General features: G+C 62.3%; 57 protein-coding genes, 1 tRNA gene and 1 pseudogene (2 of these 59 only partly in view). 33 read left to right on the top strand and 26 right to left on the bottom strand.

The genetic code is table 11. The annotated features are described in order from the left end of the window. From ACFQL3_RS07665 to ACFQL3_RS07655, 3 genes are all read right to left on the bottom strand, one after another. Positions 1-1,343, bottom strand: partial view of an alpha-amylase family glycosyl hydrolase gene (locus ACFQL3_RS07665; RefSeq protein ID WP_377052929.1) — the 5' portion only. 922 nt of this gene lie to the left of the window's left edge; the window shows 1,343 of its 2,265 coding nt (coding positions 1-1,343); its start codon is at positions 1,341-1,343; its stop codon lies beyond the left edge, outside the window. Between the two features lie 443 nt (positions 1,344-1,786). Beyond that, positions 1,787-1,889: transfer RNA gene (locus ACFQL3_RS07660), tRNA-Gln, on the bottom strand. Positions 1,890-1,982: 93 nt separating this feature from the next. Beyond that, positions 1,983-2,207 carry an HNH endonuclease gene (locus ACFQL3_RS07655; RefSeq protein WP_377052927.1) on the bottom strand — a complete coding sequence of 75 codons (225 nt, stop codon included), beginning with the start codon at positions 2,205-2,207 and terminating at the stop codon, positions 1,983-1,985. 643 nt (positions 2,208-2,850) lie between these two features. On the opposite strand from ACFQL3_RS07655, the gene ACFQL3_RS07650 reads away from it, so the two are divergent. From ACFQL3_RS07650 to ACFQL3_RS07635, 4 genes are all read left to right on the top strand, one after another. Next, positions 2,851-5,547 (top strand): AAA domain-containing protein, encoded by a 2,697-nt coding sequence (locus ACFQL3_RS07650; RefSeq protein ID WP_377052925.1) that lies wholly within the window; start codon positions 2,851-2,853, stop codon positions 5,545-5,547. 142 nt (positions 5,548-5,689) lie between these two features. Next, positions 5,690-6,076, top strand: coding sequence for a DUF5820 family protein (locus ACFQL3_RS07645; protein WP_377052923.1), 387 nt, complete (start codon positions 5,690-5,692; stop codon positions 6,074-6,076). Between the two features lie 95 nt (positions 6,077-6,171). Beyond that, positions 6,172-6,618 carry a UPF0179 family protein gene (locus ACFQL3_RS07640; protein WP_377052921.1) on the top strand — a complete coding sequence of 149 codons (447 nt, stop codon included), beginning with the start codon at positions 6,172-6,174 and terminating at the stop codon, positions 6,616-6,618. Positions 6,619-6,693: 75 nt separating this feature from the next. Continuing rightward, on the top strand, positions 6,694-7,677 hold the full coding sequence (locus tag ACFQL3_RS07635; protein WP_377052919.1) for a VOC family protein: 984 nt from the start codon (positions 6,694-6,696) through the stop codon (positions 7,675-7,677). 54 nt (positions 7,678-7,731) lie between these two features. Here the strand turns inward: ACFQL3_RS07635 and ACFQL3_RS07630 are convergent, their stop codons facing one another. Beyond that, positions 7,732-8,577 carry a succinylglutamate desuccinylase/aspartoacylase domain-containing protein gene (locus tag ACFQL3_RS07630; RefSeq protein ID WP_377052917.1) on the bottom strand — a complete coding sequence of 282 codons (846 nt, stop codon included), beginning with the start codon at positions 8,575-8,577 and terminating at the stop codon, positions 7,732-7,734. Positions 8,578-8,828: 251 nt separating this feature from the next. Further along, the gene (locus ACFQL3_RS07625) at positions 8,829-9,908 is read right to left on the bottom strand and encodes a radical SAM protein (RefSeq protein ID WP_377052916.1); all 1,080 of its coding nucleotides are present in this window, start codon (positions 9,906-9,908) and stop codon (positions 8,829-8,831) included. 136 nt (positions 9,909-10,044) lie between these two features. On the opposite strand from ACFQL3_RS07625, the gene ACFQL3_RS07620 reads away from it, so the two are divergent. Then, positions 10,045-10,362, top strand: coding sequence for an Htur_1727 family rSAM-partnered candidate RiPP (locus ACFQL3_RS07620; protein ID WP_377052914.1), 318 nt, complete (start codon positions 10,045-10,047; stop codon positions 10,360-10,362). A 2-nt stretch (positions 10,363-10,364) separates the two neighbouring features. Continuing rightward, positions 10,365-11,573, top strand: coding sequence for a TIGR04347 family pseudo-SAM/SPASM protein (locus ACFQL3_RS07615; protein WP_377052912.1), 1,209 nt, complete (start codon positions 10,365-10,367; stop codon positions 11,571-11,573). Here the strand turns inward: ACFQL3_RS07615 and ACFQL3_RS07610 are convergent. From ACFQL3_RS07610 to ACFQL3_RS07600, 3 genes are read right to left on the bottom strand one after another with little or no spacing between them, the layout of a single operon-like run. Next, positions 11,516-12,682 (bottom strand): ABC transporter ATP-binding protein, encoded by a 1,167-nt coding sequence (locus ACFQL3_RS07610; protein ID WP_377052910.1) that lies wholly within the window; start codon positions 12,680-12,682, stop codon positions 11,516-11,518. The two genes, ACFQL3_RS07615 and ACFQL3_RS07610, sit on opposite strands and share 58 nt — an antisense overlap. After that, positions 12,679-13,497 carry an ABC transporter permease gene (locus ACFQL3_RS07605; RefSeq protein ID WP_377052908.1) on the bottom strand — a complete coding sequence of 273 codons (819 nt, stop codon included), beginning with the start codon at positions 13,495-13,497 and terminating at the stop codon, positions 12,679-12,681. The genes ACFQL3_RS07610 and ACFQL3_RS07605 overlap by 4 nt, the downstream gene beginning before the upstream one ends. Further along, on the bottom strand, positions 13,494-14,447 hold the full coding sequence (locus ACFQL3_RS07600) for an extracellular solute-binding protein (protein ID WP_377052906.1): 954 nt from the start codon (positions 14,445-14,447) through the stop codon (positions 13,494-13,496). The genes ACFQL3_RS07605 and ACFQL3_RS07600 overlap by 4 nt, the downstream gene beginning before the upstream one ends. A gap of 373 nt (positions 14,448-14,820) precedes the next feature. On the opposite strand from ACFQL3_RS07600, the gene ACFQL3_RS07595 reads away from it, so the two are divergent. From ACFQL3_RS07595 to ACFQL3_RS07570, 6 genes are all read left to right on the top strand, one after another. Then, complete coding sequence (locus tag ACFQL3_RS07595; protein WP_377052904.1) at positions 14,821-15,132, top strand: DUF7521 family protein; 312 nt, start codon at positions 14,821-14,823, stop codon at positions 15,130-15,132. Between the two features lie 88 nt (positions 15,133-15,220). After that, positions 15,221-16,507: an O-acetylhomoserine aminocarboxypropyltransferase/cysteine synthase family protein gene (locus ACFQL3_RS07590; protein ID WP_377052902.1), complete on the top strand. Its 1,287-nt coding sequence runs from the start codon at positions 15,221-15,223 to the stop codon at positions 16,505-16,507. Positions 16,508-16,630: 123 nt separating this feature from the next. Next, positions 16,631-17,548: a Fe-S cluster assembly ATPase SufC gene (sufC, locus tag ACFQL3_RS07585; protein WP_377052900.1), complete on the top strand. Its 918-nt coding sequence runs from the start codon at positions 16,631-16,633 to the stop codon at positions 17,546-17,548. A 51-nt stretch (positions 17,549-17,599) separates the two neighbouring features. Next, a complete protein-coding gene (gene sufB, locus ACFQL3_RS07580; RefSeq protein ID WP_377052898.1) occupies positions 17,600-19,030 on the top strand; it encodes a Fe-S cluster assembly protein SufB in 1,431 nt (476 codons plus the stop codon). Position 19,031: 1 nt separating this feature from the next. Next, positions 19,032-20,243: a Fe-S cluster assembly protein SufD gene (gene sufD / locus ACFQL3_RS07575; RefSeq protein ID WP_377052896.1), complete on the top strand. Its 1,212-nt coding sequence runs from the start codon at positions 19,032-19,034 to the stop codon at positions 20,241-20,243. A gap of 275 nt (positions 20,244-20,518) precedes the next feature. Next, entirely contained in the window at positions 20,519-20,962 is a 444-nt protein-coding gene (locus ACFQL3_RS07570; RefSeq protein ID WP_377052894.1) for a DUF4870 domain-containing protein, read from the top strand. A gap of 111 nt (positions 20,963-21,073) precedes the next feature. On the opposite strand, the gene ACFQL3_RS07565 is transcribed toward ACFQL3_RS07570, so the two are convergent. Further along, positions 21,074-21,850: a universal stress protein gene (locus tag ACFQL3_RS07565; RefSeq protein ID WP_377052893.1), complete on the bottom strand. Its 777-nt coding sequence runs from the start codon at positions 21,848-21,850 to the stop codon at positions 21,074-21,076. A gap of 1 nt (position 21,851) precedes the next feature. Further along, positions 21,852-23,282, bottom strand: a complete 1,431-nt coding sequence (locus tag ACFQL3_RS07560) for an APC family permease (RefSeq protein ID WP_377052891.1) — start codon at positions 23,280-23,282, stop codon at positions 21,852-21,854. 162 nt (positions 23,283-23,444) lie between these two features. On the opposite strand from ACFQL3_RS07560, the gene ACFQL3_RS07555 reads away from it, so the two are divergent. Together ACFQL3_RS07555 and ACFQL3_RS07550 are read left to right on the top strand one after the other, a co-directional pair. Further along, the gene (locus ACFQL3_RS07555; RefSeq protein WP_377052889.1) at positions 23,445-23,921 is read left to right on the top strand and encodes a ferritin-like domain-containing protein; all 477 of its coding nucleotides are present in this window, start codon (positions 23,445-23,447) and stop codon (positions 23,919-23,921) included. 55 nt (positions 23,922-23,976) lie between these two features. Next, complete coding sequence (locus ACFQL3_RS07550; protein WP_377052887.1) at positions 23,977-24,411, top strand: metal-dependent transcriptional regulator; 435 nt, start codon at positions 23,977-23,979, stop codon at positions 24,409-24,411. On the opposite strand, the gene ACFQL3_RS07545 is transcribed toward ACFQL3_RS07550, so the two are convergent. The 3 genes from ACFQL3_RS07545 to ACFQL3_RS07535 are packed head-to-tail and all read right to left on the bottom strand — an operon-like array spanning position 24,408 to position 26,091. Then, entirely contained in the window at positions 24,408-24,638 is a 231-nt protein-coding gene (locus ACFQL3_RS07545) for an H/ACA ribonucleoprotein complex subunit GAR1 (protein WP_377052885.1), read from the bottom strand. The two genes, ACFQL3_RS07550 and ACFQL3_RS07545, sit on opposite strands and share 4 nt — an antisense overlap. After that, positions 24,638-24,916, bottom strand: coding sequence for a signal recognition particle subunit SRP19 (srp19, locus tag ACFQL3_RS07540; protein ID WP_377052883.1), 279 nt, complete (start codon positions 24,914-24,916; stop codon positions 24,638-24,640). The genes ACFQL3_RS07545 and srp19 overlap by 1 nt, the downstream gene beginning before the upstream one ends. Positions 24,917-24,966: 50 nt before the next feature. Continuing rightward, positions 24,967-26,091, bottom strand: coding sequence for a PGF-CTERM-anchored ABC transporter substrate-binding protein (locus ACFQL3_RS07535; RefSeq protein ID WP_377052881.1), 1,125 nt, complete (start codon positions 26,089-26,091; stop codon positions 24,967-24,969). Between the two features lie 140 nt (positions 26,092-26,231). Between ACFQL3_RS07535 and btuC the strand changes: the two genes are divergently transcribed. The 3 genes from btuC (at position 26,232) to ACFQL3_RS07520 (ending at position 29,893) form a co-directional block, all read left to right on the top strand. After that, positions 26,232-27,326 (top strand): vitamin B12 ABC transporter permease BtuC, encoded by a 1,095-nt coding sequence (gene btuC / locus ACFQL3_RS07530; RefSeq protein ID WP_377057056.1) that lies wholly within the window; start codon positions 26,232-26,234, stop codon positions 27,324-27,326. Further along, positions 27,323-28,630 carry a heme ABC transporter ATP-binding protein gene (locus tag ACFQL3_RS07525; RefSeq protein ID WP_377052879.1) on the top strand — a complete coding sequence of 436 codons (1,308 nt, stop codon included), beginning with the start codon at positions 27,323-27,325 and terminating at the stop codon, positions 28,628-28,630. The genes btuC and ACFQL3_RS07525 overlap by 4 nt, the downstream gene beginning before the upstream one ends. A 276-nt stretch (positions 28,631-28,906) precedes the next feature. Beyond that, on the top strand, positions 28,907-29,893 hold the full coding sequence (locus ACFQL3_RS07520) for a transcription initiation factor IIB (RefSeq protein ID WP_377052877.1): 987 nt from the start codon (positions 28,907-28,909) through the stop codon (positions 29,891-29,893). A 73-nt stretch (positions 29,894-29,966) separates the two neighbouring features. Here ACFQL3_RS07520 and ACFQL3_RS07515 read toward each other — a convergent pair whose 3' ends face one another. After that, entirely contained in the window at positions 29,967-30,437 is a 471-nt protein-coding gene (locus ACFQL3_RS07515; RefSeq protein ID WP_377052875.1) for a TIGR04206 family protein, read from the bottom strand. A 7-nt stretch (positions 30,438-30,444) separates the two neighbouring features. Continuing rightward, positions 30,445-31,557: an OBG GTPase family GTP-binding protein gene (locus tag ACFQL3_RS07510; RefSeq protein ID WP_377052873.1), complete on the bottom strand. Its 1,113-nt coding sequence runs from the start codon at positions 31,555-31,557 to the stop codon at positions 30,445-30,447. Positions 31,558-31,718: 161 nt separating this feature from the next. On the opposite strand from ACFQL3_RS07510, the gene ACFQL3_RS07505 reads away from it, so the two are divergent. Beyond that, positions 31,719-32,318, top strand: a complete 600-nt coding sequence (locus ACFQL3_RS07505) for a metal-dependent hydrolase (protein WP_377052871.1) — start codon at positions 31,719-31,721, stop codon at positions 32,316-32,318. Positions 32,319-32,326: 8 nt separating this feature from the next. Here the strand turns inward: ACFQL3_RS07505 and ACFQL3_RS07500 are convergent, their stop codons facing one another. Continuing rightward, positions 32,327-32,998, bottom strand: a complete 672-nt coding sequence (locus ACFQL3_RS07500; protein WP_377052869.1) for an HAD-IIB family hydrolase — start codon at positions 32,996-32,998, stop codon at positions 32,327-32,329. A 114-nt stretch (positions 32,999-33,112) separates the two neighbouring features. On the opposite strand from ACFQL3_RS07500, the gene ACFQL3_RS07495 reads away from it, so the two are divergent. Further along, positions 33,113-33,883 carry a creatininase family protein gene (locus tag ACFQL3_RS07495; protein WP_377052867.1) on the top strand — a complete coding sequence of 257 codons (771 nt, stop codon included), beginning with the start codon at positions 33,113-33,115 and terminating at the stop codon, positions 33,881-33,883. 25 nt (positions 33,884-33,908) lie between these two features. Here the strand turns inward: ACFQL3_RS07495 and ACFQL3_RS07490 are convergent, their stop codons facing one another. Then, positions 33,909-34,706: an ABC transporter permease gene (locus ACFQL3_RS07490; RefSeq protein WP_377057054.1), complete on the bottom strand. Its 798-nt coding sequence runs from the start codon at positions 34,704-34,706 to the stop codon at positions 33,909-33,911. Continuing rightward, entirely contained in the window at positions 34,706-35,740 is a 1,035-nt protein-coding gene (locus ACFQL3_RS07485; protein WP_377052865.1) for an ABC transporter ATP-binding protein, read from the bottom strand. The genes ACFQL3_RS07490 and ACFQL3_RS07485 overlap by 1 nt, the downstream gene beginning before the upstream one ends. A 190-nt stretch (positions 35,741-35,930) precedes the next feature. On the opposite strand from ACFQL3_RS07485, the gene ACFQL3_RS07480 reads away from it, so the two are divergent. Then, a complete protein-coding gene (locus ACFQL3_RS07480) occupies positions 35,931-37,559 on the top strand; it encodes a histidine kinase N-terminal 7TM domain-containing protein (protein WP_377052863.1) in 1,629 nt (542 codons plus the stop codon). Here the strand turns inward: ACFQL3_RS07480 and ACFQL3_RS07475 are convergent. Both ACFQL3_RS07475 and ACFQL3_RS07470 read right to left on the bottom strand, forming a co-directional pair. After that, positions 37,544-38,212: an O-methyltransferase gene (locus tag ACFQL3_RS07475; RefSeq protein ID WP_377052861.1), complete on the bottom strand. Its 669-nt coding sequence runs from the start codon at positions 38,210-38,212 to the stop codon at positions 37,544-37,546. The two genes, ACFQL3_RS07480 and ACFQL3_RS07475, sit on opposite strands and share 16 nt — an antisense overlap. A gap of 38 nt (positions 38,213-38,250) precedes the next feature. Beyond that, positions 38,251-38,625: a cupin domain-containing protein gene (locus ACFQL3_RS07470; protein ID WP_377052859.1), complete on the bottom strand. Its 375-nt coding sequence runs from the start codon at positions 38,623-38,625 to the stop codon at positions 38,251-38,253. 87 nt (positions 38,626-38,712) lie between these two features. Here ACFQL3_RS07470 and ACFQL3_RS07465 point away from each other — a divergent pair, with 87 nt between their 5' ends. Further along, positions 38,713-40,257, top strand: a complete 1,545-nt coding sequence (locus tag ACFQL3_RS07465; protein WP_377052857.1) for a uracil-xanthine permease family protein — start codon at positions 38,713-38,715, stop codon at positions 40,255-40,257. Here ACFQL3_RS07465 and ACFQL3_RS07460 read toward each other — a convergent pair whose 3' ends face one another. Then, positions 40,258-40,485, bottom strand: a complete 228-nt coding sequence (locus tag ACFQL3_RS07460) for a DUF7385 family protein (RefSeq protein ID WP_377052855.1) — start codon at positions 40,483-40,485, stop codon at positions 40,258-40,260. A 178-nt stretch (positions 40,486-40,663) separates the two neighbouring features. Between ACFQL3_RS07460 and ACFQL3_RS07455 the strand changes: the two are divergent. The 5 genes and pseudogenes from ACFQL3_RS07455 to ACFQL3_RS07435 all read left to right on the top strand — a co-directional run. Next, positions 40,664-41,758: pseudogene (locus ACFQL3_RS07455) on the top strand (Gfo/Idh/MocA family protein); the annotation flags it as partial. 50 nt (positions 41,759-41,808) lie between these two features. Further along, complete coding sequence (locus ACFQL3_RS07450) at positions 41,809-42,777, top strand: sugar phosphate isomerase/epimerase family protein (protein ID WP_377052853.1); 969 nt, start codon at positions 41,809-41,811, stop codon at positions 42,775-42,777. Positions 42,778-43,023: 246 nt separating this feature from the next. Next, complete coding sequence (locus ACFQL3_RS07445) at positions 43,024-43,449, top strand: hypothetical protein (protein WP_377052851.1); 426 nt, start codon at positions 43,024-43,026, stop codon at positions 43,447-43,449. A gap of 204 nt (positions 43,450-43,653) precedes the next feature. Continuing rightward, the gene (locus ACFQL3_RS07440) at positions 43,654-43,932 is read left to right on the top strand and encodes a hypothetical protein (RefSeq protein WP_377052849.1); all 279 of its coding nucleotides are present in this window, start codon (positions 43,654-43,656) and stop codon (positions 43,930-43,932) included. Between the two features lie 81 nt (positions 43,933-44,013). After that, positions 44,014-45,153 carry a Gfo/Idh/MocA family protein gene (locus tag ACFQL3_RS07435; protein WP_377052847.1) on the top strand — a complete coding sequence of 380 codons (1,140 nt, stop codon included), beginning with the start codon at positions 44,014-44,016 and terminating at the stop codon, positions 45,151-45,153. A 64-nt stretch (positions 45,154-45,217) separates the two neighbouring features. On the opposite strand, the gene ACFQL3_RS07430 is transcribed toward ACFQL3_RS07435, so the two are convergent. After that, complete coding sequence (locus tag ACFQL3_RS07430; protein ID WP_377052845.1) at positions 45,218-46,069, bottom strand: translation initiation factor eIF-2B; 852 nt, start codon at positions 46,067-46,069, stop codon at positions 45,218-45,220. Positions 46,070-46,152: 83 nt separating this feature from the next. Between ACFQL3_RS07430 and ACFQL3_RS07425 the strand changes: the two genes are divergently transcribed. Next, the gene (locus ACFQL3_RS07425) at positions 46,153-46,350 is read left to right on the top strand and encodes a hypothetical protein (protein WP_377052843.1); all 198 of its coding nucleotides are present in this window, start codon (positions 46,153-46,155) and stop codon (positions 46,348-46,350) included. Here ACFQL3_RS07425 and ACFQL3_RS07420 read toward each other — a convergent pair whose 3' ends face one another. Beyond that, entirely contained in the window at positions 46,351-46,539 is a 189-nt protein-coding gene (locus tag ACFQL3_RS07420) for a hypothetical protein (protein ID WP_377052841.1), read from the bottom strand. Positions 46,540-46,653: 114 nt separating this feature from the next. On the opposite strand from ACFQL3_RS07420, the gene ACFQL3_RS07415 reads away from it, so the two are divergent. After that, positions 46,654-46,959, top strand: a complete 306-nt coding sequence (locus ACFQL3_RS07415) for a hypothetical protein (protein ID WP_377052839.1) — start codon at positions 46,654-46,656, stop codon at positions 46,957-46,959. A gap of 129 nt (positions 46,960-47,088) precedes the next feature. Here the strand turns inward: ACFQL3_RS07415 and glyA are convergent, their stop codons facing one another. Further along, entirely contained in the window at positions 47,089-48,345 is a 1,257-nt protein-coding gene (glyA, locus tag ACFQL3_RS07410) for a serine hydroxymethyltransferase (protein ID WP_377052837.1), read from the bottom strand. Between the two features lie 133 nt (positions 48,346-48,478). Between glyA and ACFQL3_RS07405 the strand changes: the two genes are divergently transcribed. The 5 genes from ACFQL3_RS07405 to ACFQL3_RS07385 all read left to right on the top strand — a co-directional run bounded on the left by ACFQL3_RS07405 (position 48,479) and on the right by ACFQL3_RS07385 (position 54,963). Next, entirely contained in the window at positions 48,479-50,539 is a 2,061-nt protein-coding gene (locus tag ACFQL3_RS07405) for a hypothetical protein (RefSeq protein ID WP_377052835.1), read from the top strand. A 47-nt stretch (positions 50,540-50,586) separates the two neighbouring features. Continuing rightward, on the top strand, positions 50,587-50,979 hold the full coding sequence (locus tag ACFQL3_RS07400) for a YlbF family regulator (protein ID WP_377052833.1): 393 nt from the start codon (positions 50,587-50,589) through the stop codon (positions 50,977-50,979). A 103-nt stretch (positions 50,980-51,082) separates the two neighbouring features. Then, positions 51,083-51,919, top strand: coding sequence for an MBL fold metallo-hydrolase (locus ACFQL3_RS07395; protein WP_377052831.1), 837 nt, complete (start codon positions 51,083-51,085; stop codon positions 51,917-51,919). 99 nt (positions 51,920-52,018) lie between these two features. Then, positions 52,019-53,980 carry an AAA family ATPase gene (locus ACFQL3_RS07390; RefSeq protein WP_377052829.1) on the top strand — a complete coding sequence of 654 codons (1,962 nt, stop codon included), beginning with the start codon at positions 52,019-52,021 and terminating at the stop codon, positions 53,978-53,980. Positions 53,981-54,027: 47 nt separating this feature from the next. Further along, positions 54,028-54,963 (top strand): hypothetical protein, encoded by a 936-nt coding sequence (locus tag ACFQL3_RS07385; RefSeq protein WP_377052827.1) that lies wholly within the window; start codon positions 54,028-54,030, stop codon positions 54,961-54,963. Positions 54,964-54,982: 19 nt separating this feature from the next. Here ACFQL3_RS07385 and ACFQL3_RS07380 read toward each other — a convergent pair whose 3' ends face one another. Together ACFQL3_RS07380 and ACFQL3_RS07375 are read right to left on the bottom strand one after the other, a co-directional pair. Beyond that, positions 54,983-55,282, bottom strand: a complete 300-nt coding sequence (locus ACFQL3_RS07380) for a hypothetical protein (protein WP_377052825.1) — start codon at positions 55,280-55,282, stop codon at positions 54,983-54,985. A gap of 2 nt (positions 55,283-55,284) precedes the next feature. Further along, positions 55,285-55,456, bottom strand: the 3' portion of a protein-coding gene (locus ACFQL3_RS07375) for a winged helix-turn-helix domain-containing protein (RefSeq protein WP_377052823.1). Its footprint extends 104 nt past the window's final position; only the last 172 of its 276 coding nucleotides appear in the window; the start codon falls outside the window, past its right edge; the stop codon is at positions 55,285-55,287.

Genomic DNA, 55,456 nt, shown 5'->3' with positions numbered 1-55,456 from the left:
ATATAGACACGACCCTCGTTCGGGCTGTCGCCGTCCGGATCGACGTACTGCTCGGTTCCGTAGTAGATTTTGGGCGTCCCGCGAACCGTCATCACCGCTGCGAGAGCCGCGTTGTACACTGCATCGTTCTGCTGTTTGAGTCGGAACCGGCCGACGTCGTGGTTGTCGACGAAGTTGATCGCCTGATGTTCGTGGGTATAGTCGTCAGTCGTGTCGATCAGCATCTGCCCGAACTCGGTCATCGTCGCGGAGAAGTCCCCGAAGACGCTGGTTTGGGCGCGCATATACTCGAAGTCGAGGTTGTTGATTCCCGTTCTATCCGGGAACGATGTATACTCGTCGTACTTCGGATCCGGACGGGAAATGAAGAACTCCCCGAAGTGCGTTACTGGGCCACCAGCATCGCCGTCGATCGCATCTTTGAGAACGCGAGCGAAGGCCGGGTTCATATGTAGCGTCGCGTCGTGGCGGAACCCGTCGATACCTTTCCCCTTCCAGAAGTGTGCGGCATCGATCAGGTGAGAGACCGGATCGGCGTACTCGTGATTGAAGTCCGCGAGCGACGCCAGATCGTTGTACCGATACGCGAACCGCGAGCTATCGCCGCTTTCGGGGTCCCCGAGGTTGTGGAACCAGTCGGCGTTATCGCCGTGTGGATCGGCCAAAAGGTTCGAGCCGACCGCGTTGCCCTCCGAGTCGAAGACGTAGTCCCCGTTGCTGTCCTTATCCGGTTCGTACAGCCGCCCGTGCTCTGCTTGGTAGTTTCGCGTTGGGTTCTGCCATCGGCTGGTGTGGTTCGAGACGAAGTCGACGACCAGTTTGATGCCGTTGTTGTGGAGGGCGTCACGCATGGCCTCGAAGTCTCCCATGTCGCCAAAGAACCGGTGGGGCGAGAAGTAGTTCTTCGCGTGATAGCCGTGATAGCTCGTCCAGACGTCGACCGTCCCGTCGTCCTGATCGTCCTCGATCCGTTCCTCTCGGTTCTGGTTCGGGGCCGAGATCCACACCGCGGAGATGCCCATATCGACGAGATACGGGATCCGGTCGATGATACCCTGCCAGTCGCCGCCCTGGTAGAGTTTCAGATCCTGTCCCGTCCCGTCGACCAGGCTACTGTCGAAGTCCGAGAAATCATTGTTGTTCGGATCTCCGTCACTGAACCGGTCGACGAGGATCTGGTAGACGGTGTCGTGAGGTGTTACCGGTCCGAGACGCTCACCGTCCGAAACCACGGTGTTGGTGCCTGCGCTCACCGTCCCCGACATACCAGCACCGACTGCTGCCGCACCGATCCCTTTGAGTACTGTACGTCTGGTCCCCGTGAACTCGTGTCGCTCTGACATGGCTGATTACCACCTAACAGTGATATGGTAAAACTTCTTCGATATGTATGGAAATAAGATGTAGAATTACATATCAATTATTACGTTTTCAGAGCAGATCAAAAACCAAATAAATTGATTTTAGCAACTTAATCGAGATACACAACTGTTGTTGAAAATATCTCTGTTGACACTACCTTTTGCAAGTATAAGAAGTTGATAATTTCTTGACAGGGTGTCACCCCCGGACTGGGGGGTGAAAACGATACTCTAGCGATCGCCAGTAAAACTATATGATACTCACCAACCAGCCTGAAAGCAAGTCGCGTCGACGGCGTCGGCTACTGAACGGCCTCGGTCACGTTAGATATAACTGACACAAATTAGACTATCAAAAAACGCCTCGGAGAGGTTTGAGTACGCGAAATGATCTTTGGTAGAATATTTGTATAGTTTATTTTATATAGTCCCGGGCGGATTCGAACCGCCGTCGTGGGCTCACTTCCGTGACGGCCGTAACCGAACACGTCCAAAGGCCCATATGATTGGCCACTACACCACGGGACTAAACCGCGTTTGCGCTAACCGCCCACGATTTCTACGACTTATTCGCAGTACCGTGTTAGCGAATCGGATATTCTGCTCGTTGGCATAATAGTCTTACTTTTCTGTTTCTGCCGATACCATGATCGAGGCTTCCTCGGCGAGTCGGTGACAGCTACGACAAAGAGTAATTAGATTTTCCAGTGAGTGTGCCTCAGCAGGTGCTTCGAATTCTCGTACTGGCTTCTGATGATGAACATCCGGATTCTGTCCAAGGCTTTCTTCACCTTTTCCGCAATTCTGACACTCGTAGTTGTCCCGTTCGAGTGCAGTACGTCTCATCCTCCACCAAGATTGACCGTAGTTGATAGCCCCACCACACCATTGATGATGCGCTTCTCCGATTATATTGTCCGAGAGCCAATCGCCATAACATTCGAGATCGCAAAACGGCCCCCGTTTCGCTTCCTCAAGTTCTGATGCGTAGCGGGAGAGTTCTGCGCTACACCAACGACAGCAAGTGCTTATTTTCTCCGTGGATGGGAAGCAGTCCTCAGGAAGCACTCCCTCTGCCGATTCTACGCAACTGGAACAGTACATTCCCTGTTTATTTGAAGGATAGTATAAAAAGGTTGAACCACATTCCGCACAATCAGTTTCGGTCTTCCCACCTTTCCAATTTCCATTATTCACTCCCGCATTGGGGTTGCAATTCTCACAATAGTCATTACGCGCTTTAGAATCGTGAAATTCGGACCCGCATCCCTTGCACTCCCGGTTAGCGAGGGGAGTTTCGTGAACTTTGGTATGATGCTGCCGCATTCCTTGTTCAGTGCGTAACTCTTTGTTACAGGACGGACACTCCATGCAATTCAATAGATATAGAAACACATAATTTTATCCATGGGGATTTGATTATATCTGGTAGCCATCATCGTCTCCGAAGACCCGAGCCCTTTTGCCCCACGACGCCGGACTGGCTATCGTGAATCTGGAAGGCGTGATCGTCGACGCGGAAGAGCCCAGGACGATCACGACGAAACACGGGGAGAGCGATCTTGCGGAGCTATCGGTCCGCCGTGATGAGGACAGCGACCCCGTCACCGTGACGCTGTGGGGCAAGTGGGCCGAGACCGGCGAGTACGTCGAGGCGGGGATGGAACTCGTCGTCACGGACGCCAAGCAGGACGACTACGACGGCGAGGAGCAGTACTCGACGACGGGCGATTCGTACGTGATCGTCGAGCCATCGTTCCTAGTCAACGTGACCCACATCCGCTCGTGGGTGCAGTGTCCGCGGATGTACTATCTGAACAAGATTTCGGCAATCCCGCTGAACTACCCCGTCGTGAAAGGGACCATCGTCCACGAGGTGTTCGGCGACCTGTTGCGTGGCCGGGACCTCGACGACGCCATCGATGATCGGGTCGAAGAGGTCGGCCTGGAACTCGGCCTGCTCGGCCGCGATGCCCAAGAGGTTCGGGAGGACGTCCGCGGGAACGCCGCGGCAATCGACGGCTGGCTGAGCCAGGGAACGCTCACTGACGAGGACAACTGGCGGAGCGAGCAGTTGCTGATCAGCCACCGGTTCGGCATCAAGGGGCGGGCCGACGCGATCCGTCGCGGGATGCCGGTCGAGCTAAAAACCGGCAAGAACACGCGGCGCGACCCGCGGTTTCAGGACAAGATACAGGCGGCCGCGTACGCGCTGCTGCTGCGCGAGCGGGACGTCCCGGCGGATACGGGCACCCTGCTCTACACGAAGAACACGACGCTGGATCGAGGCCAGGCGACGGGTGACCTCTCGCCGGCCAAGGAGTTCTCCATCGGGAGAGGCCTCTGTGAGTTCGTCGTCCGCGAGCGGAATCGGATTGCCGCGATGGAACACGGCATGACGGTCCCGACTGGCTACGAGGCGGACGCGAACTGTGACTCCTGTTTCGAGCAGGACACCTGCATGGTCGTCTCCGGGCGACTGAACCAGGAGTCCAAAGCGGGGCAGATCGGTCGTGCGGTACCGGAGGAGGAACGCGAGTATTTCGATCGGTTCTACGAGTGGCTCGAAGCGGAGCGGCGCGAAACGCATCAGGAGTACGCAAAACTCTGGGAGCAGACGCCCGAGGAGCGGGCCGACGATGACCGCGCACTGATCGGCCTCGAACCGACCGACAGGCAGGAGCTACCGGGTGGGCGCTGGGAGCTACACGCCGACCGGACGGGGTCGGCAGTCTCGAAACTCCGGGAGGGTGATGTGGTGCTCGCGAGCGACGGCGATCCGATCGAGGGCCACTCCGAGATGGCCCGGATCGAACGGCTCGAAGAGGACCGAGTCGTCGTGACGGCGGACGAACCCGTTTCACTCACGCGACTCGACGTCTACCCCTCCGAACTGGGCGTCGACCGGATGCTAACGGCACTACACGACACGGTGCTCAAGGGAAGCGAACGCCGGAAAGACGTCCTGTTCGGGCGTCGTGACCCGGAGTTCGGGACGACCGGGGAGACGTTCATCGACAACAACACGGCCCAGAACGAGGCCGTCAAGAAGGCCGTCACCGCGGAGGATCTGGCACTGATCCACGGCCCGCCGGGCACCGGGAAGACGTACACCATCGCGCGAGCGATCCGGGCGATGGTCGACCGGGGCGAGCGCGTCCTGCTGTCGGCCTTTACCAACCGGGCGGTCGACAACGCCCTCGAAGCCCTGCGTGAGCAGGGGTACGGCGTCGCGCCAGAGGGGCAAGACGACGGCAGTGAAGCGGCCGACGTCGTCAGAGTGGGAACGAAAAGCGGCATCCGCGAGGACATGCAGGATCTCCGACTGGAGTCGCGCGGCGATCCGGAGGAACGGGCGGCCGAACTCGAAGACGCACAGGTCGTTGCGGCGACCACGGCGACCTGTGGCTCACGCGAACTCCGCGAGCAGTCCTTCGACGTCGCGGTGGTCGACGAAGCCTCACAGCTAACCGAACCCAACACGCTCGCGGCGATCAACCGCGCCGACCGGTTCGTCCTCGTCGGCGACCACCACCAGCTACCTCCGGTCGTCCGCAGCGAGAACGGCCTCTCGACGTCGCTGTTCGAGCGTATGCACGAGGAACACCCCGAGGCGTCCGTGCTACTCACCCGGCAGTATCGGATGGCCCAGCGGATTCAGGCGTTCGCCTCCCGCGAGTTTTACGACGGACAGCTACGGCCCGCCACAGGCGAGGTCGCAGGCAGGAACATCGCTACTCTCGACGGCGTCGACGCGAGCCAGCTATCGGCCCCGTTACGCGAGCGCGTCACGTTGTTCGACGTGCCGGGCGACGGCGGACAACACACCGACGCCGTAGAGGCCGACCGCGTCGGCAGGGTGGTCGAGGAGTTCCTCTCGGCGGGCGTCGCACCCGACCGAATCGCCGTAATCGCGCCGTTCCGGGCGCAGGTCGCCGAGATCGGACGCCGAACCCCGGAGGAGGTCGCGGTCGATACTGTCGACCGGTTCCAGGGATCGAGCAAGGACGTCGTCGTCGTCTCCTTCGTCGCCAGCGGGAGCCTCGACGGGCCGATATTCGAGGACTACCGGCGGATCAACGTCGCGCTGACCCGGGCGAAGCGCTCGCTCGTCCTGATCGGCGACGCCGACGCGCTCTCCACTGACGAGCGCTACGCGCGGATGGTCGACTGGGCGGGACGCTGACCACGCCGCATCGGCGCGCTCGAAGTCGGAGTCGGCGGTCTGTGTGACACTCGTTTAGGACCTGCCGCTCGATGTGGCTCTCTCCCGGTCGGATCGTTGTCGAGTAGGACGGCTTTTGGCGACGGGAACCATACCCGGAGACATGAGCTACGAGAACCTTCCGGACGGCTGGGTCGTCTGGAACGACAAGCCGGACGGGCGTAGCGTCCTCGCCTACCGTCCCGACATCTTCGACGCGAACCGGTTTCCGGCGGAGTGTCTGCCGACGATCTATCTGACGCGGGGGCGACCGTCGCGGCGGCCCGCCGGGCACGACCCCATCGAGTCCGGGAGTGGCTGGACCGTCATCCTGTATCTCGAACCGGAGGTCGAACGGGAGAACGAGCGGTTCGACGACCGCGAAGCGGCAGTTCGGCGCGTCGTCGAACTCGCCGAAGCCTTCGCCGACGGTGAGATCGACTACCGAAAGCTGTATCAGGTGCCCCGACCGGAGTACTTCGAGAAACTGGACGAAGTGACAGGCGAGTGAGCGCCGTACCAGTGCGGGACTCTTAACCTCTTCCCTACGGTATCACCCCGTACCAGTGCGGGACTCTTAACCTCTTCCCTACGGTATCACCCCGTATGAGCAAGGTCACGCTGATCGGGACCCGCCTCGCCTCGGAGGGGCAGGAGTTCGTCTTCGAGGGGGAGGCGAGCGGCTGTGCCGGCTGTCCGTATCGCAGCCAGTGTCTCGGGCTAACTACGGGCGTCAAGTACCGGGTCACGGACGTACGGGAGAACGCACAGGTCCTCGATTGTGCAGTCCACGATGCTGGCGTCCAGGCCGTCGAAGTCGAACCGGCCTCAGTGCCGGCGAACGTCTCCTCGCGGAACGCCTACGCTGGCTCGAAGGTGACACTCGAAGGCCCCTGTCCACATACGGAGTGTCCGAGCCACGTCTACTGCGAACCGGACGGCGTGGAGTTCGGCGAAGAGCGCCGGATCGACTCGGTCATCGGGGACCCGCCACACGACCACTGCGAACTCGACCGGGATCTCACGCTCGTCGAGTTCACACCCGAAGAGTAGCGCCCCGACAGGACTTCCTCCCGGTAACACTCACGTCAGCGGCAACTCAAGTCGTTGCGACGCATAGGGAGAGTGATGACGAACCCAACGCCCGGTATCCACCACGTCACCTGCGTGGCCGGTGATCCGCAACGAAACCTCGACTTCTGGGTGGAGACGCTCGGCCTGCGACTAGTCAAACGCTCGATCAATCAGGACGACCCGGAGACCTATCACTTCTTCTTCGCCGACGCGGAGGGGACGCCCGGAACGAGTATGACGTTTTTCCCGTGGGAGAACCTCTCCAGCGGGCGCGTCGGCTCCGGACAGGTCTCCCGAACCGCCTTTCGCGTCCCGGAGGGAAGTCTCGACTACTGGGAGGTGCGCTTCGACGAGTACGACGTCGATTACGACGAGCGCGTCGAGCGGTTCGAGGAAACCGTGCTCCCGTTCCGCGACCCTGACGGGCTTCCTGTCGAACTCGTCGAAACCGAGATTCCCGACGACGACCCGACCGTCCCGTGGACCGAGTTCGTCCCCGAGGACGCCGCGATTCGTGGGTTCCACTCCGTAACGCTCTGGCTGGCCGATCCCGGCCCGACCGAGAAACTCCTCCGGACGATGGGTCTCGACGAAGTCGGTCACGAGCAGGCACAGGGCGACGCACCGGGCGACAAACGGACTCGGTTCGCCGCGAGCGGGCCGGTCGGAAAGTACGTCGACGTGTTACCGACAATCGAGGCAGGTCAGCAGGGGCACGGGACGGTCCACCACGTCGCCTTCCAGACACCCACCGACGAGGACCAGCAGGCGATGCGCACGGCCGTCCAGTCCGAGGGACTACGGCCAACCCAACAGATCGACCGCCACTGGTTCCGCTCGGTCTACTTCCGCGAGTCCAACGGCGTCCTCTTCGAGTTGGCGACGAGCGGCCCCGGCTACACCAGCGACGAACCGCTGGATGACCTCGGCGGACGACTCGTCCTTCCGGGGGAGTTCGAGAACCGCCGGGAAGCGACCGAAGCAGCGCTGGCCGATATCACGGTTCCGCGGGCAGACGTTGCCGAAGCCGACGACTGAGCGGAAAGGGTCGGCACTCACGGAGTAACTACCAGCAGCGCACCGGTGAGACGCTTACTTTTGAGCCGCGGTTCTGGACACGATGCGCCGGCGCCGCCCAGCGTATCCGAGTATCTCCTCGTAGCCGTCCGCCGAGAGCAGGACCGGGTAGAACGGCTCGTCAGCGACGATGTCGCCGTGTCCGTTTCTGGCGAAGGCCGTCCCCCTCTCGACGTGATCGAAGTTGTCGACGAGCACCTCGTACTCCGCTTCGTGGTCTTTGGGGATCTGCTCGGTGAGGCGGTACACCGGCGTCTCCGAGGAGTCCGGATCGACCAGCGGGGCGACGTCAAACTCCGCCGCGAGGTCGTCGGCGACCTCGGGCGTGAGGACGTCCATCGTCCGGAGATAGGCGAGCGAGAGTCGGAGCGCGGTGCTTGCGGCGGCGTCGGATCCCTGGAGGCCACACTCGACTTCGATTGTTCGGACGGCCGCGAACAACCGACCCTGAATGTACTCTCCGGTGTCGACGACCGATTCGAGCGGTAGCTGTGCGGCAAGCCGTTCGACGAGCGGATCCACCCGGTCGACGACCATGAACGGGTCAGGGTGGGACTGCGTGGAGTGCAACGAGAGGACCGTACAGCCGTCCAGGAGGTCCGCGAGTTCGTGTGCGAGTTTCGGTTCGTGAGCGTCCTGAGAAGGGTCGCCGGGGAACGCCCGGTTGAGATCCGTATCGACGTATCTGATACCCGCCGAGAGGGCGCGTTCGTTGACGACGACCAGCAAGACCGGACGCTCGACAGGCGGTGACGCCTCGACGAGACGGTCGACGGCGGCGACTCCACCCGGTTCGTCACCGTGAATACCGGCAACGATGGCGACGGTTGGGGTTCCCTCTCCGAGTTGCTCCACGCGCATTGGAGAATCGTTTGGCTGATGATTCATATGGCGTTCGGTTCCGGGAGGGGACTTATACTGCCGCCGTTCGCCGGTGCACGCTATACCCGTCTGCAGCCATTACTCCGTACCGCTGGCACTGCGCCAGCGCGACAAACGACGAGTGCTCAACTGCCGATCCATCAGGTTCGTTCTCATCCAAGTGCCGCTCCGAAGCTGGGCACTTCGGACCGGTTCTCTCTATCGGTTTTTCCGACGCCGACAATGTACGGTTAGTCAGCGTTGCTGTCGGCTGGAAGCGGCCCGTCGTACTCCTCCGGGACGAACGGGCAGAGTGGATCGCTGGCCAGCGGGTCGCCAGTGGTCGCGAACGCTCTGGACCGACTGCCACCACAGACCGCCCGATAAGGACACGCGCCACACTTGCCAGTCAGCGCGTCGGGATCCCGGAGCCCCTCGAAAAGGTCGGCGTTCCGGTAGAGTTCGACGACTGATTCTTCGCGGACGTTCCCCGCCGACATCGGTAGAAAGCCCGACGGGAAGAGTTCGCCCGTGTGGCTGACGAACGCGAAGCCGTCGCCCGCCGTGATCCCCATCGACCGACCCCGGCTTCCCGTCGCCTCGCCATCTTCGTCCTCGCGCTGCTGGATGCCGACGCGTCGATAGTGGGGTGCTTCGGTCGTCTTGACGCCGAACGGTTCCTCGTCCGCGACGTCCTGAAGCCACTCCATGATCGCTTCCGACCGGTCCGGACTGACCGGCGAGAGGGCTTTGCCTCTGCCGACCGGGACGAGGAAGAAGACACTCCAGAGGACGGCTCCGAGGTCACGGACGACCTCGCGGAGTCCCGGGAGGTTCGAGACGGTCCGCTGACAGACAGTCGAGTTGATCTGTAACGGGATATCGAACTCGGCCGCAGTTCGTGCGGCCTCGATGGTATCCGCGTAGCTTCCGTCCTCGCCGCGGAAGGAGTCGTGCGTCTCCGGCGACGCCCCGTCGATGCTGAGGGCCATCCGGCGGAGTCCAGCGTTCGCCAGCGCCTCGATCCGATCACGCGTGAGCGACGCCGTCCCGCTCGGCGTCAGCGTCACGCTCAGCCCGATATCGGTGCCGTACTCGACGAGTTCGATCAGGTCGTCACGCTTGAGCGGGTCGCCCCCCGAGAAGACGACCAGTTGGCCCTCGCCGAACTCGCGGGCGTCGTCGAGCATAGCCTTCGCCTCGCCCGTCGTCAGTTCCTCGGGATGTCGGTCCGGAACGGCGTCTGCTCTGCAGTGGTCACAGGCCAGATCACAGGCCTGCGTCAGTTCCCAGATCAGTACGAGCGGTTGACGGTCAGTATCGACGTGCATGGTGGTGAAGCGGCCTTGGCAGCATGTGTCCGAGCGGTACCGGGTGTTACCTCGGATCGGCTATGTAGTACGAAGCCGATTCCCAGTGGCTGAAAATCGGCGTGCCCGCCTTTTGAACGAATCACGGAGCAGAGGTATGGACGACGGATCGACACAGGTTGAGAAGGCGTCGCGCACACGCGTGGGCGACGAGAACCGTGGCGACGACCTCCCCGAGTGGGAGGTGTTCCTCCGGGACGACGAGGACGCCAAAATGTCCCACGTCGGGAGCGTTAGCGCCGCAACGGCCGAGACAGCCCACGAACACGCCAGTCGGCTGTTCGGCTGGTTCGCCAGCGACGTCTGGATCTGTCCGGCCGGGGAGATGCACCGCTTCTCGACGCACTCGCTCGGTCCGGAGGGCGAAGACGCGACGCCCGAGGACGGGACCGAATCGCGAACGATGGAGTTCTGACGATGATTTCGATCAGCAAACTCCTCTGTGACCTGGATGCCGAGGGCGATGGCCTGCGGTACGACGCCGCCGACGAGTCCGACAAGTCCCAGATCACCGAGGAGAAACAGCGGCGGCCGGTCGTCGTCTGGAACACGACCAAGCAGTGCAACCTCTACTGCTCTCACTGCTACGCGGGTGCGGAATCGGTCGCCGCACCGGGTGAACTGACGACCGAGGAAGGCAAAGACCTGCTCGACGACCTGGCGGAGTACGGCGCGCCGGTCGTCCTGTTCTCGGGGGGTGAGCCCCTTGTTCGGGAGGATCTGGCCGAACTGGTCTCCTACGCCGACGATCAGGGTATCCGGCCCGTGCTGTCGACGAACGGCACCCTGCTGAACAGGGAGCGCGCCCGCGAACTGCGCGACGCCGGGCTGAAATACGCCGGCGTTTCGGTCGACGGCCTCCCCGAACGCAACGACGAGTTCCGCGGGCAGGAGGGGGCGTTCGAGGCGGCGCTCAACGGGATCCACGCCTGTCAGGACGTCGGCCTGAAGACCGGTCTCCGGTATACGATCACGGAGATGAACGCACCGGATCTGGAGGGGGTCGTCGACCTGCTGAGCGACGAGGGCGTCGACCGCTTCTGTTTCTACCATCTCGATTACGGCGGCCGCGGGGCCGACATCAGCGACGTGGATCTCACCCCCGAAAAACGCCGGGAAGCAGTGCGACGGCTCTGTGACATGACCCGCGAGTACCACGAGAAGGGCGAGGAGATAGAGACGCTACTGGTCGGCAACTACGCCGACGCCGGCTTCCTCGTCGAGTACGCCCGCGAGGAACTGGGCGAGGCACAGGCCAACCGGATCTACCGGTATCTGCGGCGCAACGGGGGCGATCCGGCGGGCGAGCGCGTCGCCGACGTCGACTATCAGGGCAACGTCCACCTCACGCAGTTCTGGCAGGGCTACAGCCTCGGCAACGTCCGCGACCGCTCGTTCGGCGCGATCTGGGAGGACGAGTCCAACCCGCTGTTGGCCCGTCTCCGAGAGCGCTCCGAGCATCTGAAAGGTCGCTGTAGCGACTGCCAGTATCAGGAGATCTGTCGAGGGGGCTCTCGCCTCCGCGCGCTGGCGGTCCACGACGACCCGTTCGCGCCCGATCCGCAGTGTTATTTGAAGTCTGACGAACGCGTCCCCTCCTCGTCATCGCCCACGCCGTCGGACTGAGCGGTCGGCGTTGCTGGTGCGGGCATCGAGAGAGTCCCATCGATCCGTTCACCCGTCCCGTCGTCGAACACCACGAGATCATCGAGAGCGATCGAGAGCGTCCGCGACTCGCCGATTCCGGGCGGTTCGGCCTCGTGCTCGACGACGAACTCCTCGTCGCCGCCTGTTCGACAGATGAGATCGTATCTCGTTCCGCGATCCGAGATTCGGGTCACCGTCACGGGAACCGACAGCGTCGCGTCCGGATCGTCCGGAACAGCAAGATTCAGCCCTCGTGGCCGGGCGCGAACGGTCACGGCATCGCCAGTCGTCGAGTCGCCCGCTGGCTCGAACTGCAGGTCCCGGCCGCCGACGGAGAGCGTGAGGGGGTCGGACCCGTCCACCGGCGCGCGCAGCACGTTCGACCGGCCGAGGAAATCGGCGACAAACGAGTTCGGTGGGGACTCGTAGAGTTCACGGGGAGGCCCCGCTCCGGCGATCTGTCCGTCGTCCATGACGACAAGGCGGTCGGCGAGCGCCATCGCCTCCTCCTGATCGTGGGTGACGAAGAGAGTCGTCACCCCGGTCGCCCGCTGGATGCGACCGATCTCATCGCGAAGCCGGGTGCGGAGCGTGCGATCCAGCGCCGACAGCGGTTCGTCGAGCAACAGGATGTCCGGGCCAGGCGCGAGCGCGCGAGCCAGTTCGACGCGGCGTTGCTGTCCGCCACTCAACTCCGCGGGGTAGGCCTCCCGGCGGCCGTCAAGACCGACCAGATCGAGATGCTTGCTGACGCGCTCTGCACGCCGTTCGGGGTCCATACCGGTCGCTTCGAGCCCATAGGCGACGTTTTCGGCGACGGTCATATGCGGAAACAGCGTCGACTGCTGGAAGACCAGTCCGACCTGCCGCTGTTCCGGTGGCTCCTCGGTGACTGCCTCGCCGCGGAGCGAGACGGTCCCGGCGGTCGGTCGGACGTGTCCCGCAATCGCCTGGACCAGCGTGGTCTTCCCACAGCCCGATGGCCCGAGCAGGCCGACCAGTTCGCCCGAGTCCACGGTGAGCGAGACGTCGTCGATTGCGATGTCGTCGCCGTACCGTTTCGAGACCGAGTCGACGTCCAGGATCATCCGTCGATCACCGTCGGTACTCGCCCGAAGTACTGGACTGCGGCAAGCACTGCAAGCGTGATCGCGAACAGCGCAAGCGCGAGCGGAACTATCGCATCGATGCCGCCCGCGATGAATTCGACCCAGATCCGCGTGGGCATCGTCCGGGGGTTGTACGCGACCATCATCGTCGCGCCGAACTCCCCGATTGCGCGGGCAAACGTCAGGACGATTCCGGCGACGATTGCCCCTCTGGCCAGCGGGAGCGAGACGTTCCAGAAGGTCGCGAGCGGGCCGTGCCCCAGCGAGCGCGAGGACTGTTCGAGCCGTTCGTCGATCGCAGAAAAGCCGGACTGTGCAGTGATGATCACGAACGGCGCGGCGACGAACGTCTGGGCCAGCACGACCCCGAACAGGCTGCCAGTAAGCGGGATCTCGGCCGCGGCCGCCGCGGAGCCAATCGGCGTAAACCGGCCGACTGCGGTCAGCAGCATCGCGCCGCCGACGACCGGCGGCACGATCAGTGGGAGGATCACGAGGCCCTCGATGAGCCGTTTCCCTGGAAACGACTTGCGCGCGAGGACGTACGCGAGCGGGATACCGAACACCGTCGCGATCAGGGTCGCGGCAGGCGCGGTGAGCAGTGAGTTCCGAATCGCCGTTCGTGCCTCCGGCGACGACAGGCTACCGAGGATATCGACCGACCCGGTCCGGGCGAGGAACGCGGCGAACGGGACGGCGAAGTAAACGACGAGGAGACCACCGAGTAGCGCCGGGAGCAGCAATCCCGTGGGCCGAGTCGGGCGCTGGCGCGAGAGGGCATCGGCCAGGCTCACACGTTGATCGCCCCCGGAACGGTGCCCACCGAGCGTGGAAGTGAGTCGGCGACGGTCAGTCCTGCGGCGTCGAGCAGATCGGGATTCTCCGCCAGGAACGCGACGAGGTCGCGGCCGGCGTCCGGCGCGTCGGCGTCATCGTTAACCGTCGCGTTGTACAGGATCGGCCGCCCCGTGGCGGTGTAGCCCTCCTCGTCGGTAGTGAACTCCGCGGTTGCGTAGTGATCAGCGAGATCCGGCTCTGCGAAGTTGTACGCGTCGGGAAACTCGAAAAACGGTAGTCCGTGATCGACCGCCATGTTCCGGTAGACGAACGCCGCGGCACGGGACCCGCTCTCGACGCCAGCCATCATCTGTGGCTCCTCGGGTTCTCTGTAGGCCAGCGACAGCATCTGCTCTCTGAACCCGTCCAGGTCGTGCTCTCTCTCCGCTAGCTCGAACGCCTGTACGGCCCGGTAGCCGAGCGGGTCGAGGTCCGGGTCACCGATCGCGAGGTCGCCGTCGTCGGTCTGGCGCGCCACGTCGTACCACGGCTCTCCGTCGTCCAGGCGGCGTCCGAACGTCGTCTTCTCGTTGTAGCCGATACCGAGGGTGTTCGTCGCGAACTCGACGTCCCAGTCGGTGAACTCGCCGTACAGTCGGTCCCGGAGCAACGTCGCGTCGGCGCTGACGATCACGTCCGGATGTTTCGTCCGCTCCTCGACCATCCGCATCACCGCGTTCGTTCCGTAGTACTCCCCGTGGACGTCGATGCCCGTCTCCTCGCGAAACGCCGGGCCGACGTATTCCTCGAACGTCCGGGCGAGGCTTCCGGCGGCAAGCACGGTAACGCTCGTCGCCTCGTCGCCGAGACAGCCAGCAAACGAGGCGACCCCTGCCAGACTGCCCGTTGCCGCGAGTAGCGAGCGGCGGTCCATGACAGACTGGCCCCGAGCGGTCATCTCCACCATTGGTTGATGCTTGTACTGAGTCGTGTATATAACTTATCTCGTTTCCCAAAAGTGTAGAATGAAATCATATATAGTTACTTTTTCGCTATTTGAGCGGTGCAAGCGAACACCGTAACTGAGAATCGTTTCAGCCGACGGGCAGGGGCGGGCCATATCCAGTATCGGATCCATCCCATCCCGGTAGACACGATATCCCTGCTATTCATCTGGTCTGTCAGCACATTCTCAGTCCGCGAGAATATTAGGATGATTAATAGTGTTGTTCCACCCGATTTATGCTAGAGAGACGATACCATGTGTGACTTTACCACTATCTGTCAATTGGGGAGGCCGGTATCGGTCCGCAAAACACTAGCTTGCGGGGGTGTCTCCAGTGGATAGAGTGTCCGCCATCATCGTGGGCGCGTACACAGTGATACTCGTATTTGGGGGCGCGATAACGCTGTTCGCATATCAGGCGTTCACCCGGACCGAATCGAGACAGCTCGAAGCGCTGGCAGTCGGCTTCGGACTGATCACGGGTGGAACGCTGACTAGCATCGCGCTGTACCAGTTCGCGCTCGTCTCGTTGCTCTTCGCCGTCGCAGTGCAGAGTATCTCTATCGCGGCCGGGTTCGTCGTCATGGCGTACTCGCTCCAGTCGAACCATGGGACGACACGACAGACCGGCCAGGCGACCAAGTGAGCGGCGAGTTCTGCCGGATGTCCGAACGAGCGGCGGTTCCTGCCGGTCGCCGTCGTTTTATATTAGCCCGATGAGAACGGGCGAACGTATGTCAGACAACGATTACGGCTTCTTCACCGATAGCGTTCATGCGGGACAGGAGCCTGACGAGTCGACGGGAGCCAGAGCGCCGCCGATCTATCAGACTACCTCGTACGTCTTCGACGACGCCGAACACGCCGCATCTCTGTTTGCCCTCGAAGAACCCGGCAACATCTATAGCCGGATCATGAATCCGACGAACGGGATGCTCGAAGGCCGTCTCGCCGAACTGGAGGGCGGCGTCGGCGCAATCGCGACCTCCAGCGGGATGGCCGCACTGGACCTCGCGACTTTCACGCTCGCCTCGGCGGGCGACAACATCGTGACGTCCTCGTCGCTCTATGGCGGGACCTACACCTATTTCACTCACACCGCCCCCCGGCGCAACGTCGAAGCGCGGTTCGTCGACACGCTGGATTACGACGCCTACGAGGAGGCGATCGACGAGAACACCGCCTACGTCCATCTGGAGACGATCGGCAATCCGGCGCTCGTGACGCCGGACATCGAACGGATCGCAGAGATCGCACACGACAACGACGCGCCGCTGTTCGTCGATAACACCTTCGCCACCCCGTATCTCTGCAATCCGATCGAACACGGCGCGGATCTGATCTGGCAGTCGACCACCAAGTGGATTCACGGCTCCGGGTCGACCGTCGGCGGCGTCCTCATCGACGGCGGCACGTTCGACTGGGACGCCGAGGGCTACCCCGAAATAGCGGCGGAGAACCCCGCCTATCACGGGATGAACTTCAAGGAGACGTTCGGCGACGCCGCGTTTGCGGCCACCGCACGCGCACGAGCGCTCCGTGACCTCGGTAACCAGCAGGCCCCGTTCGATGCCTGGGTCACCCTGCAGAAACTGGAGACGCTCCCGCTACGCGTCCAGCGTCACTCCGACAACGCCATGGCGGTCGCGGAGTATCTCGACGGTCACGACGAGGTCGCGTGGGTCAACTATCCCGGCCTCGAACATCACGAGACCCACGAGGAGGCGACGAAGTATCTCGACGGGGGCTACGGCGGGATGATCACGTTCGGCCTCTCGGACGGCAAGGAGGCCGGACGGACGATGTCCGAATCGACCGAACTCGCCAGCCTGCTCGCAAACGTCGGCGATGCCAAGACGCTCATCATCCATCCCGCGAGTACGACCCACCAGCAACTGACCGAGGAAGAACAGCTAGAGAGCGGAACGACGCCGGACCTCATCCGGCTCTCGGTCGGACTGGAGGATATCGAGGACATTATCGCCGATCTCGACCAGGCGATCGAGCAGGCGACCTCGTAACGAAATATCCCGATTGTTTCTGTTTTGCAAAAACTATTTTTCTCGAACGAGAACTGATTGCCTGAAATCCGAAACCATTATGGGTGGCGACCCCCTCCGTACTGACGACAGAGGCTTACATCAATGGCTACGCTCCAACTTAAAAATCTACACGCGAAAGTGGCAGAAGAAGACGGCGAGAAGATCCTTGACGGCGTCGATCTCGAAGTCAAATCCGGCGAGATTCACGCTCTCATGGGACCGAACGGTAGCGGGAAGTCGACGACGGCGAAGATCATCGCCGGTCACCCCGCCTATGACGTAACAGAGGGAGAGGTTCTCCTCCATATCGAAGAAGGAGAGTTCGGCGAAGAAATCGAGATCGACGAGGACGACCGGACGTGGAACCTCCTCGACCTCGAACCCAACGAGCGTGCCGCACTCGGCATCTTCCTCGGCTTCCAGTATCCGGCCGAAATCGAGGGCGTCACGATGACGAACTTCCTCCGGACGGCGCTCAACGCGAAGATCGAGGAACGCGAAGAGCTCTTCGAGGACGAAGACGAGGAAGCCGACGAGGAAGAAGCTGAAGACGAGGGCTACGAGTCCTCGCCGATGGAGGGTGCCGCGGACGAAGGCGACATCGGCGTCGCCGAGTTCCAGAAGATCCTCAGCGGGAAGATGGAGCAGCTAGATATGGACGAGAAGTTCGCCCAGCGCTACCTCAACGCCGGCTTCTCCGGTGGCGAGAAGAAACAGAACGAGGTCCTCCAGGCTGCGATCCTCGAGCCGTCGATCGCCGTCCTCGACGAGATCGACTCCGGACTCGATATCGACCGACTGCAGGACGTCTCCAACGGGATCAACGCGCTGCGCGACGAGGAGGGCACCGGTATCCTCCAGATCACGCACTACCAGCGAATTCTCGACTACGTCGAGCCAGACCACGTTCACGTCATGCTCGACGGCAAGATCGCAGAAAGCGGCGGCCCGGAGCTTGCAGAGAAGCTCGAGGACGAAGGCTACGACTGGGTCCGCGAGCAGGTCTACGAGACTGCGTAACCACGAGTGGCTAGAAGTAGGCCTATAAGCAACCAGACGTAATTCAAAATCATGAGTTCAGATCAAGATCACCTCAAAGAGACCGACACCGAAGAGCGGTTCGAGTTCAAGAAAGAAGAGAAGTCCGCCGTCAAGTCGGGGAAGGGACTGACCGAAGAGGTCGTCCGTCTCATCAGCGACGACAAGGACGAACCGGACTGGATGCGGGAGCGGCGTCTCCGCTCGCTGCGTCAGTACAAAGAAATGCCGCTACCGACCGACTGGCCCGGAATGCCGGACCTGACGGAACTCGATATCGGCGAAATCGTTCCGTATATCCGCCCGGACGTCGAGAAGCGCTCCGGCGCTGACGAATGGGAGGACCTTCCGAACGAGATCCAGGATACCTTCGAGAAACTGGGTATCCCGGAAGCCGAGCGGAAGGCGCTGTCGGGCGTCGGCGCACAGTACGAGTCCGAAGTCGTCTACCAGAACATGCAGGAGCAGTGGGAGGAGAAAGGCGTCGTCTTCTGTAACATGGACGAGGCCGTTCGGGAGCACGAAGAGCTCGTCAAAGAGTACTTCATGACCTCCTGTGTCCCCCCGAGCGACAACAAGTTCGCCGCACTGCACGGTGCAGTCTGGTCGGGCGGGTCGTTCGTCTACGTCCCCGAGGGCGTCACCGTCGAGATGCCCGTGCAGGCGTACTTCCGGATGAACAGCGAAGGAATGGGCCAGTTCGAGCACACCCTCATCATCGCCGAAGAGGGTAGCGAGGTCCACTACATCGAAGGCTGTTCCGCACCGAAGTACGGCAGTCACAACCTCCACTCCGGCGGCGTCGAAGTGTTCGTCAAGGAGGACGCTCACGTTCAGTACTCGACCGTCCAGAACTGGTCGAAGAACACGTACAACCTCAACACCAAGCGCGCCATCGTCGAGAAGAACGGTACGATGGAGTGGATCTCCGGGTCCATGGGATCGAAGGCAACGATGCTGTATCCCTCTACGATCCTCAAGGGTCGAGGCGCAACGGACAACCACATCACCATCGCCTTCGCTGGCGAGGGCCAGAACATCGACACCGGCGCGAAGGTCTACCACAACGCACCGGACACCAAGTCGACCATCGAGTCCAAATCGATCAGCAAGGACGGCGGCCGCACCAACTACCGTGGTCTCGTCCACATCGCCGACGGCGCCGAGAACTCCTCGACCGCTGTCGAGTGTGACGCGCTGATGTTCGACAACGAGTCGACCAGCGACACGATGCCGTACATGGAGATCGAGGAGTCGAAAGTCAACGTCGCCCACGAGGCGACAGTCGGCAAGATCGGCGACGAGGACATCTTCTACCTCCAGAGCCGCGGTCTCGATGACGACGACGCAAAGCAGATGATCGTCGCCGGCTTCATCGAGCCGATCACGGAGGAACTGCCGATCGAGTATGCAGTCGAGCTCAACCGACTCATCGAGCTCGAGATGGAGGGTTCGCTCGGATAATATGTCTACGCAGGTACACGCAGCAGTCGACGAAAGCACCGTTCGCCAGATTTCAGAGGACCTCGACGAGCCAGAATGGCTCCTCGAGACACGTCTCGACGCACTCGCAGCACTCGATGACCTCGACATGCCGTCGGTCATCCGCACGCCGGGACGCACCTGGACGAACCTCGAAGACCTCGATTACGAGAGCCTCGTCGATCCGCTCAACGCCGCCGAGGACAAGGACCAGGTCGGTCCCGAGGAAGTCGACGTACTCTCGTGGAGCGAGGCAGTCCAGGAGCACGAGGAACTGCTCGAAGAGCGCTTCGGCAGTATCGTCGACCCGCAGGAGAACTATCTCACTGCGCTCTCGACGGCACTGTTTAACACCGGTACGGTCGTCTACGTCCCCGAGGGCGTCGACGCCGAAGACGTGAAGATCCGGACCGAGATGAACAGTCGCTCGCTGTTCAACTACACGCTCATCGTGGCCGAGGAGTCGTCCTCGGTGACGCTTCTCGAACGACAGTCGACCGGCGACGACATGGAGGGCGAACGGTACTACAGCGGCATCGTCGAGATCGCCGCCGCCGAGAACGCGAGTGTCCAGTACGGTGCCCTCCAGAACCTCTCGGAGGAGACGTACAACTTCACGCTCAAGCGTGGCGACGCCGACACGTACGCCTCGATCGACTGGATCGAGGGGAACATCGGCTCCCGACTCACGAAGACCGAGGTCTCCACGGAACTCAACGGTGACTCCTCGGAGAGCCAGATCGTCGGTACGTTCTTCGGCCACAACGACCAGCACTTCGACCTCGACGTCAAAGTCTGGCACCGTGCCGAGCACACGACCGCCGACCTCGTCACCCGCGGCGTCATCGACGACGTCGCCCGGACGGTCTACGAGGGCGTCCAAGACGTCGGCAGCGACGCGTGGGACACCAGTTCCTACCAGCGGGAGAACACGCTGATGCTCTCCGACGAGAGCGAGGCCGACGCCTCCCCGAAACTGATCATCAACAACCACGATACCGAGGCCAGCCACTCCGCGACGGTCGGCCAGGTCGATCAGGAAGACCTCCTCTACATGATGGCCCGCGGTATCGGCGCACAGCAGGCCAAAGACATGCTCGTGGAGGGCTTTTTCGTCCCGGTTCTCGAAGAAGTCGCCGTCGACGAACTCCGCGAGGATCTGCGAGAAAACGTCAAGCAGCGCCTGGCAAACTGAGCGTAGCGACCGTCCGAGTCGCGGCGTCGTCAGCTTTCGTTTCTGAGAGAGCCTTTTTTGGCAACATGTAGCCCGGTACAGGCACACCTGATACATCCCACTGGACATTGGTAGTCGGATATAGAATTTTAACTAATCTATACGTATACGATGTCAGAATTAACTAAACAAGCGTATTATTAACTAAATCTGCCAAATCCCTATTTTTATGAACTGTGTTTATTTGAACACTCAATCACCGGCGATTGAGAAATACCACATTGGAGGGAGACCAGATGGCCACCAACGATACAGATACGGACGCGGAACCGAACGGGGGACAACCGAGGACGACTACCGAGGGACCGGAGTTCGAGCAGAAGGTCGTCGGGGACCTCGACGAGAACGTCGCAGGAGCCCTGACGTACGTATTCGGATTCATTACCGGACTGATCTTCTATCTGATAGAAGAGGAGAACGAGTTCGTCCGGTTTCACGCTGCACAGAGCATACTCGTCTTCGGTGGGCTTGCACTACTGGGGTTCGCTCTGGGTACTATCCAGGTCACCCTGGACCTTATCCCGTTTGTCGGCTGGATATTCGCGCTAGGTGCTGGACTGTTCTCGACACTGTTGGCACCGCTTGCGTTCGTCCTATGGATCGTCCTGATAGTCAAAGCGTATCAGGGTGACCGATTCGAGCTACCGGTTCTCGGGGGTATCGCCGCCGACTACGTCTGAGGGCCGCCACACGGCCACCCGACGTATTCCCGGCCGATATCGAACCGTTTCCGGCAATCGCGTTCGCCGAGCCAGTCCTCGACAGCGATGGATGGCGCACCCACACGACGGCTATGTGTCTCCGCTCTCTCCGTCGCTCGATTTCCGGGCCGCTTCGGCGATGTCGGCGTCAGGCCCTTCGGACGCCCGCGGCTGTCTGACGCGGACGACCGGCCGCATGAACCGTTCCGCGACCTTCTGGCTCGTCTGGCCGAACAGAAACGTCGTCACCGAGGGGTTGGATTCGCCGAGCACGATAGCGTCGTGTTCGTTTGCGATCTCGGCGATCCGATCCAGCGGCGTCCCAGACGTTTCGATCCGGGATTCGATCCGATCCGCATCAATGCCCTGCTCCTGGAGGACCGAGGCAGATTGGTCGAGCAGTGCCTCCCCATCGACTTCGCTCTCGGGTGTCGCGACGTGCAGTAGCGTGATCGAAATATCGGTATCCCGGAGCAGCCCCCCGGTCACGTCGACGATCCGATCGAGTATGACGTCGCCCCGTACCGCGACCAGAACACGCTCCATCTTCGTGGCTGGGTTGAGCACCAGTGTGCCGTCAGCATCGACCTCGTCTGCGATCCTGTCTATCGATTGGTCTTCGTCGTGCGTGAACACCAACCGCTTTTCGACCGTGGCTCCGACGGACTCGAACTGGTCGGCCAGATCAGTGAGGCGCTCTTGTGACCGATCCTCGAACTGGGACTTGGCCTGCCCGGGAGCGGTCTGTTCGGGCAGGACGTGATAGCCGACCAGCACCACGCGGGCGTCGGCCAGCAGGTCGATGACGCCCTGTTCTATGCCTTCACCTTCGAGCACGCGTACCGGAACGATAAGTGTTGGATTCATGTCAGAGGATCCCTTTGAGTCGCACTTCCCGAGCGTAGTACCGATGCCATACCACTGCGAGCAACATGATGATTGTCCCGACGATGATCGACCACTGTTGCATGAAGACGATCAGTCCGAAACTCGCTCCTGCCCCGACCACCGGGAGGACGGGGTAGCCCGGCATCCGGTAGTCCGGATCGTACCAGTCCGGCGGGTTTCGTCTGAGGACAATGAGGGCGATACAGATCAGCCCGTACATGACGAGATGGAGGAAGGAAGCGACCTCGGCGAGCAGTTCTACCTGCCCGGTTGCGGTCAGTACCACGATTGGGCCCCCAGCAAGCGCGAGTGCGATGTGCGGCGTCCCGTATCGGAGGTTGATCTCGCTGGCCTTCGCAGGAAGCAGGGCGTCCTTGCTCAGCGCGTAAATCGCCCGTGAGGAACTGAGAATCGACGCGTTAGCGCTCGAAAAAGTCGCGAGCAACCCCGCGACCAGGATAGCGACTGCGCCGCCCGTACCGAAGAACTCGCGACCGACTTCCACCATCGCAGTCTCGCTGAACCCCTCCAGCGCGTCGCTCCCAAGCGCACTCGTCGCGACGAAGATTGTGGCGACGTAAAAGACCGTCACGACGATCACGGAGCCAACCATCGCAAGCGGGAGGTTCCTGTCCGGGGATTTGATCTCACCGGCGACGGTGGCGATCTGTGCAAAGCCGAGATACGATGTAAAGACGAGCGCCGCGGTCGTCAGGATGGCGAACTGGCCCTCGGCCGCGAACGTCTCGGGCACCGTTCCACCACCGAAGACGCCGACTGCATTGAGCGATCCGTAGGTCAGAAAGATCGACAGGATCAGCAGGAGAAAGCCGACGATGAGGTTCTGTAGTTTGGCCGCGTTTTCGGTCCCCGTGGCGCTGAAGACCGTCAGGATCGCCCCGAATACGACGCCGAGCACGACGCTTGACCCACCCGGTAGCGTGATCCCGATCTCCGCCATTGCCGCCCCGGCGTACTCGCCGAAGCCGACGAGGTAGAACGCCGACGCGAACACCAGTCCAAGCCAGAGGCTGATGCCGACGACCGCCCCGTAGACCGATCCGAGGCCGCGGGAGATGAAGTAGTAGCCGCCGCCGCTTCTGGGCATCGCCGTCGCGAGTTCGGAGGCCGGTAACGCGACTAGCAGTGCAACGAAGCCGCCGATGGCGAACGACAGCGCGGCGGCGGGCCCGGCCTCTCCCGCCGCAATACCGGGGAAGACGAATATCCCCGCGCCGATCATCGTCCCGATACCGATCGCGAGGCCGCCGACGAGGCCGATGGTCCGTTCGAGTTCGGTGTCGTCTTCGACGGTTACCTCGTCGGTCGTCTCGACGGCATCGACAGGCGGTGCTTCTCCGTCCGGGGGGTCGACGGAGCGTCCGTCAACCCTGTCGACGGTGTTGTCCATGCATAGGAAGGTTCGGTTAGAATTATAAAGATCTAGTTGTGGCCGGACTGCTCACGCGCTCGCAAGCGTGCCCGAACCGGCCCGGAGGGAACCGCTTAAGGGTCCCGCTCCCGGACGACTGATTATGACAGTCCGCATCGACCCCCGAGAGGTGGCAGTACGGTGAGCGTCGGCGAATCGCTGGGAACGGACCACCAACTTGCACGGATGCTCCAGATCGGGATCGTTCTCGAAGAAGTCGTCGAAGCCAGAGCCTCGAAACACGTCGAAACGGTCGCTGGGGAGACGAAGATCGAGCAGTACATGGAATCGGCCGCGGAAGAATCCGCCCGGCACCGGGACCGTCTGGAGGGATTGATCGCGGATCTAGACGCCGAGACCGTCCCCTTCGAACAGATCGAAACGCTCGTCGAGGCGACCTACGAGGCCGACGATAAGTTCGATGACGTCCTGTACGACCAGCTCTGTAACGAGGAAACCGCCTACAAGTTCTACGACGACCTGATCGAGGCTATCGAGTGTAGTCAGACGGAGTACAGCATCGAGCGCGAGCGCGTGCTGGCGACCCTCCGGGAGATCCGTTCGGAGGAAGAGGAGGGTGTAGAAGAAGTGACGCGAATTATGGAGGACCACGAATGAACACCGAAACGACTGCGTCGTTTCTAGCTCGGGGCGATCTGCAGGGTGATTTCGCATGAACACCGCTGACCAGTACCTAAAAGCGATCTATCTCGCACAGATGATCGACGAGGGCCCGGCATCTACCGGCCAGCTAGCGGAGATGCTCGACGTTAGCCCGGCAAGCGTCAACGAGATGGTCGGGAAGCTAGAGGACCGGGGGCTAGCCGACCACGAGAAGTACAAGGGCGCGCGCCTGACGGACGAAGGGATCGGCCGCGCCCGCGATGCGATCCAGACGTACTGTATCATCGAGCGGTTCCTCGCGAACGTACTCGAAGTGAAAAACTACCGTGAGGAAGCGCGAGCGCTGGAGAGCGTCATCGACGACACGGTTGCGGAACGACTCGATACGATCATCGACCGCCGCCCGGAGTGTCCGGACTGTTTCGACCCCGAAGCCGACCAGTGTGACTGTCTGGTCGTCGAGATGGAAGGAAAGGCCGACTAGGACTTGACGTATAGCTTCTCGCCGAGCAGTGTCGCGAGGTTCACGTCGTCGTCGGTGGTGACAGCCACGTAGGGCGTTTCGACGGGCCCGAACACGTCGACGACCCGTCCGATCGTTTCGAGAGACTCGTCGATGACCATGTTGCCGATTGCAGGGTCGTAATCGCCGGACACACGGGCGATCGCAAGGCCCTGTGCCGTCCGGTCGACAGTGCCAAGCCGCTGCATCAGTCCCGCATCGTCGAGACGTACGCCGCGACGGCCTGGACGACGTCGTTTTTCGAGTCCTCGCTGTCCTTTACCAGTACGCGGCCCCGTGGCGTGTAGTGGTTCCGGGGATACGCCACGTCGCGTTCTATCTTGGCATCGTAGCCGACCTGCTGGACGGCCTGTGCAATCTCGTCGACGGTGGGTTCTTCGACCGCTAGCTCCTGCGGGACGCGCCGTCCCTGCGAGCGCGATAGCTCGGCATCGAGATAGGCGGGCCAGATGACGTTCTCGACCATACTCGACAGTGTGCGGTCGGCACCTAAAAAGGTCGTTTTCTCGAACGGCGTTATCGGCGTCGGAGCGCAACAACGGTCAGCAGGGCGGCGAGGGCGGCAGCGATCCCGAAGCCAGGGACCGGATCCGTGGCTTCGTCGTCGTTCGCGCCGCCGTCATTCGTTTCGTCGTCGGTCGACTCCTCGTCGGCGTTCGTCTCGTCTGCGGTTTCGTCATCAGTGCTCTCCTCATCGGTACTTTCGTCGTCAGCCGACTCGCCGTTTTCAGTCTCTGGGTAGAGCGCCTCGTTGATCGCGCTCACGGCGTAGACGACGCGCGGTGCTGGCTGCTGGATGTGTTCTTCGGTCACATTGACGATGTTGTCCTCCTCCATTGCGGTGCTGGACTCGATGCCCTCCCCCTCCGGCAGTGGATAGCCCTCGGTCACGACGAGCCACTCGGGGTTCTGCTCGACGAGTTGTTCCTGTGACATCTGTCCCCAGCCGTCGATCCCGGCTTCAGCGGCGACGTTCTGTCCGCCCGCAGTCGTGAGAACGTCGTTCTGGAACGTGTTCTGGCCGGGCGTCGTCTCGAAGAACTCGAAGTAGACTGCCGGCTGCTCGCCCTCGATCCGGTCCTCGACCGCCGAAAGCTCCTCGTCCATCCACGAGACCGTCTCCTCGGCACCCTCGCACTCGCCGACTAGCTGGCCGATCAGGCGGGTCTTGTCTCGGACGTCGTCGATCGACGAGGCCGACTCGAACTGATACACCGTCAGATCCCCTTCGGACCGGAGCTGTTCGACCGTTTCCGGCGGAATCGTGTTCGGTGCGAGCACGAGGTCGGGATCGAGATCGATCACGGTCTCGACGGACGTGAACCCGTCTTCGGCCGAGATAGCGGTGCGGTTCTCGGCACCGTCGAGGTAGCTGGCGTACTGCGAGACGCCAGTCACTTTGTTCTCAGCGCCGATCTCCCACATCGTCTGGGCGGCCGACGGATTCAGCGTCACGACTTCTTCCGGTTCTTCAGCGAGCGTTACCTCCGCTCCACCGGCGTCCTCGAAGGTGGCGGGGAACTCGCATTGGGCGTCCTGTGCCGTCGATTCCGCCGTTGCCACGCCGGGGGCGATACCGCCGGCAACACCGGCCATAACGACCAGCAGTGCAACGAACAACCGCAGTCCAGTTCGTGTCATCAAATGAACGATGCAGAGTAATCAATAAATATTTGTCTAATGAAAGCGCAGTTGCATACAACGTGGGCACAGCAACCGACTCGGCTGGTGAGTCCGGCGACTCCTCGCCAGCGGAGCAGACGGTTGCGAACGCCCCTCGACTGACGCGGACCCTCGCGTGGACGGCAGGGCTGGTGGCCCTTCTGTTCGGTACTGTCGTCGTCAGCGCGACCATCGGGCCGGTCGAAATCGCCGCACTCGATGTCGTGCGTGCAGTTCTCGACGAACTCGTCGTGCCGGTGGGTGCGACGGTCGACGCCGGGAGCGTGACGATCGGGCCGTTCGGGTCGGTGCCGTACCCGGCCCCCACGGTGGAGTATCGGCCGCTGTTCGGACTCGACGTCGCCGATACGACCCGAACGATCGTGGTCAACATCCGATTGCCGCGGATCCTGCTGGGGGCAATCGTCGGGTTCGCGCTCGCGAGTGCGGGCACCGTGATGCAGGGCTTTTTCCGGAATCCGCTCGCCGATCCGTCGATCATCGGCGTCTCGTCGGGCGCGGCAGTCGGGGCCGTCGCGACTATCACGATTCCCGGCCTCGCAGTAGTGGATCTCAGGCTTGCCGCGTTCGTCGGCGCGCTGGTCACTGCCTTCGGCGTCTACGCCATGGCGACCGAGGGCGGCCGGACGCCGGTCGCCACGCTCCTGCTAGCCGGGGTCGCCGTCCAGACGTTTCTGGGGGCGGTTATCTCGTACCTGCTCCTCCAGGCCGGTGACAGTCTTGAGGAGGCCGTCTACTGGTTGATGGGCCATCTCCACTACAGCACGTGGGATCACGTCGTCTTCGCGCTCCCGGTCGCCCTCGTCGGGTTCGCCCTGTTGGCAGTCTACACGCGCGATCTGAACGTCCTCTTGCTCGGCGAGGAAGACGCCCACCACCTCGGAATCGAAGTCGAGCGCACCAAACGGATCCTGCTCGCCGTGTCGAGTCTGATCACTGCGGCCGCAGTTGCAGTCTCGGGGGTCATCGGCTTCGTCGGACTGGTCGTCCCCCACATCATGCGCCTGCTCGTCGGGCCGGATCACCGGATCTTGCTACCGACGAGCGCGGTTGCCGGCGCGGCGTTTCTGGTCGCCGCCGACACTCTCGCGCGATCCGGCGCGGCCGAGTTACCGGTCGGCATCGTGACCGCCGCCATCGGTGCACCTTTCTTCCTCTTCCTGTTGCTCCGTCGGGAGGTGCATGGACTGTGACCCGTGGCAGCATCGAGGTCGAGGAGGTGTCGGTGTCGTTCGAGGACGTGCCGGTGCTCTCCGAGGTCTCTGCACGGGCGGAATCGGGACAACTGGTCGGTCTCGTCGGCCCGAACGGGTCGGGGAAGACGACCCTGCTCCGAACGATCAGCGGCGCGCTCACGCCCGACTCGGGGGAGGTCCGCGTCGACGGCGACGACGTCCATGCGCTCTCCTCGAAGGCGGCGAGCCAGCGCGTCGCGGTCGTCCCACAGGACACCTCGATCTCGTTTTCCTTCGACGTCCGCCAGATCGTCGGGATGGGGCGGACTGCCCACCGGGGCCGGTTCGAGGCGACGACCGAGGCGGATCATGCGGCGGTCGAGGCGGCGCTGGAACGGACTGCAACAGAACAGTTCGCCGAGCGCTCTATCGACGCGATCAGCGGCGGCGAGCGCCAGCGAGTGCTCCTCGCGCGGGCTATCGCACAGGAGACGCCGGCGCTGTTGCTCGACGAACCGACAGCCAGCCTCGACGTGAACCATCAGATAGAGACGCTACAACTGGTCCGCTCGCTGGTCGACGACGGCACCGCCGCGGTCGCCGCCATCCACGACCTCGACCTGGCGGCACGCTACTGTGACTCGCTGGTCCTGCTCTCTGAGGGCGAGGTCGTTGCAACCGGTTCGCCGGAGTCCGTCCTGACGGAGTCGACTATCTCCACGACGTTCGACGTGCGGTCGGTCGTCGGAACGGAGCCAGTGACCGGCACGGCGTCGGTACGAGCGCTCGAGGACCGGGACCCGCCGAGAGGCCGGCGTGTGCACGTTCTCGGGAGCGGGACCGACGCCTCACGGGTAATCGCGGCCCTCGACGGGGCTGGCTTCGATCTATCGCTCGGACCGGTGCCAGCCGGCGATACGGCCGTCTCGGCCGCCCGCAGTCTCGGGAGCGAAACCGTCGTGACGCCGCCCCTCTCGACCCCGAGCGCCGAAGAGCTACAGACCGCGACGGAGCGTGCGCGCACGGCCAGTGCGGCCGTCCTCGTCACTGGTGAGCACGGCGTCGACCCTACAGTCGTCCGGAACGTTCTGGAAGATGCCGAACCGCTTGTGATCGTCCAGGCCGAACCCAGCGAGGAACCGAGGTCGGAGGAACTCGAGGACCAGGATGTTCGGACGACTGGACCGGAGAGTGTCGTCGACGCGGTGACGGCGGTCCTGGCGGACGCCGATGCGTCCGAGATAGCCCCGTCAGACCCAGAGTACGACGACCCAAGCCCTGACCAGACGGACGCGAACGTCCCCCGATCCGGAGAGCAGTGAGTGAGAGCGGAACGGCAACATACGAGATTGTAAGGAAATGACAATACCGTCTAACACGGAACAGGGGAGGTGACCGAATCGTGTGGCGGTGAATCGGGGACGCTGGAGTCCGGGCGAGTGTGAGGGATAATTATATATACTGCACTAACGTTATGTTCGTAACATTTATAAGGCTTTCCCCCGTACGTATAGATAGGAGAACGGATTCCCGGTATTTCTTAGGGATACTCCCGACCGGCAGCCCCGGCCCTCCAACCGCAATCCACGGAGACAACCATGACTGATACACGAGTACAATACAACGAAGATACGAGCGTAACGACAGAGGAGACTGAGCGACCGACCGAGAAAGCGAGCGAGACGGAGGATATCTGTCCCGAGTGTGGCGGTGACGTCCTGAGTGACGAAGAGCACGGCGAGATGGTCTGTGAAGAGTGCGGACTCGTCATCGAGGAAGACAGCATCGACCGCGGCCCGGAGTGGCGCGCGTTCGATTCGGCCGAGAAGGACCAGAAGTCGCGCGTCGGCGCACCGACGACGAAGATGATGCACGACGACGGCCTCTCGACGAACATCGGCTGGCAGAACAAGGATGCCTACGGCAACCAGCTGAGCTCGAACCAGCGCGAGAAGATGCAGCGGCTCCGCACCTGGAACGAGCGGTTCCGCACCCGTGACAGCAAAGAGCGCAACCTCAAGCAGGCGCTCGGCGAGATCGACCGGATGGCCAGCGCACTCGGCCTCCCGGAGGACGTCCGCGAGACGGCCAGCGTCATCTACCGTCGCGCACTCGACGAGGACCTCCTGCCAGGGCGTTCGATCGAAGGCGTCGCCACGGCCGCGCTATACGCCGCAGCACGCCAGACCGGCACGCCACGCAGCATCGACGAGGTCGCCGTCGTCAGCCGGATCGACGAGATGGAGTTCAAACGCACCTACCGCTACATCGTGCGCGAACTCAACCTCGAGATCCAGCCTGCCGACCCCGAGCAGTACGTCGGCCGGTTCGCCAGCGAACTCGGCATCTCGGACGAAGCCGAGCACCGCGCTCGCGAACTGCTACAGAACGCCAAAGAGCAGAGCATCCACAGCGGCAAGAGTCCCGTCGGCCTCGCGGCCGCCGCCGTCTACGCGGCACCGCTGCTCTGCAACGAATCGGTCACCCAGTCGGAGGTTAGCGAGGTCACCGACATCTCGGAAGTGACGATCCGCAACCGCTACAAGGAGCTACTCGAAGCCGACGGTCAGGAGCAGTTCGCCTGAGAACGGGTAGTCTCCGTGGAGCGGTTTTTGCGGTCGGACGCGGTTCTTTTCGTACCGGACTCGAAGGTAGTAGCTACTGCTGTTCTCTGTCTCTACTGACTAGCTGCTCCGGCGTCAGTACGTCCGCGTAGAACCACCAGCAGACGACAAGCACTGCCGGAATGAAGAGCGGAACCACGGTCGCCCTCGGATTGTTGAAGCCGACCGTGTATCTGAGTATCGAGAGCGCGGCGAGCACCAGTAGTCCCGCCGTGACGCGCCGATCCTCGGTCGCCATTACTGCCCCGCTCGACGCGCTGGTGAGCGCACAGAGGTACAGCACTGTCGCGACCGGCCACGCCTGCAGGTGCCGTGGGAGGGAGCGCAGGCCGAGCGTGTACTCGAACAGGTACTTCCACATGGTAACGACGTTCCAGTTGTAGCTGTTGATCCAGCCCCACGAGAACACCATATCGAACTGGCCCGGAAAGCGCACGACTACCCACGGTGCAACGCCGAGCAGTAGAACAGCGACGAGACGCCTGACCGGAGGTCGGAGATCCATCCGACGCTCACTTCCGCGTGATAAGTCGGAGGACGTCCTCGTCGGCGAGTTCGTGGTCGAGGCCGACCTGCTGGCCGTCGTGTTTCGCGCTCTCGCCGGAGACGCGGGCGAAGCGGAACCGTTTCTGGAGCTCACCACCGAGCTTTTTTGTCGCGTCCTCGACCGTGCTTCCCTGATCGACCATGAGCGGTTCCTCGTAGTCGATGCCGCGACCGGGTTTGTCCATGTAGATCCGTATCAGGCCCAGTTCCTCCCAGATCCGTTCTTTGAACGAGTCGAGTCCCTTGTCTTTTTCGGCGCTAATGAAGATGACTTCCTCGGGATCGAGGTCGTGATCACGGAGGTCGTTTTTGACCGTGTCGATATAGCTCGGATCGATCAGATCGGTCTTGTTGACCGTCACGATAGACGGCAGATAGACGCGGTTGTCTTGGATTCCGTCGATCAATCGGTCGATGTCGACTTTCTCGTTGAGCGTGATGTCGGCGTTGATGAACTCGTGGCTTCGCAGTACCTCCTTGATCGTCTGCTCGTCCAGATCCTGTTCGACGCTGGAGGTGACTCTCAGCCCCCCTTTTCCTTTCCGTCGGATCGAGATGCGGGGAGGCTCTTCATCGACCCGAATCTTGTTGTGGTAGAGCTCCTCGCAGAGACGGTCGTACTGCTCTATCTCGAACGCAGAAAGCATGAACACGATGAGGTCGGCGGCGCGCACGACCGAAAGCACCTCCTGGCCACCACCGCGACCGCTGGCCGCGCCCTCGATCAGCCCCGGCACGTCGAGCAGTTGGATGTTCGCACCGTTGAGCTCCAGCATGCCCGGGTTGACGTCGAGCGTCGTGAACTCGTAGGAGCCGACTTCGCTGTCGGCGTTGGTCAGCGCGTTCACGAGCGTGGACTTGCCGACGCTCGGGAAGCCCACGAGGGCGACCGTCGCGTCGCCGTGTTTTTCGACGTGATAGCCACCGCCCCCACCCGAGGACTGCTGACGGACCTCCAGTTTCTCCTTCTTTTCCGCGAGCTTGGATTTGAGCCGACCGATATGCTGTTCGGTCGACTTGTTGTAGGGCGTACTCGTAATCTCCTCGCGGAGTTCTTCGATTTCCTCTTCAAGCCCCATTACACTGGGCTTGGAGACTGCTTGCCGAAAACCCTTCCCTTCGTGTCGCGTGAGTGGGGTACGACAGTCGGTATCAATGCACTCCCGAAAGCGCATCCTACTCCGAGTTTCGGTGCAAAGCCGGAACATAACTAATCGTATCGGACGCCCAGACGATACCGATGTGGCCATGGGAACACGCTGCCGTCGCATATCTGGTCTATTCGCTGTTCAGTCACGCGTACTATCGTGAGTCGCCGGGCGCGCTCGCCGCTCTCACCGTCGTCTTCGCGTCGGTGCTGCCGGATCTGATCGATAAGCCGCTTGCCTACCAGTACGGCATGTTCGACACCGGCTATGCACTCGGACACTCGGTCTTCGTCGGCATCCCGTTCGCCATCCTCGTGGGCATCGTGGCGCACCGGATCGGTCGACCACGGGTCGGACTGGCGTTCGGCGTCGGCTATCTCCTCCATCCGCTGGGCGATTCCGTCCCTCACTACCTGCGCGGAACCGAACGGTTCGAGGTGCTGTTCTGGCCGTTTGCGGAGCCTGCCGGAACGGGGGGCACCGACGGGTTGGTCGATCTCACGCTGACGTACTTCGTCGAGTACTGGGCCACGTTGACGGCGAGTGACCCACCGACGTACCTGCTGGTCCAGAGCGGGGTACTTGCGTTCACAGCAATCCTCTGGCTCTACGACGGCGCGCCGGTGCTCAGAGAGAGTCTTATCGCGACCTACGGGGCAGTCGACACCGCCGTCGGATCACCACCGCGCTAACCGGATCGTCACCGAAGTTCGTCGAGGAGTTCTATCGTGCCGGCGGCGTGGACGCCGTCAGTTACGTGATCCGCGGCCTCGCGCGCGGCGGCGTCGGCGTTCGCGACGGCGTAGCTCTCGCCCGCGACGCCGAACGTCGAGACGTCGTTTTCCGAATCGCCGATCGCGACGAAGTCAGACGGCTGTCGATCGAGCAGTGTGGCGATGCTCTCGAGGCCGTCGCCCTTGCTGATCGAGGCGTCCTTGACGTGGAACGCATAGCCCGTATCGACGACTTCCAGCCCCGTCTCGGCGGCGACCTCGCGCAGGACCTCTTCGGGAACTGTTAGCCGCGCGGCGATCTCGGTCTCGCGCCAGCGGTTCACCAGGTCCGGGCCGTCCCAGCCAAGGTCGTGGCCGTGCTCGCGGAACGCCTCGGCCACCGCGTCGGCTGCTTCCCGGTCACCGTTTACGGCCAACGCCTCGTCCGCGTAGACGATCCCGCCGTTCTCCGCGATTACACGCTCTTCGATGCCGAGAAACTGGCAGAGTGCAACCGGAAACGGGAACGCCTTGCCGGTCGCGACGACGACCGGTTCGGGCCAGGCCCGCAATGGCTCGAACACGCGGGGATCAATCCCCGGTTCGCCGTCTGCTCGGGTTAGCGTCCCGTCAATATCCAGTACGAGGGGTGCGGTCATAGGGGTACTACGGACCGACCCGTTCTAATGCGTTTTGAGATACCCGCGACGTAGGACGAGAGGTCCACTCACGACTGTCGGAGTTCCTTTGTACGTCTCGCCTCTGGTACGAGTATGCAACTCGCCGAACACAGTTGGCCGGAGATCGAAGCCTACTGCAGAGAGGACTCTCTGGCTGTCGTCCCGCTCGGCTCGACCGAACAGCACGGCCCGCATCTCCCCGAGGGCACCGACCACATGATCGCGGAGGCGCTGGCACGCAAGGCGACGGAGCGTACCGGGTATCTCTGCACCCCGCCGATCACCGTCGGCGTCTCCTCGCATCATCGCCAGTTCCACGGAACGATGTCGGTCGATCCGCCCGCGTTCCGGGACTACGTCGAGAGCCTCTCCCGGAGCCTCACCGAGCACGGAATCGACCGAATCGTCTACGTCAACGCTCACGGCGGCAACATCAACCACCTCCGCGAGGTCGGCCGCAGACTCCGCGAAGACGATACCGCCTACGCCATCGAGTGGATGTGGAACGAGAGCATCCCCGACCTGGTCGACGACCTCTTCGAGCACAACGGGCCACACGGCGGGCCCAAGGAAACAGCGATGATCCAGCACATCGCCCCCGACCTCGTCCGGGAGGAGCGCATCGACGACGCGGCGCAGGGCGGTGCTACCAGAATGGACGAACAGGAGTTACGACACCACGGCGCACGCACCTTCTACGACGCCATCGACAACACCGAAAACGGCGTCCTCGGCGATCAGCGCGACGCGACTGCGGAGAAAGGTGAAGTGATGTTCGATGCCGCAGTCGAGCAGTTGGTGGCATTGCTCGATTGGCTCGACGACAAGCCCTACGAGGCGCTCGCGGCGAAACCACACGTCTAGGTCTGCGGGGCCGCGCCGACGGTGATCAGTCTGTCAGTCCGTAGCCCTCCCGGAACAGCACGATATCGACCAGCAGGACGGCTATCGTCAGTCCGCCGAGGACGGCAATCGAGATCCGTGGCTCGACGTCCGAGTAGCCGAGGAAGCCGAAACGGACGCCGTCGACCATGTAGACCATTGGATTCAGCAGCGAGACCGTCTGCCAGAGCGGCGAGAGCGTCTCTAGCGAGTAAAACACCGCGCCGAAAAACACCAGCGGGCGGACGATAAACTGGTTCATTACGGTCAGGTGGTCGAAATCCTCCGAAAGGAGGCCCCCGATGACGCCGAAGGCAGCGAACAGCACGGAGATGATGAGCATAAACGCAAGCAGATAGATCGGCTGCTCGACGCCGATTGTGGCGAAGTCACTGCTGATGACCGTGAAGAGGACGCCGATGACGGCGATGAGGGCACCGACGAGCAGCCCTCGCAACGCGCTCGCCGCGACGTATGCGCCGACCATCTGTGAGTACGAGAGCGGCGAGGTAAGCGTCTCGTGAATGTACTCGTTCCACCGCCCGTGGAAGATAGAAAAGGAAGCGTTCTCGAAGGCGTTCGATATCGTCCCGAGCACGACGAGGCCCGGAATGATGAACACGATGTAATCGAAGCCCTGAATCTGATCGATCCGCCCGCCGAGGATGATCCCGAACACAGAGAAGTAGAGGATGTTGGTGATCAGCGGCGGCATAAACGTGTTCGTCGGACGCCGGACGTAGCGCTGGATTTCGCGTTTGAGGAGCGTTCGGACGCCCGTCGGAAGCCCCATCGTGATCCCCATCATGCTTCGATCCCCTCGCGGTCGGAGCGCTCCTCGTTCGTCATCTCGACGAACACTTCTTCGAGCGAGGTTCGCGAGATTTCGATGTCGGTAATCTCGTGGCCCAGCTCTTCGAGCACGTTCAGGACGCCCGGGGCCCGCGCGCCGCCGTCGTCCGCGCGGATCGCTAGCCGGCCATCCTCGACGCTGACCGTCTCCACGCCGTCGAGAGCGGTGAGTCGGTCCTGGCCGTCAATGCCGATACCGTCCGTTGCCGTCCGAGCGCCAGTCGTCTCACTGGCCGCACCGGCGACAGCCGTAGTCGCGGCCTGTGGTGTGCTGACGTCCGCCCGAACCGTGACGTAGATGGTGTCCGTACCGCGGTCCATCAGGTCGCCCGGCGTCGCGACGTCGAGGACGGATCCCTCGTTGACGATGGCGACGCGGTCACAGAGCCGTTCGGCCTCCTCGATGTAGTGGGTCGTGAGCAGGACGGTCGTCCCCTCGTCGTTCAGTTGCTGGATGACCTCCCAGATGTCGTGACGTAACTGGACGTCGACGCCCGCAGTCGGTTCGTCGAGGATCAGGAGGTCGGGATCGGTGACCAGCGCACGCGCCAGCAGGAACCGACGTTTCATTCCGCCCGAAAGCCAGTCGAACCGCTCGTCGCCCTTGTGGGCGATTCCCACCCGTTCGAGCGCATACTCGGCGCGACGCTCCGCTTCGTCCTCCGGGATCCCGTGATAGCCGGCTTTGTGCATCAACACCTCCCGGATCGGGAAGAACCGATCGACGTTGAACTCCTGGGGTGCAAGCCCGATTGCGTTCCGAGCGTCCTGATACTCCTCGACGACGTCGTGGCCGAAGACGTGTGCATCACCACCCGATTTGCGTGCGAGGCCGACGAGGATGTTGATAAACGTCGTCTTGCCCGCCCCGTTTGGGCCGAGAAGGCCAAAGAACTCGCCCTCCTCGACACGGAGCGAGAGTTCGTCTAACGCTCGCAGATCGCCGTACTCTTTGAGAAGATCCTGCGTCTGGATCGCTGCTGTCATTGGCTAATGAAAGGCCGAGGAGCCGGTTAAGTCGTACGTTCCCCGCCGCGTGAGAGGTGTGAGGTCGACGTTCCCAATCGCGGAGACGATACGCTCGATTCCCAGGACCGAGACTCCCAGAATCCATCCGAGTAAAGAAGGGATTTATCCGATAAGAAAGCAATGGACGAGTCGTCAACCATATCTATCCATGATATTTTCACTCCACTTCGGCGGGTTCGCTGCCGCGGCGATCCTTTGTTTTCTCGCCCTGCTACGGGCCCGCAAAGTGACCGATAGGGATACCCGAATCGGCCTCATGGGGCTGCTCACGACCTCCGGTTGTTGGTCGCTGTCCTACGTCGGCTATTTCGTGTTACCCACGGACGAACTTACCAACATCATCTACGTTCTTGGTCTAACTGTCGGCTTCGCAACCGTCGGCTGGTGGCTGTACTTCTGCTCGGCGTACACCGGTCGGACCTATCATCAAAACCGACAACTGCGTCAACTCGCAGTTGGCGTCTATCTAGCTGTCGTTGGTGTGAAAGTCACGAACCCGATTCACGGCCAGTATTTCACCATGGAGGCCGCGACGGAGCCGTTCGTTCATCTGAATGTCGTCCATCAGCCGTTCCACTGGGTGACGACCGCCGTCTCCTACATGCTCGCCGCAATCGGCCTGTTTATGCTACTGGAGATGTTCGCGGAGTCGGAGTACGACACGAGGCCGCTTACTGGGCTGGCCGCCCTCACCGGGCTTCCGGTCGTGTTCGACCTCGTCGGCTATCAGAGCGATCTGCTGCTCGGGATGATCTACTCGCCGCTCGGCGTCGCCGTCTTCGCTATCGGCGTCCTGTTCGTTCATCAGGACCGGTTCATGGCGATCCAGTTGACCGACGACGTCGACGAAGCGACAGTCTTCCTGGACGACGACGACCGAATTCGAGATTTTAACTACCGTGCAGCCGCACTGTTGCCAGAGCTGAACGACGCCATCGGCGAGTCTATACAGACGGTCCTCCCGGAGATCAGCGAGGGCGATACGATGGAACAGAAGACGCTCGAACGCGAGACGGATGGATCGATGAATTACTATCTCGCGTCGACGACGTCCTTCGAAATCGGGGCGACGCGGATCGGCAAGCTACTGATGTTCACGGACATCACCGAGACCGAGAAGCGACGCCGAGAGCTAAAACGACAGAACAACCAACTGCACGATTTCGCCGAGGCGCTCACCCACGAACTACGGAACAAGCTAACGATCATCGAAGGCCACGTCTCGCTGGCCGGCGACGCGATCACCGACAATCAGATCGGAACCGCAAACGAGTCGCTCAGAGCCGCGTCCGGCTCTGCGAACACGATGACCGGGATCGTCAACGACCTCTCGATCCTGGCGAAACACGGGCAGACGGTTCGGGAGACCAGCCAGGTCGATGTCGGCGACGCGGCAAAGACGGCCAGAGACGAGGTCGAAGCGGATGGGCTCTTGCTCACTATCGAAGGTGATCTTCAGGTGGAGGCCGACGAAGCGAGACTTCGGGCGCTGTGCCGGAGCGCGTACGAGTTCTTCGACCGGAACGGTGCTGACAGCGTCGTCGTCTCGCTGGCGAACGGCGAGATAGCGATGAGCGGTAACGGGGAACCGCCGGCAGTCGCCCAGCTCGACGAGTACTTCGAGTACGGCTCGGCGGTCCCTACCGCGGAAGCAGGAGTCGCACTGCCGAACGTCCGGGCGCTCGCCCGTGTCCATGGCTGGTCGACGTGGATCGACGATGAGTACGCGGAGGGCATCCGGGTCGTGGTCGGCGTTGACGGCTACGCCGAGCGATAGCTCACGGCGATGCCCTCACCCACCGGCATCACCGCAGTCGTGAACTCCGCGGCGTCCTGTGTGGCCCGGAGATACTCCGCGATACCGCGCGTCGCCTCACTGAGGTCGGTGACGTCCTCGCCTTCCTGGATCGCCAGTAGCTTTTCGAACTCTATCGTTCCGGCAGTCATCGCGTTGTCGGCGACGATGACGCCACCGGGTGCGACTTTCTCTCGTATCGCCTCGAACGCCGCGGGATACTGGTCCTTCCGGACGTCGACCAGCACCACGTCGAAGGGGCCGTCGTACCCCTCGATGATCTCGATAGCGTCGCCGTGTTCGTAGGTTGCAAGCGGGTCGAAGCCGCCGCGTTTCATATACTCCCGCGCCATGTCGAGTTCGTCGGCGTCGAACTCGGTCAGAACGATCTCAGCGTCCTCGTCGAGTGCGCGGGCGAACCAGTACGCCGAGTAGCCGTAGCCCGATCCGAACTCGAACACCCGCTCGGCGTCGACCATCCGCGCCAGCAGTTGAAGCCAGCCGCCGACCTCCGGGCCGACGTGTGGAAAGCCGTGTTCGCGGGCGTACTCGTGCATCTCCACCAGCACGTCGTCCGGCTGTGGCCCCGCGGCGCTGACGAACCGTGCTGTCTCGTCCGGGAGGATCTGGGTCATGGCTGCTAGCTCGTACGGGGATCGCAAAGAACTGTGGGTTAGCCGCTGAATCCGTCGATGATCCACTCGGATTCGACACCCTCGCTCTCCAGACCTTCCGGCCCGCTGACGAGGACGAACGCGCTCTCGACATCGCCGTTCTGGATCTGCCTGGTCGATTCCGGTGGGATATGGATGGCGTCGCCTTCAGCCATCTCGACTCGTTCGTCGTCGACGATCACCTCGGCCTCGCCCTCGATCAGCACGTACACTTCCTCGTGATCGTTGTCGGTATGTTCGTGCGGGACGGACTTCCACCCCGGCGGACAGCGCGCGACAGTCACGCCGACCTGTTCGGTATCGAGGGGTTCGCGGAGCAGATGCATCGCCTCCCCGACCGGGTCGACCTCCTCGTAGTTCACCTTCGTGTACATCGGTATCACAGTATCGACGGGCCAGGGGTTTAACGATACCTCCGCCCGCGACGACGGATCAACACCCCTTTTACCTCCCTCCGAATTATGACCGACGACAACAAAATGGCGGAGGAACCTTCTGCTGGGGAAGACGGGATCGACCCCAGCGATGCGATCGAATACGGTATTGATGAGAAACCGCCGGCCGGCGAATCGGCCGTGCTCGGCGTGCAACACTATCTGACGATGGTCGGTGCGAACATCGCGGTGCCGCTGATTCTGGCCAGCGCGATGGGGATGCCGGACGACATCACCGCACAGTTCGTCGGGACGTTCTTCGTCGTCTCCGGGATCGCCACGCTCGCCCAGACGACTTTCGGGAACCGCTACCCGATCGTTCAGGGTGCGCCCTTCTCGATGCTCGCGCCGGCACTGGCAATCGTGCTGGTCGTCACGTCCGATCCAGCCAATAACTGGCAGGACGCTCTGGTCCAGTTACAGGGTGCGATTATCGTCGCCGCGACGGTACAGGTCGCAATGGGCTACTTCGGCCTGGTCGGCAAACTCCGACGGTTCCTCTCGCCGGTCGTCATCGCACCGACAATCGCGCTGATCGGCCTTTCGCTGTTCGGCGCACCTCAGATCACGACGACAGACCAGAGCTGGTGGCTACTCGGCCTGACGCTCGGTCTGATCGTCCTGTTCTCGCAGTATCTGGACGTCAAACGGCGTGCGTTCCGACTCTATCCGGTCATCTTGGCGCTCGGCATTTCGTGGCTCGTCGCCGCGGGACTCTCGGTTACGGGGACGCTGGGGTCGGGTCATCCGGGATACGTCCCGCTCGGGCAAGTCACTGATACGACCATGATACTGCCGATCTACCCCTTCCAGTGGGGGATGCCGGAGATCACGGGCGCGTTCATTATCGGAATGTTTGCAGGCGTGCTTGCGTCGATGGTCGAGAGCCTCGGCGACTACTACGCCGTCGCGAACATCACCGGTTCGGCGGCCCCGAGCGCGAAACGGATCAACCACGGCATCGGGATGGAGGGACTGATGAACGTCTTCTCGGGGATCATGGGAACGAGCGGGTCGACGTCGTACTCCGAGAACATTGGCGCGATTGGACTGACTGGCGTCGCCTCCCGGTACGTCGTGCAGGTTGGAGCACTGATCATGCTCTTCGTCGGCTTCATCGGCTACTTCGGGCAACTGATAGCGACCATTCCCGATCCGATCATCGGTGGTCTCTTTATCGCCATGTTCGCTCAGATCGTTGCCGTCGGTATCTCGAACCTGAAACACGTCGATCTGGACTCCTCGCGAAACGTCTTCGTGATCGGCTTCGCGCTGTTCGTCGGACTGTCGATCCCCGAGTACATGGCCAACGTCGGCGGTGCAGCGGAGTTCCGTGCGGTGATGGACGGCGTCGCCGTACTCGGCCCGGTGCTCAGCGAGCGAGTGATCGCCGACACGGTATTCGTGATCGGTTCGACGGGGATGGCGGTCGGCGGTCTGGCCGCGCTCGTGCTCGACAACACTATTCCGGGCACCCGAGAAGAGCGGGGACTCGCCGAGTGGCAGCGGCTCACCGAAGAGGACGCGGAGTTCGAAACCTTCTGGCAGCGGTGGACCGGGTCGGATCAGTAGTCAGGGTTTGTGGGTGAAAAGCACCGGCGTGCCGTCGTGCACCGTCGCACAGAGGTCGAGCGGCATCGTCTGGTTGAGGCTGGTGAACTCGCCTTTGCACACGACCATGTCGTCGAACGGCTCGTCGCAGGCGGGACAGGCCAGCGCGACTGTGTTCTGGTACAGCTTGATCGAGTCGTTTTCCTCCCGCAACGTCGTCGACGAGACGAATTTGTCGAACTGGTCCATACTGGCCCGTTTCGTGCGCTACTGGTAAAAGTATGGTCACGGAGACCGACCGACTGGTCGGATCTGCGCTCGACCGCGGGGCGAGCACTGCACTCTCCACGAGGCGTAGCATCGGTAGGGCAGAAATCGAGCGTTACCCGGATCTGAAAGAGTTAAACAGGTCACTAACCGATGTAGATGCATGGATCCAAACGACGTGCGCGTCGGAATCGTGGGGCAAGGGAACATCGCCCATCACCACGCGAACATGCTCGTCGAGACGGGCGCGACTATCGTCGGGGGTGTCGACATCAGCGCGGACGCCAGGGAAACGTTCACTGACGAGTTCGGCGTGCCGACATACGAAGAGGCGTCCGAGTTGTTCGAGCAAGTCGACGCTGTCATCGTTACGACGCCGAACAGGTTCCACGAGCAGTACGCCGTCGAAGCACTCGACGCGGGACTCGACGTCCTCTTGGAGAAGCCGCTTGCTCACTCGCTCGAAAGCGCCGAGCGGATCGCTACAGCGGCCAGCAACGCCGAAGGGTTCTGTATGGTCGGGTTCCACACCCGGTTCCACCACCAGGCGCAGATCATAAAGGAGGAACAGGAATCAGGGACGTTCGGCGATGTCACCCACATCGAAGCGAACTATATCCGACGACGTGGAATCCCCGGCCGCGGATCGTGGTTCACCGACAAGGCAGTCTCCGGTGGGGGATCGCTCATCGATATCGGCGTTCACGCGCTCGACCTCGCCCTGTACTGTCTCGATTACCCTGAGGTCGTCGAGGTCAGCGGTGAAACGCGGAGCGAATTCGGCACCGACGACGAGTACTCCTACGTGACAATGTGGGGCGAGGATCAGGGCCCCGAACAGTTCGATGTTGACGATTCGGCGACTGCGCTGATCCGGTGTGCGGACGGGAAGACGATATCGCTCGAAGTCGCATGGGCGACGAACCGCCCGCCGAATCAGGAGTTCTTCGTCCGCGGGACGGAGGGCGGTGCGCGGTTCGACAAGTCGAGCGGCGATCTGACGCTGTACGACGCCGATCAGCAGGGCGCACACAACCTGAAGACGACGGATGTCGACACACAGGAGCACAATCCTCACAGCGAGGAACAGGTGGCGTTCCTGGAAGCCGTCGCCGCCGGCGAACCGTCGGGAATGAACACGGTTGAGGAGGCGCTGACGGTCCAGCGCGTCATCGACGCTATCTACCGCTCGAGCGCGTCGGGACGTGCGGTCGAAATCGACGACGAACTAGAAGCCGACCTGCCGGCTAACTGAGCACTGAGGGTCTCCGAAGCTTTTTCTTGTCAACCATAGACGTACTACGCATGGATATCGGCGTACATAGCCCACCGCTGTACGACAGATCCTTCGCGGAAGCGCTCGCATACCTCGACGATATCGGCGTCGACGCGGTCGAACCCGGCGTCGGCGGCTATCCCGGCGACGAGCATCTCGACCGCCGGGCCTATCTCGACGACGAGGACGCACAGGCGGATCTCACCGCACTCCTCGACGAACACGATATGCGTATCAGCGCGCTGGCAACGCATAACAATCCGATTCACCCGGACGAGGAGCGCGCCGCCGAGGCCGACACCGAACTCCGCGAGGCGATCGAACTCGCGGGGCAACTGGACGTGAACACAGTGACGTGTTTCTCGGGCCTCCCGGCAGGCAGTCCCAACGACGAGACGCCGAACTGGATCACTGCGCCATGGCCCAGCGAGCACGCCGAGGCGCACGAGTACCAGTGGGAGGAGGTCGGAATCCCCTACTGGAGCGGTATCGCAGAGCACGCCGAGAGCCACGGTGTCGACGTCGCCATCGAGATGCACCCGAATATGCTTGTCTACGAACCGCACGGACTGCTCCGCCTGCGCGAGGCGACCAACGAACGGATCGGTGCGAACTTCGATCCCTCGCATCTCTACTGGCAAGGGATCGAGATCACCGATGCAATCCGCCTGCTCGGTGACGAGGATGCGATCCACCACTTCCACGCCAAGGACACGCGCGTTTACGAGGAGCAGGCGCGCGAGAAGGGCGTTCTCGACACGACACCGTACACGGACGAGGCGAACCGCTCGTGGCTCTTCCGATCGATCGGCTACGGCCACGACGAACTCCACTGGAAAGATGTCGTCTCCACGCTCCGGATGGTCGGCTACGACGGCGCCCTCTCGATCGAACACGAGGACTCACTGACCTCCTCTCTCGAGGGACTGGAGAAAGCCGTCGAGATGCTGGATCGGGCCGTTTTCGATTCGCATCCTGACGAGGCGTTCTGGGCGTGACTGCCCAGTAGCATCGTATTTCGCTACTACTGTTGCAGGTAGGTTATAGTTAGCTACTGGTTAATTATAGATACAATATCTTGGTCACAGATGCCATCCATATATGTTCCAAAGCTCTGATATAACGCCGTGCTTATCAGGTGGGAATCGAGAGACTCTGTCGTAATGGCGGTAGATAGACCGGACATGGACGGCGGGGCAGGAGACAGAAAAACTATAGATAGCCGGATACGTCGGCTCGAAGCAATGCTCAAACGTCCGTCGACGCAGCAGCATATCGGGCGTTCGGCCGGACTCTTCCTCGTGGCTGGTATCGGGTTCGGACTGAGTGGGTTTCTCGTCGGTGCACTCTCGGGCGTCAGCGGCATCAACTCGTTTGCGGCACAGACGGCGCTCGGGTTCGCGGTGTTGTTGTTACCGCTCGTCGCAGTCGGAACGGGTGTACTGACGGGTCTCACTTTCCACGCGGAACGTGAGGCGGTACTGCTTGCTGCCGGTCTGGGGGCGGCGTTCGGGTCGACTGTCACGAGTATGGTTATCTACCTGCTAGCAGTCCTCGTCGATATCGGCGGCATCGGCGCGACGTTCTCGTTCGGAGCGCTCGCTGGCATCGGCATCGGGACGGCGGTAACAGCGACACTTGCGGCGCTGCTGACGACTCTCGTCCAGTGATCTCACTCGCCTCTGGCGTCTCTCAGAAAACGACGAACGGAACAACCCTCAGATTTCCGAATTGTTGATACGGTTTGACATGGTATTGCTTACACACCAATAGAGGGCCTTTATACCACTATTCTTCATTGGTCCATGCTAACTGTTCTCGATAACTATCTATATTCTGAAAGATATATATGCCTCCAGCACTATGTATTCAATATGTCAATACCTCCGCAGCCAATACGTGGACCGTCGACTCGACCGACCGAACCACCGACGTTTCGAGGGATGGCCGCTTTCGCCGTCCTCGTCGCCGCAATCGCCGTGTTCGTGAGCTATCCGCTCATCAGTATGGCCGTACTCGTGGGGGCCCTCGTCACCGCTCTGAGCGTTCGTAGTTACCTCGCGCACCGGTCCGACAGCGACCGAACCCGGAAGCTCCGCGTGCCGGGCGTCGGAGCCATCGAGTACCGAATCACCGCGCGCAAGCCCCGATAGACTGCGCCGCAGTATTCTTTTGACGAAGCGCTTGCCTCTCCACCATAACCACTAATTACCGAACGCGACGAACGTGAACCCATGACCCTACAGGTCGGCGTACTCGGTTATCGGTTCATGGGACAGGCCCACGCGAACGCCCTCGCTCGACTGCCGATGTTCTTCGAGGACGCGCCCGAAGTCGAACGAGACGTATTGGTCGGTCGCGACGAGGCGGCGCTGTCCGATGCCGCCGATCAGTTGGGGTTCGCCCGAACGTCGACCGACTGGGAAGCAGTCGTCGACGAGGTCGACGTCTTCTACAATCTCGGGCCGAATCACGTCCACGCAGAACCGTCGATAGCAGCGCTGGAGGCGGGCACACCCGTGTTCTGTGAGAAGCCGCTGGCGCCAACGCTCGACGCCGCCGAGGAGATGGCCGCGGCGGCACGTGCGGCGGACGTCCCTGCCGGGAGCGCGTTCAACTACCGTTTCGTCCCCGCACTCCGCTACGCAAAGGGCCTGATCGACGACGGCGAACTCGGCGAGATCCACCACGTCCGCGGCCGGTATCTACAGGACTGGCTCGTCGACCCCGACGCGCCGTGGTCGTGGCGAAACGACGAGGAGATGGCCGGCAGTGGTGCCCTGGGCGACCTCGGGAGCCACACGATCGATCTCGCGCACTTTCTCGTCGGCGAGCAGGCCGGAGAGATCGAACGAGTCTCGGGCCAACTGCAGACGTTTGTCGACGAGCGTCCGGTCGAAGACGGCGAGACTCCGGACGACGAAGCCGTCGAAACGCGGCCGGTTACCGTCGACGACGCGTACTCCGCCCAGGCCCAGTTCGAGAACGGCGCGATGGCCACCTTCGAGGCCTCGCGCTTCGCGAACGGGCACAAGAACGATCACACCATCGAGATTCAGGGCTCGAACGGAAGCCTGAAGTTCTCGCTCGAACGCCTCAACGAACTCGAAGTGCTGCGGGAGGATTCGCGGGGCTACGAGACGATTCTCGTCACCGACGAGTCGGATCCCTACATCGAGCACTGGTGGCCGCCGGGCCACGTCATCGGCTGGGAGCACACGTTCGTCCACGAGAACTACGAGTTCCTCTCGGCCGTGGCTGAGGGGGGCGAGTTCCACCCCAACTTCGAGGACGGCCTCGCCGCCCAGCGGGTGCTGGATGCGGTCGAGCGCAGTGACGAACGCGGCGCCTGGGTCACCGTGGAGAACTGGTAGCCTCTCGACGGCGTCGATCAGAGGTTTTAGTGAGTGTGTCGGCTTCGAGGACCGTGAGATCGGTCTATAGCTCTTTGTGCCCCTCGTCAGTCACCACACTGTCGACCAGAGAGAGCGGGGTGGCGTCGTAACCGGGATTCTCGACCGTGAATCCTTCCGCGGGTTCGCGCATCACTTCGCTTGCTGCCCGATACTCGTTCTCGAAGACGAAGCCGCCGGGGACGATTTTCGACTCCGCACCGACGACCGACAGGGGAGTTCCGACCGTTTCGGCGGTCGCAGCCAGCGGGAGGGTGCCGATGCGGTTGTAGAGTTTGTCGTCGACGATGCAGGTCATCCCGGTGAGTACACGGTCACACTCTGGGAGGTAGTGGCCGGCCGCTCCGTCGGTGACCAGATGCGTCTCGACGCCGTCGACAGACGCTAGCCTGCGGGCAGTTCTGCGACCGAGGAACCGCGGGCGGGCCTCGGTAGTGTAGACGTCCAGTTCCCGACCGTCCTCGGCCGCCCTCTCGATGGCTTCGATAACCGTCGTGGAGTAGTCATGTGTGAGCACCGTCGCGCCGTCTTCGAGTACTGTGGCAGCGTTCCGGGCGGCACGGCCCTTCGCCTGTTCTATATCCTTGACGACGTCGGTAATCGTCGAGCGAGCCAGGGCTTTGGCGTCTTCGACGGTCGTTTTATCGGCCCTCTTTACCGTGTTGATGATTTCGAGCATCGCGTTCTGGAGGGTGGCGTGAGAGGGATTCGCACGTCGCAGTGCGCCAGCGTTCCGCTCGAGGTCGCGCTCGAACTCCTCGGTGGTCGCGACCTCCCGGTCGGTGATGGATTCGAGCGCTGTTGCGGCCTTGACCGCGACGGTAGACGAGCTATGAGTCTGCATATCTTCGATCTCTTCGACAGTCTCGTCGATCATATCTCATTCATCACCACTCCTCGTCAAAGTCCTTGCGGGGGAAGGGCTCTACGCTTATGAGTCGGGCCGGCGAAAAGTACAGTATGGCGCTCGTCGAACAAACGGAGACCATCGCCGGCCTCGTCCTGATACTTCTCGGAGGGGCCATGCTGATCGTCACCGCCGCGGGAGTAGACCTGCCGTTGCTCGTCCTCGCCGTCGCAACCCTGTTGATAGCTATCGGAACGCTACTGGCAGGGCTTGGGCCGGAACTGTTCGAGGGCGACGAGGTCGAGGCCTGATCAGGTCCGCGACGTCTCCGCTCTGATCTTCAGCATCCGGACGCCGACGTAGAAGATGCCGGCGACGATGAAGAGGAAGCCGCCGAGCAACAGCAGTCCGGCGTCGACGACCAGTCCCAGCACCAGCACGAGAACGGCGAGGCCGACGAGGACCTGAATTATTCTATCGAAGACGCCGAGGGCACTCATGACCTGCCAGTTGTTCGTACCGGAGTATAAAACTGTGTCTGCCATCTGGGCTGGCCGGCGTCACCACCGGACTGGCAGGGGAACCCTGATACTCGTCGACGCCGTATTCTCCGTGTGGCATCCGTAACGTACACCTGTCCCTACTGCGACGCCGTCGTCGAGATAGAGCGGGACGCCTACATGGCCGACAAGTCGGTGACCCGAGAACCGCTGTCGGACTACGAGTACGCGTCGACGACGGGCGAGTACGAGGACGCGGACGGCATCGAGTTCGTCTGTATCGGCCGGCCGGACGAGACGTCGAGCGACGAGGGCTGTGGTCGAACGTTCTACCTCAATTACGTCAAGTTCGAGGGCGGCCGGGAGCGCGACGACGGCCCGTCCCTGGAGGATTCGCCGAAGTTCGATTTCCGACCCTAAGTGAGCATCTGAGGCATAACACCTGGCTCTCCGGATATGTCGATGAGAGTACGGTACAACGATAAGAGCGACAGGTGAGATGAGACCGCAGGAAGAACGAAGACAGCGCCGCAGACGTCGGCAGAAACGCTACTCGTAGAGCGGGTGTTCGTCACAGAGGTCGTCGACGGTGGCCGAAACCTCCTCGACGGCCGCCTCGACTTCGTCCTCGGCGACGGCGTCGACAACGGTCGAGATGCAGTCTGCGACCGTCTCCATCGCGTCGGTATCGAAGCCACGGGTGGTCAGCGCCGGGGAGCCAGCGCGGATACCGCTCGGATTGAACGGGCTTCGGGTCTCGCCGGGGACCGTGTTGGCGTTGAGGACGATGCCGGCCGATTCGAGCGCGTCCTCGGCGTCGCCGCCGGTGACGTCGGGGTGGGACTCGCGGAGGTCCGCGAGTACGAGGTGGTTGTCAGTACCGCCCGACACCAGCGTGAAGCCGTGCTCCTGAAGCCGATTGCCGAGCGCTTTCGCGTTCTCGACGGTCTGTTCGGCGTACTCGTCGAACTCGTCGGAGAGGGCCTCACCGAAGCCGACGGCCTTGCCCGCGATGTTGTGCATCAGGGGACCGCCCTGACCGCCGGGGAACACGGCATTGTCGAGGTCGTCGGCGTACTCCTCGTCGCAGATGGCGATGCCACCGCGGCCCGAGCGAATGGTCTTGTGCGTCGAGCCAGTGACGAAGTCGGCGACACCGACCGGCGAGGGATGGACGCCCGACGCGACGAGGCCGGTGATGTGGGCCATGTCGGCGAGATGCAGGGCGTCGGCGGCGTCGGCGGCGTCCTGAATCTTCTCCCACTCGACAGTGCGCGGGTATGCGGAGTAGCCGGAGACGATGATGTCCGGATCGAACTCCTCGGCCTGCTCGCGGACGGCCTCGTAGTCGATGTAGCCCGACTCGATGTCGACCTCGTACTGCTCGACTTCGTAAAGCTGGCCGGTGAAGTTCGCGGGGTGGCCGTGGGAAAGGTGGCCGCCGTGGGTCAGATCCAGCGAGAGGATCTTGTCGCCGGGATCGAGCGTCGCCAGGTAGACCGCCTGGTTAGCCTGCGTGCCCGAGTGAGGCTGGACGTTGACGTGGTCGCCGCCCCATAGCTCGTGGGCGCGCTCGATAGCGAGTTCTTCGACCTCGTCGGCGTACTCACAGCCTGCGTAGTACCGAGCGCCAGGGTAGCCCTCGGCGTAGTTGTTCGTCAGTGCGCTGCTCTGGGCTTCGAGCACCGCCTCGCTGACGTGGTTCTCGCTCGCGATCATCTGCAGGGAGTTGCGCTGTCGTTCTACCTCGCCGATGAGGGCGTCGGCGACCACGGGATCGTTCTCCCGGACGGTATCGTAGTTCATACGTCTACGTCGGGGGACGACGGCGTATAATTGTACCTTTCTTCGACGCGCGCGCGGCCCGAAAACCGGGTGGTGACACAACATACCACGTCACCGATAGTAATAACTGATCCCAGCGTATTCCTACGACCGAATGATCGAGTGGGAGGTGATGGACTCGGGGGTCAGAGCCCTCGATGGGGGCAATGCCGAACTCGTCATCGACAGCCCCGATCTCGATCTGGTGCGCTCCCACGCCGAACTACAGCGGCCCACCGATGCGACGTTCACCTGCTCGACGGCCGAGCTATCGGTCCCTTCTGCGGTCGTCTACGTCACGCCCCTCTCCGGCGGCAAGACGTACGAACTCGGCGCGGATCAGGAGTCACTCAGCCTGCCAGAGGACGAGTATCTGATCGACGTCGACGGTGAGATCAAGACGTATCTGCGCGTCGAGAGTGCTCTCTCTATCGATCGGTCACCGAACTACGACGCGATTCGCATCGACTTTCCGGAGCGCACGGCGACGACTATCGGCCTGCGGAGTCGAGCCGAACTGCCGAGCCACGAGCTAACGGTGCCACCGACGCCGGGTGGACTGGCCACCGCGCTTTCACATCTCCACGCCTCTCACAAGACGTCCGGCTCCGACCGGAGCTATCCGACGCTTCGCGGGCATCCCCCACAGCTATCGACCGGCGACGCCGTCGACGTCCCGGATCAGGTCGTCGCGGCGACGCCCGACACCGGGATAGAAATCGTCTCGCCGCCCGACTTCGAGGCGCTGTTCGTGCTCGCCCCGCTCGCGTACTACCTGCAAGCGACCGTCGACGTCCGGGAGCGAGACCGGCCCGTGATCCGGACGCCGGAACTCGATATGGAGTGGGAGCTACCCGCCCAGCCAGGGCTGGAACGGGAGACCGAGCGGCTCCTCAGACAGGTGTTCTTTCTCGACTGTCTGGTCCGTAACGCGGGACCGTACGGCACCGAACTCTCCGAGGGGAGCCTCCTCGACACGCTCGGTCTCGACGTGGACGTCCTCTACGACGCGACACCGGCCGAGCGCCTCGCGACGTATCTCTCGGTGGCGAACGATGCGATCCAGCACCGGATCCCCGACTGGCATCTCTCGACGTACGTCGACCCGTCGGTCGAGCATCTCTCGACGATCCCGTTCTTGTTGGATCGAATGAGCCTCGTGTACACGCCACGCACCTCGGAACTGGAAGGGAGCGAACTCGTGGAGCGCTCGCTCGACGACTTCTACCGTGGCGGCCGCGCCGCAGGGGAGGTCGCGTCGGTCGACATTCTCAAGCCCGAGCTACGGGGTGGTCGAATCCACGGCTGGCTCGCAAAGGGCACGCCGCTGGACGTGTTCACCACGTCGCCAACGGCCTACGAGAACCGACTGCAGTTCCTGCGGGAGGATCGCGAGGGGATCGGAGTCGTCGTCGTGCTCAACGACAAGGAGATGGCTGACGAACACGAGGACGTCGCCGGCATCTACCGGGAGCGTGGCGAACGGCTTCCGATCGACGTCACCGTCGAGGAGGGGCTGACGACGGAACAGCTGGCGCGTACGTTCGAGTCGGAGTACGACTTCGTCCACTATATCGGCCACTGCGAGACGGACGGACTGCGCTGCCCGGACGGCTATATGGCGGCCTCGACGCTGGATCGCTGTCGCGTCGAGACGTTCTTTCTGAACGCCTGTGGCTCCTACTACGAAGGGAAAGAGCTGATCGAGCGCGGCGCCGTCGCAGGGGCAGTGACGTTCTCGCAGGTGCTCAACGATCATGCGGTGAAGGTCGGATCGACGTTCGCGAAGCTACTGGCCCACGGCTTCGGCATCGAGCGTGCGCTCCAGCACGCCCGTTGTCGGATCATGATGGGCAAGGACTACGCGGTGGTCGGGGACGGCACCCACGCGCTGACACAGAGCGAGAACCGGGTGCCCGCCACGGCGAGGCTCGAACCGATCGAGGATGGCCAGCGATTCTTGCTGACCTACGACCAGTTCTCGTCCCGGCATACGGGAAGCTTCTACCATCCGTATCTGGAGGACAACGAGTACTCGTACCTGTGTGGCAACGAATCGGAGTTCACGCTCGGCCGTGACGAACTCGTGTCCTATCTCACCCGGGCGGAACTGCCCGTCGTTTACGACGGCGATATCCACTGGTCGACGCGTCTCGCGACCCTGCTCGACGCGTAGATGGCTGAGACCAGCAGGTTGATACACACTCAGTCGTAATCCGAGGTATGAGCATCGACACTGACGTGACCGTTCCCGACGACGACGTCGAGACGCTCGGACGACAGCTTGGTGAAGCGATCCGCAATCTGCCGGAGTACGAGGCCTTCGAGTCCGCAAAGGCGGCAGTCGAAGCGGACGACGACCTGCAAGAGCAGATCAAGGAGTTCGAATCGCTTCGTCAGGAGTTCATGCTCGCCCGGCAGACGGGCGACGCCAGCGACGAGGACCTCCAAGAGCTACAGCAGGCCCAGAGTAAACTCCACTCACAGCCCACCATGTCCGAGTATCTCGAAGCCCAGCAACGACTCGACGCGCGACTAGAGGCGGTGAACGAAGCCATCTCCGCACCGCTCGACGTCGACTTCGGCGAGCAGGCTGGCGGTTGCTGTCAGGACTGATCGGCTGACCGGTTTTTCTGCTGTGAGTCGTCCCGCTTAGTGTACCGGTACTGCTCCACCGAGAGCGGAACACTTACCCTCCGGGTGAACGGTGAGTTCCGATATGGACATCGAAAGCGACTGGGGCGACTGGCTCCCGAACGCGGTTCGGAACGCGACTCCCGAAAGCATCGCAGTCTGGTATCTGGGCTGTAACGGGTTCGTCCTGAAAGCGAGCGACGGCACGACCCTCTTTATCGACCCGTACGTCGGACTCGGCGATCCGCCGAGAACGATCCGGATGATCCCGGTCCCGTTCGACCCGGCAGACGTCGAGCAGGCCGACGCCGTACTTGCGACGCACGAACACACTGATCACGTCCACGGCCCCTCGCAAGCGCCGATCCTCGAAGCGACGGGAGCGGACCTGTACGCGCCGGACGACAGCCTCGACGTCGCCCTCGACGAGGAGGACTGGCAGGCAGAGTACGACATCGACGACGAGCAGTTCGTCGAGGTGAACGAGGGAGAGACCATCGAAGTCGGCGGGTTTACGATCCACATCGAAGACGCTTACGACGCGGACGCCACGCATCCGGTGTCGTACGTCATCGAACACGAGGGCGACACGGTCTTCCACGGCGGTGACACCAAACCCACCGACGAGTTTGCCCGAATCGGCGAGCAGTACGATATCGATCTGGGAATTCTGGCCTTCGGTACCGTCGGGAACATCCCCGACAAGGAGACACGCGAACCAGTCCGGACGCGCTGGTACAACGACGAGAATCAGGCAATCAAGGCCGCCAGCGATCTGCAGTTCGACCGATTCCTCCCTAGCCACTGGGACATGTGGAAGGGGCTGACCGCCGATCCGAAGGTGCTCCACCACCACGCCCGGAGTTTCGAGTACCCGGATAGCCTGGAGGTCGTCGAGATCGGTGATCGCGTAGATCTCTGATCCGCTCCGATCGTAGTTGCGGGTTGGGTAACGTTAGACAAAATTGCCTGTGATCTGGTGCCCGTTTGTTTTATGGTTGTGGTGTGGATAGGAGTGGCTATGAGCGAAGAGGCATATCAGGACGACATCGAAGTCTCCGCGGACGGGATCACCGTCGAAAAGGCGTTCAAGACGGACGAGTTCGCGGTACCGACGGTCAAGTTCACACTCACGTCGGAGCGAGGCGACTCGGCGACGGTTCGACTCTCCGAGGCGATTCCCGACGATTTCTCCATGGATGGCATCGGCTTTCACCCGGAGTACGAGAGCGAGAACTGGACGGCGTTCGAGGATCACACTGTCGAGTTCGAGCAAACGATCGACGCGGGCGAAGAGCTAATCACCGTCTACGGGGTCCGGATCGACGGGCCGGAACAGGCAGGCGCGTTCATGACCGAACCGGAGATTGCAGATGTCACGCCCACCGGAGAGTCCGACGAGGCCGCGACGGAACACGAGGACGAAGTCGAGGACTCGATGATCGACGACATCGCCTCCGAAGAGAGCAGTCAGGCCGTCAAAGACATGATCTCGGGCGAGTCCGACACGGTCCCCGGTCTCGAAGACGAGAACGAGGCGGCCGAAGCAGTCGAGGCTGACGACTCGGAGGACGAGGCGGCCGAAGAGGACGATTCCGGCCTCGACCTGGGTCTCGACGACGTCGATCTGGAACCGGACCACTCGGACGACGAAGACGCCGACGAGGACGACGACGTCCCCGATATCGACCTCGGTATCGAGGAAGGTGTCCCGGAACCAGAAGAAGAGAGCGAAGAGGTCGATCTCGAAATCGAAGCCGATGCCGACCTCGACGAGGACGACGAGGATGTCGACGACGTGGACGAGGACCTCGAAGACGACACAGACGAACCGGTGGAGGAAACGACCGAGGAAACCGAAGACTTCGAGGACGAACTCGACGAGGACATCGAAGAAGAACTTGACGAGATCGAAGCGGTGGACGAGGGTCTCGAAGTCGAAGACGCCGAAGCCGAAGACGCCGGAGACGAAGACGCCGAGGACGACCTCGACGAGGATATCGAAGACGGTCTGGATGAAGTCGAGGAAGTGGACGAAGAGATCGAGGAGACAGACGAAGACCTCGAAGACGAGGATGCTGAAGACCTCGAAGAGGACTTCGACAAGGATGTCGAGGACACGGAAGAAGTGGACGAAGACGCGGACGAAGTCGACGAAACGGTCGAAGATATAGAGGACGACACAGAGACGGTCGAGGAGTCCGCCGACGAAGTGGTGGACGACGAGACCGACGCTATCGACGAACCGACAACCGACGACGAGACGCCGGCAACGGAGCCCGTTTCGGCCGCGGCGGACGCCGAGACGGACGACGAAGCGACAGAAGCAATCGAAGCCGGCGGCGTCGCAAGCGCGCTCGCGGCTGAGCTTCGCGCGGGCAACGTCGATGAGGAGGACAAAGCGGTCCTTCGTGAGGAACTCGACGTCGCGACAGAGGATACCGGCGTCGACAGTAGCGTCGTCGCCCGGATCGACCACCTCCAGTCTCGCGTCGAGGAAGTCGCCGCGTACACGGGTGCGCTGGAGACGTTCCTCGAAGAACACGGTCGCGGCGACGAACTGATCGAGGAGTTCGAGGACGAGCTCGCGTCGTTCCGTGCCGACCTCGACGGCGTCGACCAGGCGGTCACGTCCAACGCCGAGGTCATCGACGACCTCGACGAACGCCTCGAAGAACGGATGGCCGGCCTCGACGACGAAGTCGGGAAGATCCGCGAGACGGTCGCCGGAGCGGACGAACGGATCGACGGGGTCGCCGCGGATCTCGATGCAGTCAGCGACGATGTCGAGAGCGTCCACTCGGACTTCTCTGAGGTCGCAGAACGACTGGACGACGTCGAAGGTACCGCCGACGAGACGGCGGCCGATATCGACGAGCTCTCCGGGTCGCTCGAGGCGCTTGGCGACGACCTTGACGACGTGGCCGGCGATGTCGAAGAGATCCGAAACTGGCGCGAACAGCTCGGCGAGATGTTCAGCTAATCGGGAAAACACAACCTGTTTGACAGCCGGAGCCGTTTGTGGCCACAATGACGACCATCTCGGTTGCCGTGCCGCGAAAGGGACGGCCCCTCGAAGCCGTCCTGAATCGGGTGGCACGGCGCGTCGATGAGAGCGCTCAGACGCCCGACGACGCGACTACCGACATCGCAGCGCTCGCGGATTCTATCAGTTCGACGCTCAGATACGAGAAAGCAATCACCAAAGGGAGCCAGCAGGCCAGCGAGGACGTCTACGAACGGCTGGCCGCGTACAGCACGCTCGACGATCCGACCAAGCCAGAGTACACGCTGTTGCGTGACGACCGCGGCGGCCGCCCGCGACGGATCGTCTTCGACAGCGTCACGGTCCCGCTGGGCGACGTCGACCTCCAACTGATCGGCCGCGAAGAGCCGTTCCGGGCGCTCCGGACACACGAGTTCACCCTCGGCTTCGATAGCGCCGACCTCGTTCTGGAGGAAGTCGTCCGCCTCCGTGAGGAGCCCATCGAGCGCATCAGCGACATCAACGCCCGGATCGACCCGCGGGACACCGACGTTCGTGTCGTCGGCGGTCTGGGCGACACGGTGCATCACACGCTGATGGGCACGCCGGAGACGCGCCAGCGACTGGATGCCGACGCGTTTGACCGGGAGTTCATTCGCTCCTACGAGGGGCCACTCTGTATCTCGCCCCGGTACGAGCGTCTGGTCGAAGCGGTGCTCGGCACTGCCGCAGTCGAAGATGTGACCTTCTGCTACCCTGATGAGGGCCGCGAAGAGGAGGCCTCGATTGCCGACGTGGGCCTCGGCGTCTATCTGACGATGACCGGGTCGACGGCCAGAGAGCACGGCCTCGAACTCGGCGAGCGACTGTTCCCCAGCGAAACCGTGCTGATGGAGAACGTCACCGAGCGCTCCGCGGCGGTCTCGTTCGTCGAGGAACTGATCGTCGGTTCGGCGCGCGATTCGGCGCTCGCGGTGTGATGGGGCTGGCTGGAGAGAGTTACTGTACGGTCACGTACGTCAGGAAGGCGATTGCGAGCAGTTCGAGCAGGCGCATCCCGACGACGACCTGGCCGACCATTGGGTCCGTGGAGTACAGCATCTGCATGCTCCGGAAGAAAAAGAACACTGCAACCATGTTCTCGAGCAGGAGCACACCACTGAAGCCGACCAGTCCGAGCACCATCCCGGATCTGAAGGTGCGGTAGTTCTTCAGCCAGACGGACAGGAGGACGACGAGAAGAGCGCTGTTGACCCCCGATAGAACCATGCCGGCGAGCCGAAAGCCTTCCATCGCCATGGTTACTCCACCTTGCTTGCGATCTGTTCGAACGTCTCCGAGTGTCGTCCGAACCGATCGGTCAGAAAGTACATTTTTCCGTAGTCGTGGTCACTCGGTTCGACGACGTCGTGTTCTGTGAGCATGTCCAGATGGTGGGTGATCGTGTTGTAATCGACATCCAGTTGGTCGGCC

It is taken from the genome of Natronoarchaeum sp. GCM10025321 (genome assembly GCF_042663585.1).
GTDB lineage: Archaea > Halobacteriota > Halobacteria > Halobacteriales > Natronoarchaeaceae > Natranaeroarchaeum.
This window is presented reverse-complemented; position numbering and strand designations above follow the sequence as displayed.

Bases quoted from the DNA above. Each gene is read 5' to 3' on its own strand.
- ACFQL3_RS07635 (WP_377052919.1), top strand. From the start codon at position 6,694: ATGACGAACCCAACGCCCGGTATCCACCACGTCACCTGCGTGGCCGGT.
- ACFQL3_RS07560 (WP_377052891.1), bottom strand. From the start codon at position 23,282: ATGGACAACACCGTCGACAGGGTTGACGGACGCTCCGTCGACCCCCCG.
- ACFQL3_RS07510 (WP_377052873.1), bottom strand. From the start codon at position 31,557: ATGGGGCTTGAAGAGGAAATCGAAGAACTCCGCGAGGAGATTACGAGT.
- ACFQL3_RS07570 (WP_377052894.1), top strand. From the start codon at position 20,519: ATGGCCACCAACGATACAGATACGGACGCGGAACCGAACGGGGGACAA.
- ACFQL3_RS07640 (WP_377052921.1), top strand. From the start codon at position 6,172: ATGAGCAAGGTCACGCTGATCGGGACCCGCCTCGCCTCGGAGGGGCAG.
- ACFQL3_RS07490 (WP_377057054.1), bottom strand. From the start codon at position 34,706: ATGGGGATCACGATGGGGCTTCCGACGGGCGTCCGAACGCTCCTCAAA.
- ACFQL3_RS07615 (WP_377052912.1), top strand. From the start codon at position 10,365: ATGATTTCGATCAGCAAACTCCTCTGTGACCTGGATGCCGAGGGCGAT.
- ACFQL3_RS07450 (WP_377052853.1), top strand. From the start codon at position 41,809: ATGGATATCGGCGTACATAGCCCACCGCTGTACGACAGATCCTTCGCG.
- ACFQL3_RS07520 (WP_377052877.1), top strand. From the start codon at position 28,907: ATGACTGATACACGAGTACAATACAACGAAGATACGAGCGTAACGACA.
- ACFQL3_RS07430 (WP_377052845.1), bottom strand. From the start codon at position 46,069: ATGATCGACGAGACTGTCGAAGAGATCGAAGATATGCAGACTCATAGC.
- ACFQL3_RS07470 (WP_377052859.1), bottom strand. From the start codon at position 38,625: ATGTACACGAAGGTGAACTACGAGGAGGTCGACCCGGTCGGGGAGGCG.
- ACFQL3_RS07390 (WP_377052829.1), top strand. From the start codon at position 52,019: ATGAGCGAAGAGGCATATCAGGACGACATCGAAGTCTCCGCGGACGGG.
- ACFQL3_RS07625 (WP_377052916.1), bottom strand. From the start codon at position 9,908: ATGCACGTCGATACTGACCGTCAACCGCTCGTACTGATCTGGGAACTG.
- ACFQL3_RS07535 (WP_377052881.1), bottom strand. From the start codon at position 26,091: ATGACACGAACTGGACTGCGGTTGTTCGTTGCACTGCTGGTCGTTATG.
- sufB (WP_377052898.1), top strand. From the start codon at position 17,600: ATGAGTTCAGATCAAGATCACCTCAAAGAGACCGACACCGAAGAGCGG.
- ACFQL3_RS07400 (WP_377052833.1), top strand. From the start codon at position 50,587: ATGAGCATCGACACTGACGTGACCGTTCCCGACGACGACGTCGAGACG.
- ACFQL3_RS07565 (WP_377052893.1), bottom strand. From the start codon at position 21,850: ATGAATCCAACACTTATCGTTCCGGTACGCGTGCTCGAAGGTGAAGGC.
- ACFQL3_RS07495 (WP_377052867.1), top strand. From the start codon at position 33,113: ATGCAACTCGCCGAACACAGTTGGCCGGAGATCGAAGCCTACTGCAGA.
- ACFQL3_RS07550 (WP_377052887.1), top strand. From the start codon at position 23,977: ATGAACACCGCTGACCAGTACCTAAAAGCGATCTATCTCGCACAGATG.
- ACFQL3_RS07440 (WP_377052849.1), top strand. From the start codon at position 43,654: ATGTCAATACCTCCGCAGCCAATACGTGGACCGTCGACTCGACCGACC.
- ACFQL3_RS07395 (WP_377052831.1), top strand. From the start codon at position 51,083: ATGGACATCGAAAGCGACTGGGGCGACTGGCTCCCGAACGCGGTTCGG.
- ACFQL3_RS07620 (WP_377052914.1), top strand. From the start codon at position 10,045: ATGGACGACGGATCGACACAGGTTGAGAAGGCGTCGCGCACACGCGTG.
- ACFQL3_RS07515 (WP_377052875.1), bottom strand. From the start codon at position 30,437: ATGGATCTCCGACCTCCGGTCAGGCGTCTCGTCGCTGTTCTACTGCTC.
- ACFQL3_RS07475 (WP_377052861.1), bottom strand. From the start codon at position 38,212: ATGACCCAGATCCTCCCGGACGAGACAGCACGGTTCGTCAGCGCCGCG.
- ACFQL3_RS07500 (WP_377052869.1), bottom strand. From the start codon at position 32,998: ATGACCGCACCCCTCGTACTGGATATTGACGGGACGCTAACCCGAGCA.
- ACFQL3_RS07610 (WP_377052910.1), bottom strand. From the start codon at position 12,682: ATGATCCTGGACGTCGACTCGGTCTCGAAACGGTACGGCGACGACATC.
- ACFQL3_RS07465 (WP_377052857.1), top strand. From the start codon at position 38,713: ATGACCGACGACAACAAAATGGCGGAGGAACCTTCTGCTGGGGAAGAC.
- ACFQL3_RS07385 (WP_377052827.1), top strand. From the start codon at position 54,028: ATGACGACCATCTCGGTTGCCGTGCCGCGAAAGGGACGGCCCCTCGAA.
- sufD (WP_377052896.1), top strand. From the start codon at position 19,032: ATGTCTACGCAGGTACACGCAGCAGTCGACGAAAGCACCGTTCGCCAG.
- ACFQL3_RS07655 (WP_377052927.1), bottom strand. From the start codon at position 2,207: ATGAGACGTACTGCACTCGAACGGGACAACTACGAGTGTCAGAATTGC.
- ACFQL3_RS07445 (WP_377052851.1), top strand. From the start codon at position 43,024: ATGCTCAAACGTCCGTCGACGCAGCAGCATATCGGGCGTTCGGCCGGA.
- ACFQL3_RS07405 (WP_377052835.1), top strand. From the start codon at position 48,479: ATGATCGAGTGGGAGGTGATGGACTCGGGGGTCAGAGCCCTCGATGGG.
- ACFQL3_RS07545 (WP_377052885.1), bottom strand. From the start codon at position 24,638: ATGCAGCGGCTTGGCACTGTCGACCGGACGGCACAGGGCCTTGCGATC.
- glyA (WP_377052837.1), bottom strand. From the start codon at position 48,345: ATGAACTACGATACCGTCCGGGAGAACGATCCCGTGGTCGCCGACGCC.
- ACFQL3_RS07380 (WP_377052825.1), bottom strand. From the start codon at position 55,282: ATGGCGATGGAAGGCTTTCGGCTCGCCGGCATGGTTCTATCGGGGGTC.
- sufC (WP_377052900.1), top strand. From the start codon at position 16,631: ATGGCTACGCTCCAACTTAAAAATCTACACGCGAAAGTGGCAGAAGAA.
- ACFQL3_RS07480 (WP_377052863.1), top strand. From the start codon at position 35,931: ATGATATTTTCACTCCACTTCGGCGGGTTCGCTGCCGCGGCGATCCTT.
- ACFQL3_RS07590 (WP_377052902.1), top strand. From the start codon at position 15,221: ATGTCAGACAACGATTACGGCTTCTTCACCGATAGCGTTCATGCGGGA.
- ACFQL3_RS07600 (WP_377052906.1), bottom strand. From the start codon at position 14,447: ATGGTGGAGATGACCGCTCGGGGCCAGTCTGTCATGGACCGCCGCTCG.
- ACFQL3_RS07460 (WP_377052855.1), bottom strand. From the start codon at position 40,485: ATGGACCAGTTCGACAAATTCGTCTCGTCGACGACGTTGCGGGAGGAA.
- ACFQL3_RS07420 (WP_377052841.1), bottom strand. From the start codon at position 46,539: ATGAGTGCCCTCGGCGTCTTCGATAGAATAATTCAGGTCCTCGTCGGC.
- ACFQL3_RS07505 (WP_377052871.1), top strand. From the start codon at position 31,719: ATGTGGCCATGGGAACACGCTGCCGTCGCATATCTGGTCTATTCGCTG.
- ACFQL3_RS07435 (WP_377052847.1), top strand. From the start codon at position 44,014: ATGACCCTACAGGTCGGCGTACTCGGTTATCGGTTCATGGGACAGGCC.
- ACFQL3_RS07645 (WP_377052923.1), top strand. From the start codon at position 5,690: ATGAGCTACGAGAACCTTCCGGACGGCTGGGTCGTCTGGAACGACAAG.
- ACFQL3_RS07425 (WP_377052843.1), top strand. From the start codon at position 46,153: ATGGCGCTCGTCGAACAAACGGAGACCATCGCCGGCCTCGTCCTGATA.
- ACFQL3_RS07630 (WP_377052917.1), bottom strand. From the start codon at position 8,577: ATGCGCGTGGAGCAACTCGGAGAGGGAACCCCAACCGTCGCCATCGTT.
- srp19 (WP_377052883.1), bottom strand. From the start codon at position 24,916: ATGGTCGAGAACGTCATCTGGCCCGCCTATCTCGATGCCGAGCTATCG.
- ACFQL3_RS07485 (WP_377052865.1), bottom strand. From the start codon at position 35,740: ATGACAGCAGCGATCCAGACGCAGGATCTTCTCAAAGAGTACGGCGAT.